49 protein-coding genes, 2 tRNA genes and 1 pseudogene (2 of these 52 running past the window's edge) are annotated in these 57,120 nt (G+C 70.7%); 34 read left to right on the top strand and 18 right to left on the bottom strand.

Annotated features, from left to right (window positions below; genetic code table 11):
- Window positions 1-2,606, top strand: partial view of a translation initiation factor IF-2 gene (infB, locus tag Leucomu_RS11600; RefSeq protein WP_128387323.1) — the 3' portion only. The gene continues 106 nt to the left of window position 1, outside the view; the window shows 2,606 of its 2,712 coding nt (coding positions 107-2,712); the start codon falls outside the window, past its left edge; it ends in the stop codon at window positions 2,604-2,606.
- Between the two features lie 111 nt (window positions 2,607-2,717).
- On the opposite strand, the gene Leucomu_RS11595 is transcribed toward infB, so the two are convergent.
- A complete protein-coding gene (locus tag Leucomu_RS11595) occupies window positions 2,718-3,128 on the bottom strand; it encodes a VOC family protein (RefSeq protein WP_128387322.1) in 411 nt (136 codons plus the stop codon).
- Between the two features lie 10 nt (window positions 3,129-3,138).
- Window positions 3,139-3,582 carry a helix-turn-helix transcriptional regulator gene (locus Leucomu_RS11590; RefSeq protein WP_017883558.1) on the bottom strand — a complete coding sequence of 148 codons (444 nt, stop codon included), beginning with the start codon at window positions 3,580-3,582 and terminating at the stop codon, window positions 3,139-3,141.
- A gap of 144 nt (window positions 3,583-3,726) precedes the next feature.
- On the opposite strand from Leucomu_RS11590, the gene rbfA reads away from it, so the two are divergent.
- Window positions 3,727-4,161, top strand: coding sequence for a 30S ribosome-binding factor RbfA (gene rbfA / locus Leucomu_RS11585; protein ID WP_017883557.1), 435 nt, complete (start codon window positions 3,727-3,729; stop codon window positions 4,159-4,161).
- Between the two features lie 32 nt (window positions 4,162-4,193).
- On the opposite strand, the gene Leucomu_RS11580 is transcribed toward rbfA, so the two are convergent.
- The gene (locus tag Leucomu_RS11580) at window positions 4,194-5,078 is read right to left on the bottom strand and encodes an HhH-GPD family protein (protein ID WP_128387321.1); all 885 of its coding nucleotides are present in this window, start codon (window positions 5,076-5,078) and stop codon (window positions 4,194-4,196) included.
- Window positions 5,079-5,296: 218 nt separating this feature from the next.
- On the opposite strand from Leucomu_RS11580, the gene truB reads away from it, so the two are divergent.
- The 12 genes from truB (at window position 5,297) to hpf (ending at window position 18,214) form a co-directional block, all read left to right on the top strand.
- Complete coding sequence (gene truB, locus Leucomu_RS11575) at window positions 5,297-6,310, top strand: tRNA pseudouridine(55) synthase TruB (RefSeq protein WP_228407086.1); 1,014 nt, start codon at window positions 5,297-5,299, stop codon at window positions 6,308-6,310.
- Window positions 6,307-6,663, top strand: a complete 357-nt coding sequence (locus tag Leucomu_RS11570; RefSeq protein ID WP_128387320.1) for a hypothetical protein — start codon at window positions 6,307-6,309, stop codon at window positions 6,661-6,663. Before truB ends, Leucomu_RS11570 begins: the two co-directional genes overlap by 4 nt.
- Window positions 6,664-6,825: 162 nt before the next feature.
- Window positions 6,826-7,134, top strand: coding sequence for a WhiB family transcriptional regulator (locus Leucomu_RS11565; RefSeq protein ID WP_017883553.1), 309 nt, complete (start codon window positions 6,826-6,828; stop codon window positions 7,132-7,134).
- Between the two features lie 162 nt (window positions 7,135-7,296).
- Window positions 7,297-10,368, top strand: coding sequence for a glycosyltransferase family 2 protein (locus Leucomu_RS11560; RefSeq protein WP_128387319.1), 3,072 nt, complete (start codon window positions 7,297-7,299; stop codon window positions 10,366-10,368).
- Window positions 10,365-11,762, top strand: coding sequence for a DUF5719 family protein (locus tag Leucomu_RS11555; RefSeq protein ID WP_017883552.1), 1,398 nt, complete (start codon window positions 10,365-10,367; stop codon window positions 11,760-11,762). The genes Leucomu_RS11560 and Leucomu_RS11555 overlap by 4 nt, the downstream gene beginning before the upstream one ends.
- A 108-nt stretch (window positions 11,763-11,870) precedes the next feature.
- Window positions 11,871-12,308 carry a metallopeptidase family protein gene (locus tag Leucomu_RS11550; protein ID WP_031289854.1) on the top strand — a complete coding sequence of 146 codons (438 nt, stop codon included), beginning with the start codon at window positions 11,871-11,873 and terminating at the stop codon, window positions 12,306-12,308.
- A gap of 57 nt (window positions 12,309-12,365) precedes the next feature.
- Complete coding sequence (gene mtrA / locus Leucomu_RS11545) at window positions 12,366-13,049, top strand: MtrAB system response regulator MtrA (RefSeq protein ID WP_017883550.1); 684 nt, start codon at window positions 12,366-12,368, stop codon at window positions 13,047-13,049.
- A gap of 8 nt (window positions 13,050-13,057) precedes the next feature.
- Complete coding sequence (gene mtrB / locus Leucomu_RS11540; RefSeq protein ID WP_228407085.1) at window positions 13,058-14,782, top strand: MtrAB system histidine kinase MtrB; 1,725 nt, start codon at window positions 13,058-13,060, stop codon at window positions 14,780-14,782.
- Window positions 14,779-16,248: a GerMN domain-containing protein gene (locus Leucomu_RS15860; protein ID WP_323368292.1), complete on the top strand. Its 1,470-nt coding sequence runs from the start codon at window positions 14,779-14,781 to the stop codon at window positions 16,246-16,248. The genes mtrB and Leucomu_RS15860 overlap by 4 nt, the downstream gene beginning before the upstream one ends.
- Window positions 16,239-16,463 carry a hypothetical protein gene (locus Leucomu_RS15855; RefSeq protein WP_323368291.1) on the top strand — a complete coding sequence of 75 codons (225 nt, stop codon included), beginning with the start codon at window positions 16,239-16,241 and terminating at the stop codon, window positions 16,461-16,463. The genes Leucomu_RS15860 and Leucomu_RS15855 overlap by 10 nt, the downstream gene beginning before the upstream one ends.
- Before the next feature lie 137 nt (window positions 16,464-16,600).
- A complete protein-coding gene (locus Leucomu_RS11530) occupies window positions 16,601-17,329 on the top strand; it encodes a ComF family protein (protein ID WP_128387318.1) in 729 nt (242 codons plus the stop codon).
- A gap of 252 nt (window positions 17,330-17,581) precedes the next feature.
- Window positions 17,582-18,214: a ribosome hibernation-promoting factor, HPF/YfiA family gene (hpf, locus tag Leucomu_RS11525; protein ID WP_017883546.1), complete on the top strand. Its 633-nt coding sequence runs from the start codon at window positions 17,582-17,584 to the stop codon at window positions 18,212-18,214.
- A 105-nt stretch (window positions 18,215-18,319) separates the two neighbouring features.
- On the opposite strand, the pseudogene Leucomu_RS11520 reads toward hpf, so the two are convergent.
- Window positions 18,320-19,053 (bottom strand): annotated as a pseudogene (locus tag Leucomu_RS11520) (polyprenol monophosphomannose synthase).
- Between the two features lie 132 nt (window positions 19,054-19,185).
- On the opposite strand from Leucomu_RS11520, the gene secA reads away from it, so the two are divergent.
- The 4 genes from secA (at window position 19,186) to Leucomu_RS11500 (ending at window position 24,353) form a co-directional block, all read left to right on the top strand.
- Window positions 19,186-21,993, top strand: a complete 2,808-nt coding sequence (gene secA / locus Leucomu_RS11515; RefSeq protein WP_194294553.1) for a preprotein translocase subunit SecA — start codon at window positions 19,186-19,188, stop codon at window positions 21,991-21,993.
- A gap of 44 nt (window positions 21,994-22,037) precedes the next feature.
- Entirely contained in the window at window positions 22,038-22,994 is a 957-nt protein-coding gene (locus Leucomu_RS11510; RefSeq protein WP_017883543.1) for a DsbA family protein, read from the top strand.
- A 36-nt stretch (window positions 22,995-23,030) separates the two neighbouring features.
- A tRNA-Thr gene (locus Leucomu_RS11505) sits at window positions 23,031-23,103 on the top strand.
- Window positions 23,104-23,402: 299 nt separating this feature from the next.
- Window positions 23,403-24,353, top strand: coding sequence for a DMT family transporter (locus tag Leucomu_RS11500; RefSeq protein ID WP_128387317.1), 951 nt, complete (start codon window positions 23,403-23,405; stop codon window positions 24,351-24,353).
- A gap of 21 nt (window positions 24,354-24,374) precedes the next feature.
- Here Leucomu_RS11500 and Leucomu_RS11495 read toward each other — a convergent pair whose 3' ends face one another.
- On the bottom strand, window positions 24,375-24,932 hold the full coding sequence (locus Leucomu_RS11495; RefSeq protein WP_128387316.1) for a nitroreductase family protein: 558 nt from the start codon (window positions 24,930-24,932) through the stop codon (window positions 24,375-24,377).
- The gene (gene msrB, locus Leucomu_RS11490) at window positions 24,929-25,375 is read right to left on the bottom strand and encodes a peptide-methionine (R)-S-oxide reductase MsrB (protein ID WP_194294552.1); all 447 of its coding nucleotides are present in this window, start codon (window positions 25,373-25,375) and stop codon (window positions 24,929-24,931) included. Before msrB ends, Leucomu_RS11495 begins: the two co-directional genes overlap by 4 nt.
- Before the next feature lie 247 nt (window positions 25,376-25,622).
- Here msrB and Leucomu_RS11485 point away from each other — a divergent pair, with 247 nt between their 5' ends.
- A complete protein-coding gene (locus Leucomu_RS11485; RefSeq protein WP_128387315.1) occupies window positions 25,623-29,042 on the top strand; it encodes an HtaA domain-containing protein in 3,420 nt (1,139 codons plus the stop codon).
- A complete protein-coding gene (locus Leucomu_RS11480; protein ID WP_128387314.1) occupies window positions 29,042-29,911 on the top strand; it encodes an HtaA domain-containing protein in 870 nt (289 codons plus the stop codon). Before Leucomu_RS11485 ends, Leucomu_RS11480 begins: the two co-directional genes overlap by 1 nt.
- A 119-nt stretch (window positions 29,912-30,030) precedes the next feature.
- On the opposite strand, the gene Leucomu_RS11475 is transcribed toward Leucomu_RS11480, so the two are convergent.
- Both Leucomu_RS11475 and Leucomu_RS11470 read right to left on the bottom strand, forming a co-directional pair.
- Entirely contained in the window at window positions 30,031-30,843 is an 813-nt protein-coding gene (locus Leucomu_RS11475; RefSeq protein WP_031289850.1) for a heme ABC transporter ATP-binding protein, read from the bottom strand.
- A complete protein-coding gene (locus Leucomu_RS11470; RefSeq protein ID WP_017883536.1) occupies window positions 30,843-31,910 on the bottom strand; it encodes a FecCD family ABC transporter permease in 1,068 nt (355 codons plus the stop codon). The genes Leucomu_RS11475 and Leucomu_RS11470 overlap by 1 nt, the downstream gene beginning before the upstream one ends.
- 151 nt (window positions 31,911-32,061) lie before the next feature.
- Here Leucomu_RS11470 and Leucomu_RS11465 point away from each other — a divergent pair, with 151 nt between their 5' ends.
- The 4 genes from Leucomu_RS11465 to Leucomu_RS11450 all read left to right on the top strand — a co-directional run bounded on the left by Leucomu_RS11465 (window position 32,062) and on the right by Leucomu_RS11450 (window position 37,541).
- The gene (locus Leucomu_RS11465; protein WP_128387313.1) at window positions 32,062-33,177 is read left to right on the top strand and encodes a heme/hemin ABC transporter substrate-binding protein; all 1,116 of its coding nucleotides are present in this window, start codon (window positions 32,062-32,064) and stop codon (window positions 33,175-33,177) included.
- Window positions 33,178-33,409: 232 nt separating this feature from the next.
- On the top strand, window positions 33,410-34,186 hold the full coding sequence (locus tag Leucomu_RS11460; RefSeq protein ID WP_128387312.1) for a LytR C-terminal domain-containing protein: 777 nt from the start codon (window positions 33,410-33,412) through the stop codon (window positions 34,184-34,186).
- Between the two features lie 318 nt (window positions 34,187-34,504).
- On the top strand, window positions 34,505-36,124 hold the full coding sequence (gene groL / locus Leucomu_RS11455; protein ID WP_017883533.1) for a chaperonin GroEL: 1,620 nt from the start codon (window positions 34,505-34,507) through the stop codon (window positions 36,122-36,124).
- A gap of 193 nt (window positions 36,125-36,317) precedes the next feature.
- The gene (locus tag Leucomu_RS11450) at window positions 36,318-37,541 is read left to right on the top strand and encodes a hypothetical protein (protein WP_128387311.1); all 1,224 of its coding nucleotides are present in this window, start codon (window positions 36,318-36,320) and stop codon (window positions 37,539-37,541) included.
- A gap of 196 nt (window positions 37,542-37,737) precedes the next feature.
- Here Leucomu_RS11450 and Leucomu_RS11445 read toward each other — a convergent pair whose 3' ends face one another.
- From Leucomu_RS11445 to Leucomu_RS11425, 5 genes are all read right to left on the bottom strand, one after another.
- A complete protein-coding gene (locus tag Leucomu_RS11445; RefSeq protein WP_128387310.1) occupies window positions 37,738-39,201 on the bottom strand; it encodes a sensor histidine kinase in 1,464 nt (487 codons plus the stop codon).
- Window position 39,202: 1 nt separating this feature from the next.
- The gene (locus Leucomu_RS11440; protein WP_017883530.1) at window positions 39,203-39,904 is read right to left on the bottom strand and encodes a response regulator transcription factor; all 702 of its coding nucleotides are present in this window, start codon (window positions 39,902-39,904) and stop codon (window positions 39,203-39,205) included.
- Between the two features lie 105 nt (window positions 39,905-40,009).
- On the bottom strand, window positions 40,010-41,119 hold the full coding sequence (locus tag Leucomu_RS11435; RefSeq protein ID WP_128387309.1) for an ABC transporter substrate-binding protein: 1,110 nt from the start codon (window positions 41,117-41,119) through the stop codon (window positions 40,010-40,012).
- A 46-nt stretch (window positions 41,120-41,165) separates the two neighbouring features.
- Entirely contained in the window at window positions 41,166-42,131 is a 966-nt protein-coding gene (gene speB, locus Leucomu_RS11430) for an agmatinase (RefSeq protein WP_407656660.1), read from the bottom strand.
- An 8-nt stretch (window positions 42,132-42,139) separates the two neighbouring features.
- Entirely contained in the window at window positions 42,140-43,780 is a 1,641-nt protein-coding gene (locus Leucomu_RS11425; RefSeq protein ID WP_128387307.1) for a 5-guanidino-2-oxopentanoate decarboxylase, read from the bottom strand.
- Window positions 43,781-43,984: 204 nt separating this feature from the next.
- Here Leucomu_RS11425 and Leucomu_RS11420 point away from each other — a divergent pair, with 204 nt between their 5' ends.
- Window positions 43,985-44,578, top strand: coding sequence for a helix-turn-helix domain-containing protein (locus Leucomu_RS11420; RefSeq protein ID WP_128387306.1), 594 nt, complete (start codon window positions 43,985-43,987; stop codon window positions 44,576-44,578).
- A 34-nt stretch (window positions 44,579-44,612) separates the two neighbouring features.
- Here the strand turns inward: Leucomu_RS11420 and Leucomu_RS11415 are convergent, their stop codons facing one another.
- From Leucomu_RS11415 to Leucomu_RS11405, 3 genes are all read right to left on the bottom strand, one after another.
- Complete coding sequence (locus tag Leucomu_RS11415) at window positions 44,613-46,289, bottom strand: DNA repair helicase XPB (protein WP_128387305.1); 1,677 nt, start codon at window positions 46,287-46,289, stop codon at window positions 44,613-44,615.
- Between the two features lie 65 nt (window positions 46,290-46,354).
- On the bottom strand, window positions 46,355-48,259 hold the full coding sequence (locus Leucomu_RS11410; RefSeq protein WP_128387304.1) for a helicase-associated domain-containing protein: 1,905 nt from the start codon (window positions 48,257-48,259) through the stop codon (window positions 46,355-46,357).
- 14 nt (window positions 48,260-48,273) lie between these two features.
- The gene (locus Leucomu_RS11405; protein WP_041205213.1) at window positions 48,274-48,540 is read right to left on the bottom strand and encodes a hypothetical protein; all 267 of its coding nucleotides are present in this window, start codon (window positions 48,538-48,540) and stop codon (window positions 48,274-48,276) included.
- Between the two features lie 147 nt (window positions 48,541-48,687).
- Between Leucomu_RS11405 and Leucomu_RS11400 the strand changes: the two genes are divergently transcribed.
- Together Leucomu_RS11400 and Leucomu_RS11395 are read left to right on the top strand one after the other, a co-directional pair.
- Window positions 48,688-49,065 (top strand): cold-shock protein, encoded by a 378-nt coding sequence (locus Leucomu_RS11400; protein WP_017883522.1) that lies wholly within the window; start codon window positions 48,688-48,690, stop codon window positions 49,063-49,065.
- Window positions 49,058-49,975, top strand: coding sequence for a DUF3027 domain-containing protein (locus Leucomu_RS11395; protein ID WP_128387303.1), 918 nt, complete (start codon window positions 49,058-49,060; stop codon window positions 49,973-49,975). The genes Leucomu_RS11400 and Leucomu_RS11395 overlap by 8 nt, the downstream gene beginning before the upstream one ends.
- Here Leucomu_RS11395 and serC read toward each other — a convergent pair.
- Window positions 49,972-51,090 (bottom strand): phosphoserine transaminase, encoded by a 1,119-nt coding sequence (serC, locus tag Leucomu_RS11390; RefSeq protein ID WP_128387302.1) that lies wholly within the window; start codon window positions 51,088-51,090, stop codon window positions 49,972-49,974. The genes Leucomu_RS11395 and serC overlap by 4 nt on opposite strands.
- A 155-nt stretch (window positions 51,091-51,245) precedes the next feature.
- Between serC and Leucomu_RS11385 the strand changes: the two genes are divergently transcribed.
- From Leucomu_RS11385 to Leucomu_RS11365, 5 genes are all read left to right on the top strand, one after another.
- Window positions 51,246-51,938: a metal-dependent transcriptional regulator gene (locus Leucomu_RS11385; RefSeq protein ID WP_128387301.1), complete on the top strand. Its 693-nt coding sequence runs from the start codon at window positions 51,246-51,248 to the stop codon at window positions 51,936-51,938.
- Window positions 51,939-52,026: 88 nt separating this feature from the next.
- Window positions 52,027-53,379, top strand: coding sequence for an NADP-specific glutamate dehydrogenase (gene gdhA / locus Leucomu_RS11380; protein ID WP_017883518.1), 1,353 nt, complete (start codon window positions 52,027-52,029; stop codon window positions 53,377-53,379).
- 271 nt (window positions 53,380-53,650) lie between these two features.
- On the top strand, window positions 53,651-54,283 hold the full coding sequence (locus tag Leucomu_RS11375; protein ID WP_017883517.1) for an NlpC/P60 family protein: 633 nt from the start codon (window positions 53,651-53,653) through the stop codon (window positions 54,281-54,283).
- Window positions 54,284-54,378: 95 nt separating this feature from the next.
- Window positions 54,379-54,451: transfer RNA gene (locus tag Leucomu_RS11370), tRNA-Arg, on the top strand.
- Between the two features lie 115 nt (window positions 54,452-54,566).
- Entirely contained in the window at window positions 54,567-55,094 is a 528-nt protein-coding gene (locus Leucomu_RS11365) for a dihydrofolate reductase family protein (RefSeq protein ID WP_128387300.1), read from the top strand.
- 84 nt (window positions 55,095-55,178) lie between these two features.
- Here Leucomu_RS11365 and Leucomu_RS11360 read toward each other — a convergent pair whose 3' ends face one another.
- Window positions 55,179-55,748, bottom strand: coding sequence for a hypothetical protein (locus Leucomu_RS11360; RefSeq protein WP_128387299.1), 570 nt, complete (start codon window positions 55,746-55,748; stop codon window positions 55,179-55,181).
- A gap of 33 nt (window positions 55,749-55,781) precedes the next feature.
- Here Leucomu_RS11360 and Leucomu_RS11355 point away from each other — a divergent pair, with 33 nt between their 5' ends.
- Both Leucomu_RS11355 and Leucomu_RS11350 read left to right on the top strand, forming a co-directional pair.
- Window positions 55,782-56,654, top strand: coding sequence for an EamA family transporter (locus Leucomu_RS11355; RefSeq protein WP_228407083.1), 873 nt, complete (start codon window positions 55,782-55,784; stop codon window positions 56,652-56,654).
- Between the two features lie 64 nt (window positions 56,655-56,718).
- Window positions 56,719-57,120, top strand: the 5' portion of a protein-coding gene (locus Leucomu_RS11350; protein ID WP_164884548.1) for a CYTH domain-containing protein. The gene runs 345 nt beyond the window's last position; 402 of the gene's 747 nt are visible here — the first part of the coding sequence; the start codon lies at window positions 56,719-56,721; its stop codon lies beyond the right edge, outside the window.

Genomic DNA, 57,120 nt, shown 5'->3' with positions numbered 1-57,120 from the left:
CCGCTATTGCGCCCCCGGTGGCGCGCAAGGTCAAGGCCGCCCTCGAGGCGGATGGCGTGACCAAGAAGAACGACGGTGCGACGGAGCCGAAGCCCGCCGCCAAGAAGCCCGCCGCGCCGAAGCCCGGCCCGAAGCCGGCTCCGAAGGCTGAGGAGCCCGAGGCTCCCGCTGCCGAGGAGTCGAAGAAGTCCGCGGCGCCGAAGACCGAGGCCGCCCCGAAGTCGAGCGCTGCGGCTGCTCCGACGCCGGGCAGCTCGCCGAAGCCCGGTGCGAAGCCGGCTGCTGCGCCCAAGGCGGGCGCCAAGCCCGCCCCCAAGCCCGCGGGCCCCCGTCCCGGCAACAACCCGTTCGCGTCGAGCCAGGGCATGGGCATCCCGCGCCCGCCCCGCCCGGGCAACAACCCGTTCTCGCCCAACCAGGGCATGAATCGCGGCGGCGCCGGCCGCCCCAACCCCGGAAACATCCCCCGGCCCGCTCCGCGCCCGCAGGGCGCAGGTGCCGGCGCAGGCGCGGGTCGTCCCGGCGGCGCAGGCCGTCCGGGCGGCGGACGCCCGGGCGGCGGCGGTGGCGGCTTCAACCGTCCCGGCGGCGGCACCGGCCCCGGCACCGGCTTCGGCGGTCCCCGTCCCGGCGGCGGCTTCGCCGGTCGCGGTCGCGGTGGTCGCGGCGCCGGCACCGCGGGTGCGTTCGGTCGCGGCGGCTCCAAGAGCAAGGCGCGCAAGTCGAAGCGGGCGAAGCGGCAAGAGTTCGAGATGCGGCAGGCACCGTCGATCGGCGGCGTGCAGGTTCCTCGCGGCGACGGCAACACGCCGATCCGTCTGCGTCGCGGTGCATCGCTCTCCGACTTCGCCGACAAGATCGATACGAGTGCGTCGAACCTCGTGACGATCCTCTTCCACCTCGGTGAGATGGCGACCGCCACGGAGTCGCTCGACGAGGCGACCTTCGAGATCCTCGGTGACGAGCTGGGCTACAAGATCCAGATCGTCTCGCCCGAGGACGAGGATCGCGAGCTGCTCGAAGGCTTCGACATCGACATCGAGGGCGAGCTCGAGGATGAGGGCGACGAGGTGCTGCAGGCGCGGCCCCCGGTGGTCACCGTCATGGGTCACGTCGATCACGGCAAGACCCGTCTGCTCGACGCGATCCGCAAGGCGGACGTGGGCGGCGGAGAGGCCGGCGGCATCACCCAGCACATCGGCGCCTACCAGGTGCACACCATGCACGACGGCATCGATCGCGCGCTGACCTTCATCGATACCCCGGGTCACGAGGCGTTCACCGCCATGCGCGCCCGTGGTGCGCAGGTGACCGACATCGCGATCCTCGTGGTCGCGGCCGACGACGGCATCATGCCCCAGACGATCGAGGCTCTGAACCACGCGCAGTCGGCGAACGTGCCGATCGTGGTCGCGGTGAACAAGATCGACAAGGAGGGGGCGAGCCCCGACAAGGTGCGCCAGCAGCTCACCGAGTTCGGCCTCGTGGCCGAGGAGTGGGGCGGCGACGTGATGTTCGTCGATGTCTCGGCGAAGAACAACATCGGCATCACCGATCTGCTCGACGCCGTGCTGCTCACCGCCGACGCGGGCCTCGACCTGCGCGCGAACCCCGACAAGGACGCGCGAGGCGTCGCGATCGAGGCGAAGCTCGACAAGGGGCGCGGCTCGGTCGCGACCGTGCTCATCCAGTCGGGTACGCTGCGCGTCGGCGACGCGATCGTGGCGGGCACCGCCTACGGTCGTGTGCGTGCGATGAGCGACGAGAACGGCGATGCCGTGGTCGAGGCGCTGCCCTCGCGCCCCGTGCAGGTGCAGGGCCTGTCGAGCGTGCCGCGCGCCGGTGACAACTTCATCGTCACCTCCGAGGACCGCACCGCCCGTCAGATCGCCGAGAAGCGCGAGGCGGCTGAGCGCAACGCCCAGCTGGCCAAGGCTCGTAAGCGCATCAGCCTCGAGGACTTCACGAAGGCCCTCGAGGACGGCAAGGTCGAGTCGCTCAACCTCATCATCAAGGGCGACGTGTCGGGTGCCGTGGAGGCGCTCGAGGAGTCGCTCATGAAGATCGAGGTCGACGAGTCGGTGCAGCTGCGCATTCTGCACCGCGGTGTCGGCGCGATCACCGAGTCGGACGTGGACCTGGCGACGATCGACAACGCGATCGTGCTCGGCTTCAACGTGCGGCCGGACGTCAAGGCTCGCGAGCGCGCCGCGCGCGAGGGCATCGACATCCGCTTCTACAACGTCATCTACAACGCGCTGGACGACATCGAGAACTCGCTCAAGGGCCTGCTCAAGCCCGAGTACGAAGAGGTCCAGTCGGGTGTCGCCGAGATCCGCGAGGTGTTCCGCTCCTCGAAGTTCGGCAACATCGCGGGTGTCATCGTGCGCAGCGGTACGATCACGCGCAACGCGAAGGCGCGCGTGATCCGCGAGGGCGTCGTGATCGCCGATGGCCTCGCCATCGAGTCGCTGCGCCGCTTCAAGGACGACGTCACCGAGGTGAAGACGGACTTCGAGGCCGGTATCGGCCTCGGCAAGTACAACGACATCCAGATCGGCGACGAGATCGAGACCACTGAGATGGTGGAGAAGCCGCGCGCGTAGCGAGCGGTTCCCGCGAGAAGGGGGCGGGGAGGATCGGCACTGCTCCCCGCCCCCTTCTCCGTTGCGCCCGCCGCGCAGTGGATCCTGCGTCGTTCGGACGGGCGTCCTCGCTCAGCCCAGCTGCTGCACGCGGACGGTGTTGCCGGCCGGGTCGCGGAACGCGAAGTCACGGGTGCCCCAGTCCTGGTCCATGGGCTCCTGGAGCACGTCGACGCCCGACGCCTCGACCTTCTCGAACAGCTGCTGCAGCTCATCGGTGGCGAAGACGATCGAGGCGTAGGCGCCCTTGGCGACCAGCTCGCGCACCACGCGGCGCTCGTCGTCGGTGAGGCCGGGGTCGATGGCGGGCGGCGTGAGCACGATCGAGGTGTCGGGCTGGCCGGCGGGGCCGACCGTGATCCACCGCATGTCCTCGTATCCGACGTCGTTGCGGACTTCGAATCCGAGCACGTCGCGGTAGAACGCGAGGGAGGCCTCGGGATCGGTGTGGGGCAGGAACGTGACGTGAATGTTGATCTTCATGCCGGTCACGCTACTCGCCGGTCGGGCGCGAGACTTCTCGATTCCTGACCGGTTTCGTGGCGCGCATGGTGATGATGCCGGGCAGCCCGGTGAGGGGCGGGCCGCCCTCGCGCCGGTATCGCCCGGGCGGCATGCCCACGAGCTCGGTGAATCGGGTGGTGAACGTGCCGAGGGAGCCGTAGCCGACGGCGAAGCACACGTCGGTGACGCTGAGGTCTCCGCGCCGCAGCAGGGTCATGGCGCGCTCGATGCGGCGGGTCATGAGGTAGCTGTAGGGGGATTCGCCGTACGCCGCTTTGAACTCGCGGCTCAGATGACCCGCCGAGAATCCGACGCCCCGCGCGAGCGATTCGACGTCGAGCGGGCTCGCGTATTCGCGGTCGATGCGATCCCGCACCCTCCTCAGCAGCGTGAGGTCGTGCAGTCGCCGATCCTCGTCGTTCGCTCTGCTCACGGGTCCATCTTCCCGGATCGAGGGCGGTCTACGCGATCCCGTGGTGGAGGGCTGGAGCCATGACGAGGGAGGCGCGAGCGTGAGCTCGCCGGGAGGGGGCGTCGCGGTGCAGTGCCTGTCGGAGGCTGGCGGTAGGCTTGGGGCATGAGCAATCCCAGGGCCGGCAAGGTGGCAGAGCGCATCCAACAGATCATCGCGCGCAGGCTGGAGAAGGGGCTGCGGGATCCGCGTCTCGGCTTCGTCACCATCACCGATGTGCGCGTGACGGGCGATCTGCAGCAGGCGAGCGTGTTCTACACGGTGTACGGCGACGAGCAGGAGCAGGCGGACTCGGCGGCGGCCCTGAAGGCCGCCACGGGCATGCTGCGCACCGAGGTGGGCAAGCAGCTCGGCACGCGACTCACCCCGAGCCTCGAGTTCATCCACGACGAGCTGCCCGAGAGCGCGCAGCACCTCAACGAGCTGCTGGCCGAGGCGAAGCGGCGCGACGAGGAGGCGGCGGCGCTCGCGGCCGGCGCGAAGTACGCGGGCGAGGCCGACCCGTACGTGAAACCCCGCGAGGACGACGAGGACGACTGAGCTGAGGCGGCCTCGCTCTTCCGCGGTCGGGATCAGGGCAGACGCACGCCGTCCCCGAACTCGACCACGAGCCCGTCGGCGATGAGCGAGTCGTAAGCGCGGCGGGGCTGTTCGGGATCGCGCCCCCCGCCCTCGGCCGCCGCCGCGAGGACGTCCTCGACCGAGACCGGGGCGTCCGCTCTGCGCAGCAGCGCCATGATCCGACCGCGCACCTGACGGTCGCTCCCCTCGAACTTCGCCTGGCGCGGCCGTTTGGCGGGCGCGTTATCGGGGTATCCGGCGCCCCGCCACTCGCACCACTGCGCGACGGGGCATGCATCGCAGCGGGGCGCGCGGGCGGTGCAGACGACCGCGCCGAGCTCCATCGCGGCGGCGTTGAAGACGGCGGCCTCGGCGGGGTCGTCGGGCAGCAGCAGCTCCATGTCGACGAGGTCGCGCGGCGAGGGCATGCCGGCGGCGGCCGTTCCGTGCAGCAGTCTGGCGAGCACGCGCCGCGTGTTGGTGTCGACCACGGGGTGGCGCTCGCCGAAGGCGAAGGCGGCGACGGCGCGCGCCGTGTAGGGGCCGATGCCGGTGAGGGCGAGCAGCTGCTCGACGTCCGCCGGCACGCGGTCGCCGTGCTGCTGCGCGATCTCGACGGCGGCTCGGTGCAGCCACAGTGCGCGGCGGGGGTAGCCGAGGCGATCCCACGCGCGCACCGCCTCACCCGGCTCCTCCGCGGCGAGAGCCGAGGGGGCGGGCCAGCGCTCGATCCACGCCGTCCACCGCGGCAGCACCCGCTCGACCTGGGTCTGCTGCAGCATGAACTCGGAGACGAGGATGGCCCACGGCGTCGCGTCCTCGGCGCGCCAGGGCAGGTCTCGCGCGGTGCGCGCGTACCAGGCGTTCAGCTCGCGCGCGATCGCTGTTGTGTCCACCCGCTCAGCCTAGCGAGGCGCCGCCCGAGGCCGGGCGCGAGGACGCTCCCTCGCAGGGTGGGCCGAAGGCACTCCCGACGAAGCCCGGCGATTGGATCGGCCCGGCTTCGTCTCATGAAGACGCCGCGAAACGGCCTGCTCGGGAGGAGAAAGCTGGGCGGATCGGCCGGGTGCGGGATGGGTCAGGGGCGGGGCGCGCCCCTCGGTAGGCTGGTGGCGTGACGAACGACCCCCGGAGTGCTCCCGCCGTGCTGCCCCCGCAGGGCGCGATCCTGCTGATCGACAAGGCGGAGGGGTGGACGAGCCACGACGTCGTCGCGAAGGCGCGTCGGGCGCTCGGCACGCGCAAGGTGGGGCACGCGGGCACGCTCGACCCGATGGCGACGGGGCTGCTGGTGCTCGGCGCGGGCCCCGCGACCCGGCTGCTCACCCACCTGGTCGGCCTCGACAAGACCTACACGGCGACGATCCGTCTCGGGTCCGCGACGGTCACCGACGATCGCGAGGGGGAGACGCTGAGCATCGCCGATCCCGGGGCGGTGGTGTCGCTCGCGGCCGATCCGGCCCGCATCGCGGCTGCCGTGGCCGATCTCACCGGCGAGATCGAGCAGGCGCCGAGCGCCGTGAGCGCGATCAAAGTCGACGGACGCCGCGCCTACGACCGGGTGCGGGCGGGCGAGCAGGTCGAGCTGCGGAAGCGCCCGGTGACGGTCCACGCGTTCGAGCTCGGCGAGCCGCGCCCCGGCGTCGCGACGGGCGCGGACGGCGCGGAGCACCCGGTGATCGACATCGAGGCCACCGTGCAGTGCTCGTCGGGCACCTACATCAGGGCGCTCGCCCGCGACCTGGGCTCCGCGCTCGGCGTGGGCGGCCACCTCACGGGGCTGCGGCGCACCGAGGTCGGGCCCTTCTCGGTGATGGGCGTCACGTCCACGGAGCAGCTGGTGGAGGGGCGGATCGGCGCGCTCGCCGAGCCCGCCGAAGTGGCGACGGCGCTGTTCCCCGAGCTGCGGCTGACCGCCGAGCAGGCCGTCGACCTGGGGCACGGCAAGCGGGTGGAGGTGGATCCCGAGACGCAGCCCGATGCGAAGCTCGCCGCGGCCGTAGCGCCCGACGGGCGTCTGGTGGGCCTGGTCGAGGTGAAGCAGGGGCGCACGCGGGTCGTGACGAACTTCCCCACGCCCGACGCGGGCGCGCCGGGCGGCGTTCGGGAAGGGGAGGGCTCGGCATGATCCTCTGGTACGCCGTCGTCACCATCGTGGTCGCGCTCGCGGGCGCGTCGCTGTGCCTGATCGCGGCCCTGCGCAAGCGGGGCCCGGACGACTTCACGATGGGCGCCACGCTGCTCGTCGCGCTGCTGCTGCTCGTTCAGATCGTGATCTCGATCGTCGCTCCGTTCACCGGCAATTCGGCGACGGGCGACCCGCTCGAGTTCTGGATGTACCTCGTCGTCGCGTTCCTGCTGCCCCCTGGCGCGGGCTTCTGGGCGCTGGTGGATCGCACCCGCTGGGCCAATCTGGTGCTCTCGGTCGTGCACCTGGCGGTCGCGGTGATGGTCTACCGGATGCTCGTGATCTGGGGTTAGGGCTTGCCCGACGAAGCACATTTGCGACACGCTGGCGTGTCTTCGACCCTCAAGCGGTTCTTGAGGGTTTAAACTTCCCGGCTTGACTTGAACGAATCACACCGATGTAATTGTGAGGTATCAGCGCACACTCGGTGCTCGGAGCAGAGGAAAGGAGCGGCAGTGTCGGATCAGTCGCAGACCCCCGTTCCGGGAAACTGGTTCGTAGATCCCGTGTTCCTCGGCGTGCCGGGGGTTCGCAGCGACGACGAACTGCTCGCCTGGCAGACCGACGCCCTCTGCGCGCAGACCGACCCCGAGGCCTTCTTCCCCGAGAAGGGCGGCTCGACCCGCGAGGCGAAGCGCATCTGCGAGAGCTGCGAGGTGCGCTCGGAGTGCCTCGACTACGCCCTCGAGAACGACGAGCGCTTCGGCATCTGGGGCGGCCTCTCCGAGCGCGAGCGCCGCAAGCTGCGCCGCGAAGCCGGCTGAGCCCACTCGCCGACGCACGGGATCGAGTCGCTCGCTCGGTTCTTTTTTCATGCCGCCGGGAGCGGGGGCTTTCGCGGGATGCGACGACGGCTGCTGCTTTTAGTGCCGTGCCGGGCATGGCGTCAGGGAGCGATGGCGATCCGCGCCTAGACTGAGCGCGATATGCGTACGAGAGTAACCGCCATTCTGGTCGCCCAGCGGGGCGGAGAGTGGCTCGACCAGACCATCGCCGGGATCGCGGGCCAGACCGTGGCGCCGGCCGCGATCGTCGCCGTGAACAACGGGGGCGCGCAGCGGGTCGGCGAGCAGCTCATGCACAGCGGCGCCGAGCGGGTGGTCGGCCTCTCATCGCGGCTCCCGTTCGGGCAGGCTGTCGCGCGCGGCGTGCAGACCGTGCCGCTCGAGGCCGGCGTCGACGACTGGATCTGGCTGCTCAGCGAGGACGCCTGCCCAGAACCGCAGGCGCTCGAGCACATCCTCAGCAGTGTGCAGCGCGCGCCCTCCGTGGTGGTGGCCGGACCGAAGCTCGTCGACTGGGACCACCCCGAGCGCATCATCGAGCTCGGCCAGAGCCTCACGCGCTACGGCTCGCGGTGGACGCTGCGTCGGCAGGAGCTCGATCAGCAGCAGTACGACCACATGCAGGACGTGCTGGGCGTGGGCCCCGTCGGCATGCTCGTGCGCCGCGACGTCTGGGAGCAGCTCGGCGGCTTCGATCCCGCGCTGCCCGTGTACGACGACGGGCTCGACTTCTGCGTGCGCGCCCGCCTCGCCGGTCACCGCGTCGAGGTCGCCCCGGCCTCTCGAGTGCGCTTCGCGCAGAGCGGCGTGGCCGGCCCCCACCTCGACCGCCGCCGCTCGGTGCTGCGCGCCGCGCACCGTCAGGCGCGCACCTCGCAGCTGCACCGCCGCATCTCGTACGCCCCCGCGCCGGTCGCGTTCTTCGAGTGGCTCGGGCTGCCCGTCTACGCGGTGCTGCGGGTGCTGTGGGCGCTGATCCGCGAGCAGCCCGGTTACATGCTGGGCGAGTTCGTGGCCGCGTTCGCCGTCTTCTTCCGCCCGCACTCGATCGTCGCGTCGCGGCGCCGCATCCGCAGGCACTCTTCGGCCGGGTGGCCCGCGATCCGGCAGCTCAGGATCGATCCGAAGAGCGTGCGCACCGCCCGCATGATCGACCGCGAGGCGATCCTCGCGTCCTCCGGCCGGCAGAGGCGCGAGCTGCACTTCATCTCGAGCGGCGGGCTCGCGGTGCTCGCGGCGGCGGCGGTCGCCGCGATCGCCCTCACCTGGTGGGCCTTCCCGCAGACCAGCCTGGCCGGGGGCGGTCTCGCGCCCCTGAGCGAGATCGACCAGCTGTGGTGGAACACCCGGCCCCTCGGCGGCGTGCCCGCCGACCCGTTCACCTGGGTGCTCGCGCTGCTCGGCACGCTCACCTTCTGGAACCCCTCGCACGCGCTCGTGCTGCTCATGATCGCGGCGATCCCGCTCACCGCGCTCGGGGCCTGGATCTGGGCCGCCCAGCTCACCGAGTCGCGCGCCGCGCGCGTGCTGCTGAGCCTCGGCTTCGCCCTAAGCCCCGTGCTGCTCGGCTCGCTCGATGCGGGGCGGCTGCCCACCCTCGTGCTCGCGATCGTGCTGCCGTGGCTGCTGCTCGCGGCGACCCGCTGCCGCGAGTCGTGGAGCTGGGCCGGCACCGCGTCGCTGCTCGCCGCCGTCGCCCTCGCCGCGGCTCCGATCCTGATCCCCGCCGCGCTCGTGCTGGTGGTGGTGGGGCTCTTCACGACTCTGCGTGGCGCGGCGCGCGTGCTCACCACGGCGCTCATGCCGGCGGTGCTGTTCGCCCCGAAGATCGTCTACGCGCTCGTGAACGGCCGCCCGCTCGATCTGCTGCGCGACCCGGGTGTGGTCGCCCCCTTCGACGCGGGCACCACCTGGCACCTGCTGCTCGGCTTCCCCGAGTTCGGACTCGAGGGGTGGGCCGGCATCCTCGACGGGATCGGTCTCGGCGGGCCGCCCGCCACGCTGCTCGTCGGGGTGCTCATGGCGCCCATCGCTCTGCTCGCCCTGCTCGGGCTCTTCACGGGCCGCGTCGCCATCACCGTGCTGAACTCGGTGCTGGGCGGTCTGGGCATGGCGACCGCGATCGCGGCGGCGCAGCTGCACCTCACCGTCACGGGCGATCAGAGCGTCGCCGTGTGGACCGGTTCGGGGCTGGCCGTGTACTGGATCGCGGTGCTGAGCCTCGCGGCGATGGGAGCCACCACGCTTCGGCGCGGCGCCGCACCCGTGGTGGCGGTGGGTCTCGTGGCGGCGGTGCTCGCGGTGGTGCCCGTCGCCGGCAACCTGCTGTTGAATCGTGTGCCCTTCGTGCCCGCCAGCGCCCAGATGCCCGCGCTCGTGCAGGCCGCGGGCGAGAGCGATCCCGACGTGCGCACCCTCGTGCTCACCCCCGAGGCGGCCCACAGCGTGCGCGCCGAGCTGGTGACGGGCAGCGGGTCGCGCCTCGACCGCATCCGCTCGTCGCTCGCCTCGCCCGAGGAGACGGCGGCCGATCGCGACCTTGCCGAGGTGGTCGGCGGGCTCGCCAGCGTCGGCGGCCCCGATATGCGCGAGCGGCTGCAGGACGAGGGCATCGGTTTCGTGCTGCTCGTGAACGGCGGCAGCGACCTCGAGCGGGCCGAGCTGCAGCGCGTGTTCGACCAGCACGCCTCGCTCGCGAGCGCGGGCCTGACCGAGCAGGGGCTGCTGTGGCGGGTCGCGGATCCCGAATCCGTCTCCGATGCTCAGGGCGACGCGGGTACGAGGCTCGGCGGCACCTCGCTGACGGGGCAGACGATCTGGGGCATCCAGCTCGTCGTGCTGCTCGGGATGGTGCTGCTCGCGCTGCCGACCGGTGAGGTGACCTACCGTCCCGAGCGGCGCAAGCGGCCGAGCCGGCGAGCCGTGAAGCGGGCGGGGACGTCTGCGCCCGCAGCCCCGGGAACGGCGGCGGGCGCTGCCCCGGTGCTCCCGGGCGCACCGGGCGCTCCGACGGAGGCCCCGTCGGAGGCGGCGCCGAGCGATCCCGACCCCGGCGCCCGGCACGGGAGCGAGGACACGGCATCCGCAGCCCGCTGGCTGCCCGCGTCCGAACACCCCGACCCCGAGCATCCCGCACCCGAGCGCCCCCGAGCTGGGCATCCCGCGCCCGAGGCCGACAGCCCCGAGCACCCCGAGAACGGAGGCCCGCGATGAGCGATCGTTCCCGCATGCTGCGCGGCGGCGCCCGAGCCGCGACCGGTCTCGTGGTGGTGGGCGTGTGCGCCTCGGCGGTGCTGCTGCTCGGTCAGGTCGAGCTGCCCGGCGTCGAGCGGGAGCCCGTCGCGGTGACCGTCGACAGCGCCCAGAACACCGCCCGCAACCTGGTCTGCGCCGGCCCCTTCGCCGAGCTGGGAGCCGACCCCGCACGGCCCGGCGTCGCCGTGCCCACGGGGTCACCCGGTGTCGTGATCTCCGGGGAGCCCGCCGAGACGAGGGGCCTCGAGCGGGCCGAGGGCGGCGAGTCGCCGCCCCTCGTGCTGTCGGCCCCCGTGGAGGAGCTGATCGGGGCCGCGCAGATTCAGGCCGTGAGCACCGAGGGTCTGAGCGGCGCGGCCGCGAGCGCCTGCGCCGAACCGCTGAACGAACAGTGGCTGCTGGGCGGTTCGACCGCCCTGGGCGTCTCCACGACGCTCAGCCTGGGCAACCCCGGATCGGTGCCGGCCACCGTGCAGATCAGCGTCTACGACGAGGCCGGGCCCGTCGACGCCGTGCAGACGGCGGGCGTGCTCGTCGCCGCCGGTGCCGAGCAGACCGTCTCGCTGAACGGCTACGCCCCGGAGCGCGAGCGGCTCGCCGTGCGCGTCATCAGCACGGGCGCGCCGGTCACCGCGAGCCTCGGAGTGGGGCAGACGTCGGGCATCTCGCCCTTCGCCGTGTCGTCGGTGACCCGTCAGCTCGAGCCCGAGACCCAGCTGGTGCTGCCGGGCGTCGCCAACCGGAGCGACCACGGGCACGGCCCGAGCGACTCGGGCGAGGGCGACGACTTCCCCGTGGTGGTGCGCGCGCTCGCACCGGCGGGCGAGGAGGGCGCCGCCCGCGTGCGCGCCGTCGATGCGGATGGCCGCAGCGTCGACCTCGGCGAGATCGCACTCGCCGATTCGGCGGTCGGCGAGCTGGTCGTGCCGCACTGGCCCGAGGAGGCCGAAGCGGTGATCGTCGAGGCCGATGCTCCGGTCGTCGCGGCCGCGCTCGGCTCGGCGACCGACGAGGACGGGCACGACTATGAGTGGTTCGCGCCCGCGCCGACCACGACTGCCGATCTGCCTGTAGCGGTCCCCGTTGTGGGCGGCGGGCAGCTGGTGGTCGTCAACCCCGGTTCTGAGGAGGCTGAGCTCGTGATCGAGAGCGCCGACGGCAGCGGCAAGCCCCGCGAGCAGAAGCTGCCGGCCGGGGCGGCCGCCGTGGTGCGCGCCCCGGCAGAGGCGCGACTCACGAGCTCGGTGCCCGTGCACGCGGGCGTGCGCTATGTGAGCGGCGGAACGATCGCGGGCTACCCGATCCTCGCCCCGGACCCCCGCGACGGCGAGATCACGGTCTACACCCGCTAGCCGATCGCCTTCCGCCGGGTCATACGTCGTGGGAGGCGATCGCCGCGCCTGGGATGGGGCGGGGCCGCGGCGCGCGGCGAGGCGTGCGCCCACGCGTAGACTGGGCTCATGTTCCGTCGCGAGCGCAAGCCCTCAGCCCCCGAGCGGGTGCAGCGACGCCACGGGCGGCGGTCGATGCGCTCTTCGCTCACCGGCCCCGGTCTGGCCGATCCGAACGCCCGCGCGCTGCGCTTCGAGATCGATGCGCGAGGCGCGGTCGAGCTGCTGCAGTCGCAGTTCCCCGACGAGCTGCGCGGGGTGCAGATCGGCTTTCAGACGGCGCCCACCGGCCGCGGCGAGAGCCGGTTCCCGCTCTTCTACTCGATCGACCGGGGGGCGCGCACGATCATCATGTACCGCATGCCGATCCAGCGGGCGCGCGGGCTGCACGTCGAGGACGACGAGCACCGGCGCTACTTCGTGGAGCACTGCGTGTACCAGGCGGTCTGCGAGTACCTCGGGCGCGAGCCCTGGGAGCTGCTGCCGGGCCGCTTCGACCACTACTGAACAGCGGGCGTCGCCGCAATCCGGCGACTGGGAGCCTGAGCAGCCATAATGGGAAACATGAGCGCGCGCATCCTGGTGGTTGACGATGACAGGGCCCTGGCCGAGATGCTCGGCATGGTGCTGCAGGGCGAGGGCTTCGTCACGGAGTTCTCGGTCGACGGCGCCGAAGCGGTCGAGAAGTTCCGCGAGATGCGCCCCGACCTGGTGCTGCTCGACGTGATGCTGCCCGGCCTCGACGGCATCGAGGTCGCCGAGAAGATCCGCGCCGAGTCGGGCACGCCCATCATCATGCTCACCGCGCGCACCGACACCCGCGACGTGGTGAGGGGCCTCGAGGCCGGCGCCGACGACTACGTGGTCAAGCCCTTCAACCCGGCCGAGCTGATCGCCCGAATCCGCGCCCGCCTGCGCGAGCCGCAGCAGGACGCGGTCGAGACGCTGCGCATCGGCGACCTCACGATCGACGTCTCGGCCCACGAGGTGCGCCGCGGCTCGCAGCCGATCCCGCTGACCCCGCTCGAGTTCGACCTGCTCGCGATCCTCGCCCGCAAGCCCCAGCAGGTGTTCACCCGCGAGGTGCTGCTCGAGAAGGTGTGGGGCTACCAGTACAAGGCCGACACCCGACTCGTCAACGTGCACGTGCAGCGGCTGCGGGCGAAGATCGAGCAGGATCCCGATCACCCGACCATCGTCACGACCGTGCGCGGCGTCGGCTACCGCGCGGGCGCGCCCGTCGAATAGGGGTGCCCGTGCCCACCCTCCGAGCGCACCGGGGGCGACCGCCCCGGGGACGGTCGCGCCCGGGGATCGCGCTGCGGCGCCTGCGACTCCGCTGGGTCAAGCTGACGCAGCCGGTGCTCGGCCCCTTCCGGGCGCGCTGGCGGCGCTCGCTCATGCTGCGCACCATGACCATCACGGGCATGGTGACGGGCTTCATCATCTTCGTGGCCGGCGTGTTCATCCTGACGAGCATCAGCGATGATCTCTACTCGTCGCGTCGAGATCAGGCCCTGCAGGATTCGGCGCGCGCCACGCTCGCGGCGCAGCGCCAGATCGACGCCTCCGATGCCTCGGATCGCGGCGGGCTCGTGCAGCTCGCCGCCTCGGTGCGCAGAACCGTGCAGGACACGTCGGCGAGCCAGCTCGTGTATCTGCGCCGGCAGCCCGGGCAGCCCGCGTACCCCGAGGCGCCGCCCTCGGCGGCGACGAGCGTCATGCTGCGCGAGGCGGTGAGCGCCGACCTCAGCAGGGCCGTCGGCGACGGAAGCCCGCCCCAGCACTGGCAGGCCGTGACCTTCCACGGCGACGACGGTTCGCAGTCCGCGGGCATCGTCGTCGGATCCACCCTCGTGTTCCCCGCCGAGGCGGGCAGCTACGACCTCTTCATCGGCTACAACCTCGCCGACACGCAGGACACATTGAGCTTCGTGCAGCGCACGCTGCTGATCACCGCGGCGGCGATGATGGCGTTCATCGGCATCCTGGTGTGGATCATGTCACGCATCGTGTTCCGACCGATCCGCGCCGCCGCCGACACGAGCCGCCGCCTTGCGGCAGGCGAGAGCGACGCCCGCATGCCCTGGCAGAACGACGAGCACTTCGACGCGCTCTCGGACGGCTTCAACGACATGGCCGACACGCTGCAGGCCCGCATCCACGAACTCGACCACCTCTCGGAGATGCAGCAGCGCTTCGTGTCGGACGTGTCGCACGAGCTGCGCACCCCGCTCACCACGATCAGGCTCGCGAGCGAGGTGCTGCAGGGCGGCGCCGAGGGCCTCGGCCCCGGCCAGCAGCGCGCCGTCGAGGTGCTCGGCGCGCAGGTGGAGCGCTTCGAGTCGCTGCTCGGCGATCTGCTCGAGATCTCGCGCTACGACGCGGGGCGGGTGACCCTCGACACCGAGCCGAGCAATCTCGTCTCGCTCGCGCACGAGGTCGTCGACGGGCTGCAGCCCCTGTCGGAGAGTCTCATCGAGGTGCGCCCGCTGGGAGGCTACGCGCCCGTCGAGGTCGACGCCCGCCGCATCCGCCGCATCGTGTCGAACCTCGTCGGCAACGCGATCGAGCACGGCGAGGGGCGGCCGATCGTGGTGACGATCGACTCGAACGCGGCAGCGATCTCGATCGCGGTGCGCGACTGGGGAGTGGGCATGAGACCCGAGGACGTCGAGCACGTGTTCGACCGGTTCTGGCGCGCGTATCCCTCGCGCAAGCGCACCCTCGGCGGCACGGGCCTCGGGCTCGCGATCGCGCAGGAGGACGCCGCGGTGCACGGCGGCATCCTCGAGGCCTGGTCGAGGCCGGGGGAGGGATCGAACTTCAGGCTCACTCTGCCGCGGGGCGACGCCATCACGAGCTTCATGTCGCCGCTGCCGCTCGTGCCGGACGACGTCGAGACCGATCTCGGCGATCCTCAGAAGACGGGCGGGTGGCTGCGGCGGCCCGGCAGGCGCATTCGGAAGGAGCGGCGATGACTCGGCGATCGAACGGATGGCGCTCGGCGGCCGCGCTCGCCGCCGCGGTGCTGCTGCTGAGCGGCTGCGCGGCGATCCCCTCGACGGGGCCCGTGCAGCCGGGCCTCACCAATCTGCAGCAGGCCGATCAGACCTGGCAGAACATCCCTTCGGGCCCGTCTCCGGGCGCCAGCCAGAAAGACGTGGTGCGCGGCTTCGTCGAGGCCGCCTCGTCGAGCTCCGAGGACTACGCTGTGGCGCGCGAGTTCCTGGCGCCCGAGTACGCGGGCCAGTGGGATCCGCACCTCGGCGTGCTCATCGACGACGGCAGCCGGCCGTACCGGGCCGACGGCGAGACGGCGGGCGTGCTTTCGCTCGCCGCGGTCGCGAAGGTCGACGAGACCGGTATCATGCTGCCGGTGCAGCCGGGCCCGACCACCGACATGCGGTTCGAGTTCGAACAGGTCGGCGGCGAGTGGCGCATCTCGTCGGCGCCCGCCGGCATCATCCTCGACAGCACCACGTTCACCTCGATCTGGTCGCCGAGGCAGCTGTACTTCGTGGGACCGGGCGGCATGCTCGTGCCCGACACGCGCTGGTTCCTGAACCGCTCCTCGCTGCCGACCGCGATCGTGAGCGCGCTTCTCGCCGGCCCCTCGGATCGTCTGCGCGAGTCGGTGCACAGCGGCTTCCCGTCCGGCACGGCTCTCGTCTCGAACACCGTGCCGGTGGTCGACGGCAAGGCGCGGATCGACCTGACCGGCACGCTGCTGCAGGGCGGTCAGACCGCGCTCTCCGAGGTCTACCAGCAGCTGCGCACGAGCCTGCAGACGGTGGCCGACGTCAACGGCTTCGACCTGTACGTCGACGGCGTGCAGACCCAGATTCCGGCCGACGGCTCGGGGCCGGGCGTGCTGAGCGAGGTGTACGAGCCGTCGGTGCTGGTCGACGGCCGCTTCGGCACGCTGATGGCGGGCGACTTCAAGGAGAGCACCGGGTTCGTCGAGACCCTGCCGGGGTACGACCCGGACGCGGTGACGCTCTCGCTCGACGGCGAGACGGCGGCCATGCTGAACGACGAGGGCGTGACGCGAGTCGACGCGGCGGGGCGGGTGCTCGTCGACGCCCGCGACGGCCTGATCGAGCCGGGGGTCGATGTCTTCGGCTACGTCTGGACCGTGCAGAGATCGACCGCTCAGCAGCTGCAGGTGTGTGTGTGGGGAGGGGGGCCGACGGCTCGTCGGCGTGGATCGCCGCACCGTGGCTGGCCGGTCGGGAGCCCGTGGCGGTGCGCATCTCGCCGGAGGGGGCGAGGATCGCCGCCCTCGTTCCCAGCGACTCCGGCAGCCAGGTGCTCGTGGCCGGCGTGGTGCGCGACGAGAACGGCGCGCCCGTCGCCACGAGCGAGGAGGCCGACGTGCAGATGTGGGCCGCAGGGGAGCCCGTGGACCTCGATTGGGTCGGCCAGACGGGGTTCGTGGCGCTGACGCGGGCCGACGGCACCAGCCGGGTCACGGTGGGCGGCCCCGGCCGCTTCAGCGTGGAGCAGGGCGGCGCCATCCCCGGCGGTGCGCAGGTCTCGGGCGGGGGCAGCCGCACCCAGTTGCGGGTGCTCGGCGAGAACGGCGACCTCTTCGCCGCGCAGAACAGCGGATGGCAGCGCCTGGACGAGAATGTGAAGCTGCTGGCGAAACGGGGCTGAGACACCCGGGCGGGCTCCGAGCCCGGGGGCGGCTGAGCTCCGCTCACAGGCGAGGGATGCGGCGGATCGCGGGCGATCTCTCCACGGATCGCTCGAATGGGAGCGCCGCGGCGGCCTCGCTGCGCCAGGATCGGAGCGTGTCGATCATCGCAAAATTCAGAGGGGTCGGCCTCGACCTGCTGGCGCTGCTGTGGCCCACCACTTGCGTGAGCTGCGGCGACGCCGACCGCGAGTGCTGCCTGCCCTGCCGCGTGGAGCTGCGCCGCTCGGCGCCACCGCTGCAACCCGAGATCGGCGCTCCGTGCTTCGTGCGGGGCGCCTACGAGGGGCCGCTGCGCGCAGTGCTGGTCGCGTTCAAGCACGGGGGCCGCACGGGCCTCGGGCGCGAGCTCGGGGCGCAGCTGAGGGTGCCGCTCGCGGCGGCGCTGACCCGTTGCCGGGGCCCGGCAGCCCCCGTGATCGTCGCCGCGCCCTCGCGGCGCTCGAGCACGCGGCGGCGCGGCTACCGGCACGTCGATCTGCTCGTGAGCAGCGCTCTGCGAGGCCAGGGGGTGCGAGTGCTGCGAATCGCCGCGTTGCGGGCGGCTCGCGGGCGGCGCAGTCAAGTCGGTCTGAGCGCTGACGAGCGGGCGCGCAACGCCCGCAGGGTGCGCGTGCGCGCATCGCGCCGAGCCGTGCTGCGGGGACGCGAGGTGGTCCTCGTCGACGACGTGATCACCACGGGAGCGACCGCGCTCGCCTGCCGCGACGCGCTCGAAGCCGCGGGCGCGAACGTGGTCGCGGTCGTCGCGCTCTGCCATGCCCGGCGTCGCGACACGCGTGAGGCGTCGGGGCGTCCCGCAGGCCCTCCGAGGGTCGTCGGGTGACCCGATGCCGAGCCCCGAGCGGCCGTTCGCGACGCCGAGCGGCCGCGTTGAATCGTGCTCCCGGGCCGCGTTCCCGGGCCTCGCGCTCATCGACGGGCGGATGTTCCCGGGAGCTCCGCAGAGCTGAGCGAGGTTCCTGACCGCGAGCTCGGAGCCGAGGTGGAAACGAAAACCCCGAGTGCAGTAGAGTTCGGGAAAGGCGTAACGGTGCGCCACAGAGGCCCACCCGCCTGAGTCACTTGGGAGGTCACCATGGACGTGAACATCCGCGGCAAGAATGTCGGGATCACTGACCGCTTCGAGAACTACGTCGAATCGAAGACCGAAAAGGTGTCGGGCCTGTTGCCCCGGGCTCAGGCGCTCGAAGTGAAGGTTTCGCGCCAGAGCGACCGCAGTCCCAAGCACGGCGATCTCGTCGAGATCACGCTCATCGGGCCGGGCCCCGTGATCCGCGCGGAGTCCGCCGGCGGAGACAAGTACTCGGCCTTCGACATGGCCTACGGCCGGGTGCTCGAGCGCATCCGCCGCATGAAGGACAAGCGGCAGGACCGCCGCGGCCGCGGCCGCCTCTCGCTGGGCGACGCGGCGGCCCGCGACTTCGCCGAGATCGATGTCACCCCCGCTCCCGCCGAGGTCATCGACGCCGTCGCGACCGGCAGCATCCCGCTCCCCGATCAGCAGGGAGGCGAGGATCAGTACTCGCCCGTGGTGATCCGCAGCAAGGAGTTCCCCGCCGAGCGACTCTCGGTCGAGGACGCCGTGGACCAGATGGAGCTGGTCGGCCACGACTTCTTCCTCTTCGTCGAGAGCGGCACCGGCCGCCCGAGCGTCGTCTACCGGCGCAGGGGCTGGAACTACGGCGTGATCTCGCTCACCGAGGAGTAGCGCGCACGCCGGTTCGCCTCGGACGAGCCCCTCGCCCCTGCCTCAGGGGCGAGGGGCTCGCCGGTGACACCGCGATCGATCGCCCCGGCCGGCTGCGGAACGGCGTCAGCCGCGCCGCCCGAATCGCAGCCACCAGCCTCGGCGCAGCACGTTCCAGAGAGCCTCGAACACGATCCCGCACGTCATCTTCGAGTGGCCGCCCGCGCGCTCCACGAACGTGATCGGCACCTCCGCGATGGGGCAGCCCAGCCGCTCGAGCTCCCAGGCGGTCTCCACCTGGAAGCCGTATCCCTGAGAATCGAGCGAGTCCAGGTCGAGGCGCGCCAGCACGAGGCGTCGATCGCGCGGAACCCGCTCGTGAGGTCGTGCAGCCCCGAGCGCAGCGCGATCCGCGCCACCCGAGTGCCGGTGCGCGATATCCACCGCCGATAGCGCGGCCAGCCCACGATCCGCCCGCCCTCGATCCAGCGCGCGCCGATCGCGGCGCCGCCGTTCGCACGTGCGGCGTCGAGCAGCAGCGGCAGCTCGCCGGCGAGGTGAGAGCCGTCGGCGTCCATCTCGACCACCAGGCGGTACCCCGCGGCGATCCCCGCCCGGAATCCCGCGATGTAGGCGGTGCCGAGCCCGCTCTTCCCGGCCCGGTGCAGCACCTCGACGCGGGGCTCGGACGCGGCCAGCCGATCGGCGAGCGCCCCCGTGCCGTCCGGGCTGCCGTCGTCGACCACGAGCACCCGCGCCTCGGGCACCGAGCCCAGCACCCCGGCGATCACACCGGACAGCGTCTCGCGCTCGTTGAAGGTGGGGAGGATCACGAGCACCTCGCGCGAGGGTTCCCCCACTGGGCCTCCATCCGGGCAAGTCCCCAGCCGGTGCCGGGCTTGGCCTTGCTAAGCTGAGGAGTTGTCACAATTCGGCAACGGCGGTGAAGTCGCGAAGCGGACCACCGTGCAGAACCTTACAGGAGACACAACGTGGCGACAGTTCTCGAAAAGCTCCTTCGCGTCGGCGAGGGTCGCACCCTGAAGAAGCTCCAGCGGTTGGCCAAGACGGTCGCCGATCTCGAGGGCTCCTTCGCCGACCTCAGCGACGAGGAACTGCGCGGGGAGACCCTCGAGTTCAAGGCCCGCCTGGAGAAGGGCGAGACCCTCGACGATCTGCTGCCCGAGGCGTTCGCCGCCGTGCGGGAAGCCGCCAAGCGCACCATCGGTCTGCGCCCGTTCGACGTGCAGGTGATGGGCGGCGCCAACCTGCACCTGGGCAACATCTCCGAGATGAAGACCGGTGAGGGCAAGACGCTCGTCGCCACGATGCCGGCCTATCTCAACGCGCTGGCCGGCGAGGGCGTGCACGTCGTCACCGTCAACGACTACCTCGCCAGCTACCAGAGCGAGCTCATGGGCCGCGTCTTCCGCGCCCTCGGCATGACCACCGGCTGCATCGTCGCCGGACAGGATCCCGCCACCCGTCGAGAGCAGTACAACGCCGACATCACCTACGGCACCAACAACGAGTTCGGCTTCGACTACCTGCGCGACAACATGGCGTCGAGCGCCGAGGAGCGCGTGCAGCGCGGCCACTTCTTCGCCATCATCGACGAGGTCGACTCGATCCTCATCGACGAGGCCCGCACCCCGCTCATCATCTCGGGCCCGTCGTCGGGAGAGGCCAACCGCTGGTTCGCCGAGTTCGCCCGCATCGCGCGCAAGCTCGAGCCGGGCGTCGACTACGAGGTCGACGAGAAGAAGCGCACCATCGGCGTGCTCGAACCCGGCATCGAGAAGGTCGAGGATCACCTCGGCATCACCAACCTCTACGAGTCGGTGAACACCCCCCTCATCTCCTTCCTCAACAACTCGATCAAGGCGAAGGCGCTCTTCACCCGCGACAAGGACTACGTCGTGCTGAACGGAGAGGTGCTCATCGTCGACGAGCACACGGGCCGCATCCTTGCGGGCCGCCGCTACAACGAAGGCATGCACCAGGCCATCGAGGCCAAGGAGGGCGTGCAGGTCAAGGCCGAGAACCAGATGCTCGCCACCGTCACCCTGCAGAACTACTTCCGCCTCTACGAGAAGCTCTCGGGCATGACCGGTACGGCCGAGACCGAGGCCGGCGAGTTCATGTCGGCCTACAAGCTGGGCGTGGTGCCCATCCCCACCAACAAGCCCATGCAGCGCAAAGATCAGCCCGACCTCGTCTACAAGAACGAGGAGGCCAAGTTCCAGCAGGCCGTCGAAGACATCGCCGAGCGCTACGAGAAGGGCCAGCCCGTGCTCGTCGGCACGACGAGCGTCGAGAAGAGCGAGTACCTGTCGCGCCTGCTCGCGAAGAAGGGCGTGCGCCACGAGGTGCTGAACGCCAAGAACCACGCGCGCGAGGCCGCGATCATCGCGCAGGCCGGGCGCCTGGGCGCCGTCACCGTCGCCACCAACATGGCCGGCCGCGGCACCGACATCATGCTCGGCGGCAACGCCGAGTTCCTCGCGGTGCAGGAGATGGCCGCTCGCGGTCTCTCGACCGAGGAGGATCCGCAAGGTTACGAGGCCGCCTGGGACGACGTCTTCGACGCCGTCAAGCGCACCGTCGCCGAGGAAGCCGAGAAGGTCATCGCCGTCGGCGGCCTGTACGTGCTCGGCACCGAGCGCCACGAGTCGCGCCGCATCGACAACCAGTTGCGGGGCCGTTCCGGCCGTCAGGGAGACCCCGGCGAGAGCCGCTTCTACCTGTCGCTCGCCGACGACCTGATGCGCCTCTTCAACTCCGGCGCCGCCGCCGCGCTCATGAACCGCGACGGCTTCCCCGACGACCTCGCGATCGAGTCGAAGGTCGTCACCCGCGCCATCCAGAGCGCGCAGAGCCAGGTCGAGCAGCGCAACGCCGAGATCCGCAAGAACGTGCTGAAGTACGACGACGTTCTCGACCGCCAGCGCAAGGCCATCTATAGCGACCGCCAGCAGATCCTCGACGGCGAAGAGATCGAGTCGCGCATCGACGCGTTCCGCGAGCAGACGATCGACGCGATCCTCGATTCCCACGGCCTCGACGGCGAGTGGGACTTCGACGCCCTCTGGAGCGACCTCAAGCAGGTCTACCCGATCGGCATCACCGTGGACGAGCTCGTCGCCGAGGCCGGCGGCACCCGCGTCGACAAGGCGTTCCTGCGCCGGGAGATCCTCTCCGACGCCGAGGTCGCCTACCGTAAGCGCGAGGAGGAGCTCGGCGAGGAGGCCATGCGCGAACTCGAGCGCCGCGTGGTGCTCGCCGCGATCGACCGCCGCTGGCGCGACCACCTCTACGAGATGGAATACCTCAAGGAGGGCATCGGCCTGCGCGCGATGGCGCAGCGCGATCCGCTGATCGAGTACCAGCGCGAGGGCTTCACCATGTTCGAGGGCATGATGGGGCAGATCAAGGAAGAGTCCATGGGGATGCTCTACAACCTCGAGGTGAAGGTGCGCCCCGCCGCCGGCCCGCAAGACCACGTGCACCTCGAGGGTGGCGGGCTGGAAGACCAGCAGACGCCGGATCAGTCCAAGCTCAGTTACACCGCACCCGACGAGGACGGCGCGCCGTCCGTCAGCGGCGCGCAGGGCGAGACCGGCGCCGGCGCGCGTGCGCGCAACGCCGCACGCGGCAGCCAGCCCGCGCAGCCCCAGCAGCCCGCGCAACGCGGAGCCTTCGGCCAGCAGGTGCCCGGCGACGGCACCCCCCGCGAACCGAGCCGAGCGCCGCGCGAACAAGAAGAAGTAAGGCGAGGCGGCGGGCCGCCCAATCCCTGAGAACGACCGGAGCCGACCGGCAGGCGGCACTACTGGAGAGAGCCATGGCAGAGAAACTCACGAAGAACGAGCGCCGAGAGCGGGCGCGCGAGCAGGCGCGCCTCGCCCGCGAGGCCGAGAAGCGCCGCGAGAAGCGCGGCCGCCTGCTGCTGCAGGGCGGCATCGTGGTCGGCGTGCTGGCGATCCTCGCCGTCGTCGCCCTCATCCTCACCCAGACGATGAAGCCCGCCGGCCCCGGCCCCGAGAATATGGCCTCCGGCGGTGTCGTATTCACCAAGGACCTCAAGGTGGTCGAGACCCCGGCGCTGCAGTCCGGCGAGGAGCGCGAGGCGCCAGAGGTCGACCGCAAGCAGCTGCCCCTCGACGTGAGCATCTACGTCGACTACATGTGCCCCGCCTGCGGCGCGTTCGAGCAGCAGTACGGCACGATGCTGGAGAACTACGTGGGCAGCGGCGACGTCACCCTGCAGGTCTACCCGCTGAACTTCCTCGACAGTGCGTCGCTCGGCACCAAGTACTCGACCCGCGCCGCCAACCTGTTCAGTTGCGTGGTCGAGCAGCAGCCCGACGTCGCATTCAAGCTGCACAACACCCTCCTGAGCGCTGAAGTGCAGCCGGCCGAGGGCAGCACCGGCCTCACCGACGACGAGCTGCTCGAGCAGGCCGAGGGCGCCGGAGCCGAGCTCACCGACGAACTGCGCCAGTGCGTCAAGGACGTGCGCTTCGGCAGCTTCATCGCCGCCAACTACAAGGCCGTGAGCGAGACCGGCGTGCAGGGCCTCGCCAAGGGCGCCCAGATGTTCGGCCCCGGCGGCACCGAGCTGCAGCCCGCCGACCAGGCGCAGCGCCTCGTCAGCACCCCCACCGTCATCGTGAACGGCCAGCAGTGGAACCAGGCTCGTGACGGCGATCTCGAGTCGTACCTGCTGAAGGTCAAGAGCGAGGTCGAGAAGAACAGCTCGGCCGCCGACGATTCCGCCGACGCGGAGGACTCGGAGTAAACTGCTCGGGGCGGCGGCGCACGTCGCCGCCCCCTCGCCGCCTTAGCTCATCTGGTAGAGCAGCGCCCTTGTAAAGCGCAGGTGGTCGGTTCGAGTCCGACAGGCGGCTCGCAGAGAAAACGCGCCAGCGTTTTCTCAAGAGGCGCGCGGCCACTGCTGCGGCCATGGAGCGCAGCGAGGGCTGGGCTCGCAGAGAAAACGCGGCAGCGTTTTCTCAAGAGGCGCGCGGCCACTGCTGCGGCCACGGAGCGGAGCGAGGGCTGGGCTCCACGCTGGCCCCGCTCCGCGGGGCCTTTTGCGTGTCGCCGCCTGTCGGTCTGCGAATCGACTCCGGTGTCGCCGGCTCCACCGGCTTCCCGCGCAGCAGCCCGCGGCGCTTCCCGGCGCGCAGGCTCCTGTCGGAGGAGTATGGTTGACCGGGTGCATGTGAGGTTCAGGGTTCCCGTCGCGCTGCTCGGCTCCGGTACTGCGGGCATGCTGGTCGCGGTGCAGTCGCGCATCAACGGCGGCCTGAGCCAGCAGATCGGCAGCGGATACCTCGCCGCGCTCGCCTCGTTCGGCTCCGGCCTGCTGCTCGTCGGGCTGGTGCTGCTCTTCACGCCGAAGGCGCGACGCGGCATGGGGCTGCTCACGGCGGAGGTGCGGGCGGGCCGGTACCCCGTCTGGGGGCTGCTCGGCGGTACCTGCGGCGCGTTCTTCGTGCTCACGCAGGGGCTTGTGGCGTCGGTGATCGGTCTCGCGCTGTTCACGGTCGGCATCGTCGCCGGTCAGGTGCTCGGGGGCCTGCTCATGGATCGCATCGGGCTGGGTCCGGGCGGCCGGGTTGATCCGTCGCTGCCGCGCGTGACGGGCACGATCCTGGCGGTCGCGGCCGTGGCGATCTCGGTCGCGGGCGGCCTCGGCGGCGCGGGATCGCCGTGGCTCGTGGTGGTTCCGCTGGTGGCGGGCATCGGCATGTCGTGGCAGTCGGCGGTGAACGGCCTGGTGCGGGCGGCCGCGCAGAGCGCGATCGCGTCGACGTTCGTGAACTTCGTGGTGGGCACCGCGGTGCTCGCGGTCGCCGCAGCGGTGTCGGTGGCCACCCAGGGGTGGCCTGAGAACTGGCCGAGCGAGCCCTGGTTCTACGTGGGCGGCGTGATCGGCGTGATCTTCATCGCGGTGGCCGCGATCCTCGTCCGCCTCACCGGGGTGCTGCTGCTCAGCATGTCGAACGTCGCCGGGCAGCTCATCGCGTCGGTGCTGCTGGAGGCGGGGTTGCCGCTCGCCGGCGGTGTGACGGCCGCCATGGCGGTCGGCACCGCCGTGGCGCTGGCGGCCGTGGTGATCGCGTCGCTGCCGGGGCGCGGCTCGCGGGCGTGACGGATCCGGATCGCCGCCGGATCAGAGTTCGCTGAGGTGCCGTGAGAGATCGAGGGGCTTGCGCGGCTTGACGCGGCGCTCCTTCTCGGGCACGCCGCCGACGTAGATCCAGCCGAGCAGATACTCGGGCTTCTCGACCCCGAGCGCCTTGCGCACGGCCTTCGCGCGGGTGAGCGATCCGGTGCGCCACATCGTGCCCCAGCCGGCCTCGTGCAGCAGCAGGCCGAGGGTGTGCGCGACGCCGCTCGCGACGGCCTCCTGCTCCCAGAGGGGAATCTTGTCCTTGCGCGGGCTCACGACGATGGCGAGCAGCAGGGGAGCGCGCTGCGCCTTGGCGACGTACTTCTCGCGGTCGCCGCCCTCGGCCTTCGCGAGCGCTTTGCCGAGCTTCTTGCGGGCGTCGCCGCGCAGCGCGATGATACGCCAGGGGCGCAGCCCGGAGTGGTCGGCGATGCTCGACATCGCCGACACGAGCTCTTCGAGCTCGGCCTGCGACGGGGCGTCGTCGGTGACCTTCGAGTAGGAGCGGCGGTTGCGCACCGCGTCGAGCGCGGCCCGTGGCGTCGACTCGGCGCTCATGCGCCGGCCGTGGTCTCGTCGGACCCGGACTCGAACGAGAGGGCCAGGGAGTTCATGCAGTAGCGGTCGCCGGTGGGGGTGCCGAAGCCGTCGGGGAACACGTGGCCCAGGTGCGATCCGCACTTCGCGCACCGCACCTCGGTGCGCACCATGCCGAGGCTGGAGTCTTCGAGCAGTTCGACCGCCTCGGGGCGCACGCTCTCGTAGAAGCTCGGCCAGCCGCAGCCCGAGTCGAACTTGGTGCCCGCCACGAAGAGCTCGTTGCCGCAGGCGCGGCAGCGGTAGAGACCGTCGCGATCCTCGTTCAGCAGTGCTCCGGTGCCGGCCCGCTCGGTCGCGGCCTGGCGCAGGATCGCATACTCCTCGGGGGAGAGGCGCGCGCGCCACTCGGCGTCGTCGAGGCGCACCTCATAGCGGTCATCGGGTTCGACCGGCTGGTTCACGGTACTCCTTCGCGCGCGTCGATGCGCTGCCCAGTGTACGCCGGGAGGCTGCTGAACGTCAGGGGAGAGGATCGTCGACACGGGTAGAACGCACACCCGACTTGCATCATCCGATGATATTCGTCAGACTATTGGTGATCGACTGGGGTTAGGTATGCCTTAGTCACATCCGAGGGAGGCCGAGCGCCTCCTTTTTGACGAGAAGCCTCGTCTGCAACCGCCCCCAGAAACAAGGAGCATCGCGCACGTGATCCAGCACGATTCGCAGGTACGCAGCAGATCATCGAAACTGCTCGCGCTCATCACCACCGTCCTCGTCGCGCTGAGCGGCCTCTTCATGGTGCCCACGGCCGCGCACGCTGCCGGCCCTGAGATGGTCGCGTCGGAGGCTCCCCGCGAGGGCGGCACCGTGACGGTGACCGGCTCCGGCTTCGACGGCAGCAACAGCGTCGGCGTGTACGTCGGCATCGGCCCGGCCGGGCTGCCGGGCTTCTACCAGGGGTCCGCGCAGCTGCTCGATACGGTGTGGGTCGCTCCCGGCAACGTCGAGGGGGAAACCGGCGTTGGTAAGACTGCTCCTCTCAACGGGGACGGTACGTTCTCGATCACCTTCGAGGTGCCCGCCTTCGCTGAGGGAGCGAACTATGCGCTGTACGCTTCGAAAGCGCACGGCCAGGGCTTCAGCGATCCGTCGCAGAACGCGGTGGGATCCATCTCATACGCCGCCGCTCCGGTGGTGACCGAGACCGTGACGGAGTGGTCCTCGGTTCCGAGCGCTCCGGTGACCGAGGGTGCGAGCTTCGATCTCCAGGCCATCGTGACCCCCGTGGGGGCGGCGGGCACCGTGACCTTCACTGAGGACGGCGTGGCCATCGGATCCGCAACCGTCGACGCCGCGACCGGCATCGCCGGCGCCTCCATTCCGGCCCTGGCGGTGGGTGACCACAGCATCATTGCGAGCTTCGCTCCCGATGAGGCTGCTGTGTACGCCCCCTCCTCGACTGGGACGCCGGTAACGGTCACCGTCGAGGCGGCTGCCCCGGTGTGGTCGCCTGAGGTGCAGGTGTTCTTGGGTGATTCGACGACTCCGCTTGCTGCGGGTGCGCAGGTGTACAAGGGTGACAAGCTGACGATCAAGGGCACCGGGTTTGATCCGGCTGCGAACGTGGGCGGTCGTGGCATGCCGATCCCGAGCACGTTGCCGCAGGGTTCGTATGTGGTGTTCGGCAAGTTCGCTGAGGCGTGGAGCCCGGCTGACGGGGTGGCATCGTCTCAGCGGAAGGCCGGCCCTCAGGGGTGGGTTCTGGCTGAGAGTGTGCTGAATCAGATTCCGAACGATCGGGGTTTCCAGGACACGGTGCGTTCGCAGTGGGTGTCGCTTGCCGAGGATGGTTCGTGGACGGCTGAGCTGACGCTGGCTGATCCGAAGGATGCTGCGACGGTGACCGGCGATTACGGCGTGTACACCTATGGTGCTGGTGGTGTGAACAACAAGGCGCAGGAGACCAAGCTCGCGCTGAACTACACCGACAGCGAACGCCCCGTGGATCCCACCTTCGAGGCCGATCTGCAGGTGTTCCTCGCCGACGGCGTCACCCCCTACGACGGCCGTGAGGTGAAGGAGGGCGATCAGCTCGTCGTCAAGGGCACCGGGTACGACCCCTACGTGAACAAGTGCCTGCCCGGCCAGATCACGTGCGACCTCGGCGGTATCGGCACTCCCATCCCCTCCGACAAGCCGCAGGGCACGTTCGCGGTCTTCGGTCACTTCGCCGAGAACTGGAAGCCCTCGGCCGGCGTGAAGAGCGACCAGCGCAAGATGGACAAGAGCAACCGCGCTTGGGCTCTCGCCGAGGACACCCTCGAGCAGGACGTACCCGCAGAGCACCGCGACACGATCCGTACGGAATGGGTCGATCTCGATCCGGCCACAGGATCGTTCACCTGGACGGTCACGCTCAAGGAACCCGCAGATCTCGTCTCGGGCGGCAAGTTCGGCATCTACACCTACGCGGGTGGCGTCAACACCAAGAACGCTGCCCAGGAGAAGATGGTCTCGCTCAACTTCAAGGGCAAGGATCGTACGCCGACCCCCGATCCCGAGGTCGCCAAGGGCGGCCTGAAGTGGGGCGTCAAGGAGAGCTTCCGCACCTACGTCGAGGGTGGTGCCGGCGGCACCATCACGATGCTCGGCGCCGCGAAGCGCTCCGGCAGCGTCTTCGAGTTCCCGCAGATCACCGGCGGTTCGTGGAACACGAAGACCGGCACAGGCAACGTGCGCTACGCGGGCGGTGTGGGTTTCAGCGGCCACAACGGCGGTCTCGCACTCACCCTGGCCGATCCGCAGATCACTGTGGAGAGCGCGACCCGGGCTGTGCTGAGCGCGAAGCTCGACAACACGCTCGTGCGCCTCGTGGACATCGACCTGAGCAAAGCGAAGCGCACTGAGGACGACGGCACCGTGACCTGGACGGGGGCGCCCAGCGCGCTGCGGGCCGACGCGGTCGACCACTTCCTCGGTTTCTACCCGGCCGGCAGCGAGATGGATCCGGTCACCTTCACGGTGGGTGCGGCGTCTGACGTGAAGCCCACCGATCCGGTGACCCCCAAGCCCAAGCCCGAGCAGCCGAAGCCCGTCGCTCCGGCCCCCGTGCAGCCTGCGCAGGGCGCCCAGCAGGCCGGTTCGCTGACCTGGGCCGTGTCGTCTGGGTTCGCGGGCTACACGACCGGCCCGATCGCGAAGGGCAGCGTCACCGGTAACGGTGTCGGCGGCGGTGCGGGCGGCTACGTGTTCCCGCAGGCCGGCAGCTCCTGGAACGCGGCGACCCACACCGGCTCGGTGCTGTACTCGGGCGTGGTGACCTTCAGCGGGCACGGCGGACAGATGAGCGAATCGTTCGGCAACCCGGTCATCACTGTTACGAGTGCCGTCTCGGCTACCATCACGGTGCGCGGGCAGAGCTACCCTGTCAATCTCGCGGTAGCGGCAAAATCCGTGGGAGCTAACGGTGAGGTCACTTGGGCTGGTGCACCCGTCGCAGGGCGTGTTAGCCGTGAAGGTGTGAGCGATGCAAAGTACTCGTTTGGCATTGACCCCGTCACCTTCACGGTGGGCTCGGCGAGCGGTGCGAGCTACGGCTCGACGACTGTTGCGGCGAAGCAGACCAAGCGCACCCCGGCCGCGACGCCCCCGGCCACCACCGGCATCCAGGTGGTGACCCCCACGAAGAAGCTGGTGCCCGGCGGCGAGATCGAGATCGAGGCCTCCGGCTTCGAGCGCAAGGAGCGCGACATCCTCGTGGTGCTCTACTCCGACCCGATCGTGCTCGACGAGGCTGCGGGCGCCGACGAGAACGGCACCGTGCGCTGGATCGGCACCCTGCCCGAGGACATCGAGCCCGGGGTGCACACCATCACCCTGCAGGGCAGCATCAACGCCGGAGCGGTGATCGAGATCGCCGAGAAGGCCGAGACCGCGAAGGTGAAGGTCAAGAAGAAGGCCACCAGCGCGATCGCGGAGCAGGCGGAGCCCGTGGCTGCCGGCGTGGTACCGACCGACGACGGGCCCGTGTGGGTCTGGTGGGCGGCCGCGATCGCCCTGCTGGTGATCGCCGGTGCGACGACGGGTCTCGTGGTCGTGCAGCGTCGGGGCAACAGGGGAGAGTGATGAGCAAGAAGACCGCAGCGCTCCGGGGTCTCGTCACCTCCGCGCTCATCGGTGCCGCCGTCACGGCGGCACCGGTGGCCGCGACCGCGGCCCCTGCGACCGCCGAGGCGAACGGTTCCTGCACCGTGCAGTCGGCTGAGATGACCTGGGGTGTGAAGGAGAGCTTCCGCTCCTACATCAGCGGTTCGATCGCGAACGGCGAGTGGACCGTGAGCGACGACATGCGATACGAGACGCCCGACTTCATCTGGAACCAGGTCGAGGGCGCCTTCTCCGAGACGCTCGAGGAGGGGCGGATCGCGTTCACCGGTGCGGTGCACTTCACCGGTCACGGCGGCGCCATGGAGCTCGACCTCGCCGATCCGGTGATCGAGTTCGCGGGTGACGACACCGCCTACCTGCTGCTCAGCATGGGAGCCACCGATACGGCGAACGCGGGCAGCGAGGCGGCGACCTCCGAGGTGCGGGCCGCGAAGATCGATATCACCGGCGTCGTCGCAGCACAGGGCGGCGACCTCGAGATCGTCTCGGCACCCACCCGCCTCACGGCGGAGGGCGCCGACGCCTTCAACGGCGAGTACGGAAGCTACGTCTCGGGAGAGGAGCTCGATCCCGTCAGCCTCACCGCGGCGGCCGACTGCGTGCTCGCCGAGAGCACGGCCGAGGAGCCGACGACCCCCGCTGAGCCCGCAGAGACGGCGGAGCCCGAGCAGGCCGCAGAGCAGGGTGTGCCCTGGCTGCCGATCATCATCGGCGGCGTGGCGATCCTCGTCATCGGCGTGACCGGAGGCATGCTCATCGCGGGCCGCGGCAAGAAGCAGCCCGCCGCCGAGCGGGAGACCGACGGGAGCTCGTCGCCAGAGGCCTGATCGAGTCGGCCCATCTGTGCCGAGACGGCCCACGATTCACGCGAATCGTGGGCCGTCTCGGTGTTTTCGGGCCGACTCAATGATGCCGCGCAGGCCGGCTCAGCGGCGGGCCCGCCGCGTCAGAAGCGCCGCGGCAGCACGATGCCCCTGCCCGTGACGGGGTGGGGGATCACCTCGACGGGCGTCTGGTAGACGTCGCTGACCACCTCGGCCGTCAGCACCCGCTCCGGAGCGTCGCAGGCGATGATGCGGCCGTCGCGCAGCAGCGCGATCCGATCCGCGTACGCCCCGGCGAGATTGAGATCGTGCAGCACCACCAGCACCGCGTCGCCCGCACGCGCCCGCTCGCGGGCGATCCCGAGCACCGCCTCCTGGTGCCCCAGATCAAGGGCGGCCGTGGGCTCGTCGAGCATCAGCACCCCGGTGCGGCCGGCCATCACGCGGGCGAAACCGGCGCGGGCCCGCTCACCGCCCGACAGCGACGGAACGCGGCGGTTGCCGAGGTGCGCGATGTCGGCCGCGGCGATCGCCTCCGAGATCGCCGCGTTGTCGTCGTCCTCGAGCGGAGTGCGCCGCCACGGCGCCCGCCCCATCTCGACCACCTGATGCACGGTGAACGGGAACAACAGCTGGTTGTCCTGCAGCAGCACGCCCCGGCGCCGCGACAGCTCGGAGAGCGACCAGTCGCCGATCTCACGATCGCCGAATCGCACCGATCCGCGATCCGGAGCGACATCGCCCGACAGCACGCTCAGCAGTGTCGACTTGCCCGCCCCGTTCGGGCCGAGCAGCGCGAGCACCTCGCCCGCGCGCAGCTCGAGCGACACCGAGTCGAGCAGGGCGCGGCCGCCGCGCTCCAGGTGCACGGCCTCGGCCGCGCACACCGTCTCGCCGATCGTCGCGCGTTGCGGGATCTCGATGTGGCGGGCCATCAGCCCCACCCCCCGCTGCGCTTGCGCGTGCGACGCAGCAGCCAGAAGAAGAAGGGGCCGCCCACGAGCGCCGTGAGCATGCCGATGGGCATGTCGGCGTTCGGAACCACCGTGCGCGCCGCGAGGTCGGCGAGGGTGAGCAGCAGCGCGCCGCCCAGCGCCGACGCGGTGACGAGCGGCAGGTGGGCGGGGCCGAGGATCATGCGCATCAGGTGCGGGATCACGAGGCCCACGAACGAGATGATGCCCGCGAAGGCCACCGCCGCGCCGGTGAGCAGCGCCACGACGAAGATCATGCTGATGCGCAGCACTTCGACGTTCACGCCGAGATGACGCGCGTTGCGCTCGCCGAGCGACAGCAGATCGAGCTTGCGGGCCGCGAAGTACGCGGAGAGCAGGCCCACGGCGATGACGGGCGCGATGATCGCGACCTGCGACCAGCGGCTGCCCGCGAGACTGCCGAGCTGCCAGAAGACGATCTGCTCGCGCGACTGCGTATCGCCGAGGAAGGTGAGCAGTGCGATGCCGGCGCCCGCGATCGCGTTCACCGCGATACCGGTGAGCACCAGTGTGACGACCTCGGTGCGGCCCTCGGCCCGGCTCATCGCGTAGACCAGCAGCGTCGCGCCGAGGCCGGCCGCGAAGGCGAACACCGCCGTCGTCCACTCGCCGAACACCGTGACGCCGAAGACGATCGCGAGGCCCGCACCCACAGCCGCACCCGACGAGATGCCGATCACACCGGGTTCGGCGAGCGGGTTGCCGAAGATGGCCTGCATGAGCAGACCCGCGACGGCGAGGCCCGCCCCGATGAGCGCGGCGATCGCGACGCGCGGGAAGCGCACCGTCCACAGGGTCTGATCGCCCATGGGGTGGCTCGGCAGCGGCAGCCAGTCGATGCCGACGCGGTGCAGCAGCGACCCGAGCACCTCGAGCGGCGGGATGCCGAGCTGGCCCGTGCTGCCCGACAGCACGATCGACACGAGCAGCGCCACCGCGAGGGCCGCGAACAGGATGGTTTTCGTCGTCGCGCGACGAGATGTCGTGGCGGACGAGGAGACGGTCATGCGAGCTCGGAACACCTTTGCGTGGAACACGCGGCGAGCGCGGCTCGGCCGGTGTGGAATGGGGCGGATCTTCGAAGTCCAGTAATCATCATACCTAGCTTGGGTTAGGCTAAACCCCGGTATTCAACGGATGAATGAGGAGCGCCGTCGTATGAAGTTGGGATCGAAGCGCGGGATCGCCGCGCTCGCGCTCGTCGTGCTGCTCGGGATCGGTGTGACGGGGTGCCAGAGCGGCTCCCACCACGGCGGTTCGGCCGCGGCCGAACCCGTCGAGCTGCCGCCCCTGAGCGAGATCACCCCGCTCGAGGACCCCACCGCCTACGAGGGGCCCACGACCGCGCTGGTCGGCGGTCCCAGCATCCCACCGCTCGCGGAGGAGCCCGAGCAGCAGCTGCCCGCCACCGTCACCTCGCACGACAACTCGGGCGACACCGAGGTGACCGTGACCGACAACTCGCGCATCGTGCCGCTCTCGCTCAGCGGCTCGATCGGCGAGCTCGTCTACGCGTTCGGCCTCGCCGACCGCATCGTCGGCCGCGACATCTCTACGAGCTTCCCAGGCTCGGACGACATTCCCGTGGTCACGAAGGACGGCCACTCGATCGACGCCGAGGGCGTCCTCGCGCTCAACCCCAGTCTCATCATCACCGACGGCAGCATCGGCCCGACCGACGTCGTGCTGCAGCTGCGGGAGGCCGGCATCCCCGTCGTCACCGTCGATCGCGCCGTCGACGCCGAGGGCAGCTTCGCCACCGCGCAGCAGGTGGCCGACGCGCTGGGCGTCGGAGCCGCCGCCCCCGATCTCATCGACTCGCTGGGCCAGGCCATCGCCGACAAGGAGGCCGAGGTGCAGCGGCTGCTGCCGGCCGACGAGTCGAAGCTGCCGCGCGTCGCCTTCCTCTACGTGCGCGGCACCGCAGGCGTCTTTTACCTCTTCGGCGAGGGCAGCGGTATCGACTCGCTCATCCGCTCGGTCGGCGCCGTCGACGTGGCCGCCGAGATCGGCTGGGTCGGCGAGAAGCCCATGACCGAGGAGGCGCTGATCGCGATGAACCCCGACATCATCATCGTGATGACGAAGGGACTCGAGAGCGCCGGCGGCGTCGACGGCCTGCTGCAGGCGCAGCCGAGCATCGCCCTCACCGAGGCCGGGCAGCACCGGCGCATCATCGACGTCGACGACTCCGTGCTGTTCGCGGGCGGCACCCGCATCCCGGACGTCATCGACGGGCTCGCGCGCGCCATCTACGCGCCCGACTCGCTGTAGGCGCCGCGAAGCGTCGCCGCGAGCGGCGGCTCAGGGTCGCGCCTCGTGCCTGAGGAACTGTCAGGAAGCGGCAGGGTACTCTAGTGTGTGTCTCAGCCGGATCGGACGTGGTTCCGCCATCCTGCGCGAGGTGCGGGCCGCAGGATCTCGTCGGGAGATCGCGGGGTTCGCGAGTTCGCGCGAACCGACGCGAGCTGAACTGAAGCAGGTGGACGACCGAACGGGAGCAGGGTTGGCGCAGAAGAACGAAGGCACGAGCACGCCTCGTGGCGCGCGCCAGGACTACCCCGAGGATCGCTTCGACCGCATACCCCGCAGCGGTCGCGTCGGCGCCCACCGCATCACGGCCCGGCCCCGGTACGTCTGGCAGTACCTGGTCGCCGCCCTGCTCGGCTTCGCCCTGCTCACCACCGTCGGAATCGCGATCGTGAGCGGGCTCGGCAACGTCGGCAAGTTCACCGGCGACCGGCCCGCGACGACGTCGAACGCGCCCAGCACGCCCGACGCGGTGCTCGACCCCACGGCCACCGTCGCCGTGCTCAACGGCACCGAGATCCCGAATCTCGCCGCCGCGCTCGACCAGCTCATCACGCAGCAGCAGTGGGGCACCATCCTGTTCAGCGGCAGCGCCGCGGCGAGCGACGTGCAGATCTCGGCGGTCTTCTACTCCGACTCGGCCGATGAGTCGGCTGCAGCCGGCCTCGCGGCCGAGCTGGGCGGCATCTCGACGTACCAGACCGAGGAGTACCAGCAGTACGGCGCACGCCTCATCGTGCTGCTCGGCGGCGACTACGCCGGCCCCGGTCTCGACGAGGCGCAGGCGCTGACCGGCGGATCCGCCCCCGCAGAGGAGGTGCAGATCGACCCCGAGACGGGCTACCAGATCGACCCGACGACCGGGCAGCTCATCGATCCCGCCACCGGCTGGCTGATCGATCCCGACACGGGCTGGCCCGTCGATCCGGAGACCGGCGCGCCGGTCGATCCCGCGACCCTGCCCGCGGAGTGAGTCCGGCGGGCGAGACCGCCCTCCGCTCGCGCGTACCCGCGCTCCCTGCTTGATCCGCGCACTCGTGGCGGCTTCGCGCTCAGGTTTCCCTGTGCGTGCGGCTTCCCCGTGCGCTCGCATGCAGGGTGCCCCGTGCGCGCACGGGGTCCACTCGGCTGTGTTCGCTCCTCGCGAGCATCCCTGCTTGCACTCGCCATGCTTGAGTGCCAAGATTGGTGTTAGCAGTCGATTCGACTGAGTGCTAAACATCCGTGCGTCGGTGCCCGGCGCCGGCACGGAGCCCACCATCAGTAAAGACGTCCGGGAGGGGCGAAATACATGGCAAAGATCATTGCATTTGATGAGGAAGCGCGTCGTGGGCTCGAGCGGGGTCTCAACACCCTCGCCGACGCCGTCAAGGTGACGCTCGGCCCGCGCGGCCGCAACGTCGTCCTCGAGAAGAAGTGGGGCGCCCCCACCATCACCAACGACGGCGTCTCGATCGCCAAGGAGATCGAGCTCGACGATCCCTACGAGAAGATCGGCGCCGAGCTCGTCAAGGAGGTCGCCAAGAAGACCGACGACGTCGCGGGCGACGGCACCACCACCGCCACCGTGCTCGCTCAGGCGCTCGTGCGCGAGGGCCTCCGTAACGTCGCCGCCGGCAGCGACCCGATCGCCATCAAGAAGGGCATCGAGAAGGCCGTGGCCGCCGTGTCGGCCAAGCTCCTCGAGAACGCGAAGGAGATCGAGACCACCGACGAGATCGCCGCCACCGCCTCGATCTCGGCTGCCGACGAGCAGATCGGCCAGCTCATCGCCGAGGCCATCGACAAGGTCGGCAAGGAGGGCGTCGTCACCGTCGAGGAGTCGAACACCTTCGGCACCGAGCTCGAGCTGACCGAGGGCATGCGCTTCGACAAGGGCTACCTCTCGGCCTACTTCGTCACCGACGCCGATCGCCAGGAGGCGGTCTTCGAGGATCCCTACATCCTCATCGTCAACAGCAAGGTCTCGAACATCAAGGACCTGCTCCCCGTCGTCGATCCCGTGATCCAGTCGGGCAAGCAGCTCCTCATCATCGCCGAGGATGTCGAGGGCGAGGCGCTCGCGACGCTCGTGCTCAACAAGATCCGCGGCATCTTCAAGTCGGCCGCCGTCAAGGCTCCCGGCTTCGGCGACCGCCGCAAGGCCATGCTGCAGGACATCGCGATCCTCACCGGCGGCACCGTCATCTCCGAGGAGGTCGGCCTCAAGCTCGAGAACGCCACCCTCGACATGCTCGGCAGCGCCCGCAAGGTCATCATCACCAAGGACGAGACCACCATCGTCCAGGGTGGCGGCGACGAGGAGCAGATCCAGGGCCGCGTGGCTCAGATCCGCCGCGAGATCGAGTCGACCGACAGCGATTACGACCGCGAGAAGCTGCAGGAGCGCCTCGCCAAGCTCGCCGGTGGCGTCGCCGTCATCAAGGCCGGCGCCGCGACCGAGGTCGAGCTCAAGGAGCGCAAGCACCGCATCGAGGACGCCGTGCGCAACGCGAAGGCGGCCGTCGAGGAGGGCGTGCTGCCCGGCGGCGGTGTCGCGCTGATCCAGGCCGGCAAGGACGTGTTCGACTCGCTCGAGCTCTCGGCCGACGAGGCCGTGGGCGCGAAGATCGTGCGCGCCGCCATCGAGGCTCCGCTGCGCCAGATCGCGCAGAACGCCGGCCTCGAGCCCGGCGTCGTCGCCGATCGCGTCGCCAACCTGCCCATCGGTCACGGCCTCAACGCCGCGACCGGCGAGTACGGCGACCTGGTCGCGCAGGGCATCCTCGATCCCGCCAAGGTGACCCGTTCGGCGCTGCAGAACGCCGCGTCGATCGCTGGCCTCTTCCTCACCACCGAGGCCGTCGTCGCCGACAAGCCCGAGCCCGCCTCCGCGGCTCCGGCCGATCCCGGCGCCGGTATGGACTTCTAAGTCCGAAGCTCACGCAGGGGCCGCACCTTCGGGTGCGGCCCCTGCTGCGTTTCCGGGGGTTCCTGGGCGCCGTGCTCCTCCCTCGCCCTCCCTGCCTCCCGCCCCACTCTCACTCTGTCCTCGCTCTGCCCCGTCCCTGCCCCGTCCCCGCTCCCGATCCCGCCCCTGCTCCCGCCCCATTGAGCTGACGCGTGTGGCCGTTTTGTGGGAGGCAGAGGGCCACACGCGTTATCTCGCACGGGAAGGGCGGGCGGGCAACAGGGCGGGCGGGCCGGATCGCAGCGGCCGGATCGAGCCGGAGGTCTATCCGAACTCAGCACTTCGTCCACAGGCGGCGCCGGGCGCGATTTTCTGGCGTGGATCGGCGGCCCCTGTGGGGAACCGCGTTTCAGCCCGTCACGTCCTCCAGGGTGAGGCCATGCCCTCCTCCCGCGGACCCCGAACCTCGCCACTGCCTCCTCGCGCCTTTCTCGTCGGCGAGGGGATGCGGGGCGAGTTGAGCCGGCGACAGCTTCGCCACCCCAGATTCGAGGCGCCGCACCGGGGTGTGCGGCGTCTCAAGGACGACGCCCGCTCGGCGCACCTTCGCGAGCGTGTCGCACGTGCGGCCGCAGACTACCTGCCGCTGCTGCGTCGGGAGCGCCGGGAAGCGTTCAGTCACACCACCGCGCTGCACCTGTACGGCGCCCCGATTCGCACCCCGGTCGAGGTGCACGTCTCGATCGCCGCTCCGCACGGGCCCGCCCGCGGCCGCAATGTGCTGGGGCATCACCACGGTGCCCGCGTGCGGCCGAGAGCGCTGCGCGTGGCGGGTGCGGCGACGGCATTGCCCTGCGTTCCGCCCGCCACGGCGCTCATCCAATCGGCGTCTCTGCTGAGTTTCCGCGAGCAGGTGGTCGCCATCGATCATCTCGTGAGGGTCCGAGGGCGCGCAGGAGGGGAGTGGTCTCTGGCCGAACTGCACGATCTCGCCGCCGCGGTAGCGGATTCGAGCGCGCGAGGCATCCTGAGGCTCAGGGCAGCGCTGAGCGTCGCCCGCATCGGAGCGGAATCGCGTATGGAGAGCCTGCAGCACTTCGAACTCGCGCGCATGGGGGTCGATACGCTGGAGTTGCAGGCCGACCTCCACGACCGCGAGGGCGTCTGGATCGGCAGATTCGATTCGGTGGATCGGGTGAAGCGCCGCATTCTCGAGTACGACGGAGAGCAGCATCGCATCGACCGCGCGCAGTACTTGCACGACGAGCGCCGCCTCGACCGCGCTCGTGACGAGGGCTACCGGGTGATGCGCACGCACTACGAGGACTTCCGCCCGGAGGCACTCGAACGCACGAGGGCCGGCCTCTGCGAGTTCCTGCAGTGCCGTCCCCGGCCGATCCCCGCCTGGCTCGAGCGATACTTCGCCGAGCCGTACTGAGGGGGGCGCCTACCCTCCCTCCTTCCCTCCTGCCCCGCCCTGCACTGAAACTCGTTCGAACTGACGCCTGTGGTCGCTCTGTGAAGGCGAAACGACCAGAGGCGTCAGCTCGAAACCGGGGAAGGGCGAGGGGGAGGGAAAGCGGGGAGGGAGGAAGGAAGGGAGGGAGGGGGGGAGAGGAAGGGGGCGGGACGCCTCAGGCTCCGGCGGTGTCGTCGGCGGGCTCGGGGGCGGGCAGGTCGATCCGGAACGTCGCTCCGCCGCCCGGTGTCTCGTGCACGTCGACGGTGCCGCCGTGCGCGTCCACGATCGACTTCACGATGGCGAGGCCGAGGCCCGATCCGCCGGTCTCCCGGTTGCGCGAGGTGTCGGCCCGCCAGAACCGCCCGAAGATCTTCTCGCGGATCTGCTCGGGGATGCCCTCGCCGTGGTCGACGATCTCGAAGCGAGCCATCGCCCGGCGTCCCTCGGCGGGGGGCGCGGTCGAGACCACCACCTCGATCGGGCTGCCCTCGGGCGTGTGGCGCATGGCGTTGCCGATGAGGTTCGTCATGAGCTGGCGCACCTTGTGCTCGTCGCCGAGCACCTCGGGGGCGGCGGCGTCCTCGACGACGCTCACCTCGCGGTCGGGCGCCTGCGCGCGCGCGTCGAGCGCAGCGTCGTGCGCGAGCCGGTTCAGCGACAGCGGCGCGAGTTCGAGGGGGCGGCGCTCGTCGAGGCGGGCGAGGGCCAGCAGATCCTCGACGAGCGAGGTCATGCGGATCGCCTCCTTCTCGATGCGCTCCATCGCCTGCCCCACCTGCTCGTCGTCCTGCAGGGCGCCCATGCGGTACAGCTCGGCGTAGCCGCGCACCGACACGAGGGGGGTGCGCAGTTCGTGGCTGGCGTCGCCGATGAAGCGGCGCATGCGCTCGATGGTGCGGGCCCGGTCTTCGAGCGAGCCGTCGAGGCGGTCGAGCATGACGTTGAGTGACTCGCCCAGGTGCCCGACCTCGGTGTGCGGGCTCGACACCATGATGCGCTTCGAGTAGTCGCCGCGCGAGATCTCGAGCGCGGTCTGCTCGACCTCGGCGAGCGGCAGGAAGGTCGCGGTGACGAGCAGCCGCGTGAGGGCCGCGCCGAGCAGGATGACGGCGATGCCGAACGCCGTGAAGATCACCACATACTGCGCGAGCACCTGGTTGATGAAGCCGCTGGAAACGGCGATGAGCAGGGTGCCCCTGACGACGCCGTTCTCGCTGATCGGCAGCGCGATCGCCTGCCACTCGGTGCCGTCGGGGCTCGACATCGGGATGGGGCGGTCGTGGTTGAGCAGGCCGGGCGGGGGCACCTCGGGGATCGCGGCCGACTGCTCGCCCCTGGTGTTGTCGTACTGCAGTGAGCCGTCGGCGCCGAGCAGGGCGACGTAGTACACGCGGGGCGCGCCGAGCACGTCGTTGCGGGTGAGGTCGGTGACGTCGGCGCCACGGGCGAGCGCCTCCGTCGGGTCGTTGCGCAGCTGGAGCAGGGTGCTCGTCTGGGTCGAGGCCAGGATGGGCCGCAGCACCGAGAGGGTGCCGACGCCGGCCACGATGAGTCCTAGGAACAGGATGAACACCGTGACGCCGGTGATCTTCGCGCGCAGCGAGACATCGGCCCAGCGGTCGGCGAAACGGGTCACCCTACTTCGTCTCTGTCTTCAGCATGTATCCGAAGCCGCGCTTGGTCTGGATCAGCGACTCCTCGGTGAGGGGGTCGAGCTTGCGGCGCAGGTACGAGATGTACGACTCGACGATGCCGGCGTCGCCGTTGAAGTCGTACTCCCAGACGTGGTCGAGGATCTGGGCCTTCGAGAGCACGCGGTTGGCGTTCTGCATGAGGTAGCGCAGCAGCTTGAACTCGGTGGGGGAGAGCTCGACGGGGGTGCTGTCGACCGAGACCTCATGGGTGTCCTGGTCCATCGTGATGGGGCCGACGGTGAGCACCGAGTCCTCGTCCTCCTGGATGGTGCGGCGCAGCACGGCCTTGATGCGGGCGATGATCTCGTCGAGGCTGAACGGCTTGGTGACGTAGTCGTCGCCGCCGACGGTGAGGCCCTCGACCTTGTCTTCGGTGTCGTCTTTCGCGGTGAGGAAGATGATCGGGGCGGTGTAGCCCGCGGAGCGCAGGCGCTTGGTCACGCTGAAGCCGTTCATGTCGGGCAGCATGACGTCGAGGATGATGAGGTCGGGCTCTTCTTCGAGGACGGCCGAGATGGTCTGCGCGCCGTTGGCGACCGCGCGCACGCCGAAGCCCGCGAAGCGCAGGCTCGTGCTGAGCAGCTCACGGATGCTGGGCTCGTCGTCGACGATGAGGATCCGGGGTCCCTTGTTCTGCGTAGTCATGCATTCAGTCTCTGATTGCCAGCTATGAAGTCGCTGACAATATGCGGGATCGCGCGAAGGGGGCTGTGGCCCTTGCGCGATCCCGCGGGCGTCAGGGGCGGCGGCTCACGCCCCGGTCACCCATGCCGCCCAGGCCGAGGCCATCGCATCGTAGTTCTCCACCCAGAAATCGAAGTTGGGGACTCGGCCGGTCTCGAAGCGCGTGCTCGCCAGCCAATCGGACAGCGTCTCGTCGACCTGCGGCTCGGCGTGCACGTTGACCGGCGACATGGAGTTGAGCTCGGTCATTCCTGCCTGCTGATCGGCGCCGAGGAAGTAGTTGATCGCGGCGTGCGAGGCCTCGGGATCCTTCGCCCCCTTCGGGATCGCGGTCGAGTCGATCGCGACGAGCCACTCGTCCCAGACCGGCGCGATGGGGGCGCCGGCCTCGGCGGCCCCGTAGCCGCGGCCCGACCACACGAAGCCCATCACGGCCTCGCCGCTCTCGAGCTGCTGCTGGGCCTGGGCTCCGGTGCTCCAAGCGATCATGTCGTCGCCGAGGCTCTGATACTTCTCGATCGCCTGGTCGATGTGCTCGGGCTGCAACCGGTCGAGGTCCACGCCTTCGGCCATGAGGGCGAACTCGAGATTCTGCGGATCGACGTAGGTGGTCTGCGGCACCGTGCGCTTGCCGGGGAACCGGACGGTGTCGAAGAAGTCGGCCGCGCTGCGCGGCGGGTCGTCTCCGAACACCTCGGTGTTGTAGGCGATGACGAAGCCGTACATGACGTTCGGGATCATGCAGTCGTCGGTGATCGTGCCCTCGTGGAGCTCGGAGGTGTCGATCTTCGAGCGGTCGATCTTCTCGTACAGCGTGCCGCAGTTGCGGGCGGTGTCGACCTGGGAGGTGTCGACGATGTCCCACGACACGTTGCCGCTGTCGGCCATCGCCTTCAGCTTGCCCGAGTCGAAGGCGTCCATCTGCATTCTCGCTCCGGATGCTTCGGCGAAGGGCTGCCAGATGGCCTCGTCCTGGCCTTCCTGGAAGATGCCGCCCGGACCGGCGTAGGTGAGGGTGGTCCCCTCCAGCGCTCCCGGGGCGATCTCCCCGACCCGGGGCGTTCCGAGGTCGCGGTCGGGCGGCGGGGCGGCCTCGCCGCCCGAGCACGCTGCGAGGAGGAGTGCGGCGGCGCCGGTGAGCGCCACCGCGGAGGTGATGCGGGAGAGTGTCGTCATTGATTCTTCCGTTTCTTCGTCGCGGGCGACCGCGGGTGGAGGGGGGCTACCGCCCCCAGAGGGAGAGGAACTCGTAGGCGACGTGCGCCGCGGCGAGCGAGGTGACATCTGCGTGATCGTAGGCGGGCGCGACCTCGACCACGTCGGCGCCCACGACGTCGAGCGGTGCGAGTCCGCGAAGCAGGAAGAGCAGTTCGCGGCTGGTGAGGCCGCCCGGCTCGGGGGTGCCGGTGCCCGGTGCGAACGCCGGATCGAGCACGTCGATGTCCACGGATACGTAGACGGGGCGTTCTCCGAGCCTGCTGAGGATCTGCTCCAGCACCCCTTCGAGGCCCGTCGTCGAGAACTCGCTGGAGTGGACGGTCTGGAACCCGAGCGCCCGATCGTCCGAGAGATCGTGCGGGCCGTAGAGGGGCCCGCGGATCCCGACGTGCATGCATCCCTCGGGGTCGAGCAGCCCCTCTTCCGCGGCGCGGCGGAAGGGCGCGCCGTGGTGGAGCGCGGCGCCGAAGTAGGTGCCGAAGGTGTCGATGTGCGCGTCGAAGTGCAGCACGGAGATCGGACCGTGCCGGGCGGCGAGCGTCTTGATCGACGGGTATGCGATCGTGTGGTCGCCGCCGAGCACCACCAGCTTGCCGGAGCGTTCGCGGGCCTCGGAGAGGCCGTCGATCATCGCCGAGACCGCGCGTTCGATTCCGAAGGGGGTGATGGCCAGGTTGCCGACGTCGGCGACCTGGTGGTGCGCGAACGGGAACGCGTCGAGTTCGACGTTGTAGGGGCGGATGAGGTGGCTGGCGCCCCGGATCCCTGCCGGGCCGAATCGCGCGCCCGGGCGGAAGGTGACTCCCGCGTCGAACGGGATGCCGATGACACCGGCCTGCGCCTCGCCGACGTCTTCGAGGCGGGGAAGCCCCGCGAAGGTGCCGGGGCCGGAGAATCGCGGGACCTGCGAGAAGTCGACCTGGGAGGTGATCCGACCGCCATCCGGAGAGACAGTGGTGGCGTAGGGGATCTAGAGGCTCATGCGTCCGCCCCTTCGCGCAGCAGCGAATCGGCTTCGACGCGGTGCTCCGCCGGGGCCCTTACGACGATGACCGACAGCGCGGGTCGAGCCGTCGCCTCCCGCAGGGCATCCTCCAGTTCCGCGGGTGTCGTGGCGCGCGTCACCTCGGCGCCGAACCCCGCGGCGATCGCCCCGAGCTCGTGAGCGGAGGTGCGAACCCCTGCGGGCTGGATGTCGGTGCGGTCGAAGGAGATCTCGATCTCGCGGTAGCCGCCGTTGTCCCAGATGACGAGTGTGATGTTGGCGCCGAGATCGTGCGCGGTCGCGAGCTCGGGCAGCGTGAACAGCGAGCTGCCGTCGCCCGCGAGCCCGATGACGGGCCGGCCCGGTGCCGCGATGGCCGCGCCGATCGCCATGGGGAGCGCGGGGCCGAGCGTGCCGTAGCCGTAGGGGGCGAGCCAGCGCCCGGGTCCGTGCAGCGAGAGGAAGTGGTGCGACTGGTAGGCGACCTGCGCCGAGTCGGCGGTGAGGATCGCCGACTCGGGCAGCGCTCGCTCGATGGCGTCGATCCAGGGGGTGTGCGGATCCGCTTCCCGCGCCTCCGCGAGCCCGGACTTCGCGGTGGCCGCCCGCGCCGCGCCAGCCGCGCTCGCCGCAGCATTCGGCTCCTCGAGGCCGGCGAGCGCCGTCCGTGCGAAATCCGCGACCCGCATCGGCAGCGTGGGGCGGGTCTGATCCGGGTGGGTCGTCTGGGGGTCGATGTCGACTCGCACGATGTCAGCCAGGCGCGGCTCGGGCGAGCCGGTGAACAGGAACTCGAAGTCGGAGAGCTCGGTGCCGAGGGCGACCACGAGGTCGGCGTCCTCGAGCAGCTCCTGGGTGCGGGGGAAGGGCATGCTGATGCCGACATTGAGCGGGTGCTCGTCGGCGATGAGGCCCTTCGCGTTGCCGGTGAGGACGACCGGGGCGGCCAGGCGTTCCGCGAGCCGGGTCACGGCCGCGCCGTCGTGGCGGGCGCCTCCGCCGGCGACGATCACCGGGCGGTCGGAGGAGGCGAGGCGGTCGAGGGCCTCGACCAGTCGGGCCGAGATCTCCTCGGTTTCGGCGGCGGGAGGGAGGGGCGCCCGCGGGGCAGGCCGGTGGGGTTCGCCGACCTCCTCCTCGAGCAGGTCGCGCGGCACTCCGATGTAGACGGGCCGGGCGCGCTCGTGCTCCCATCGCCGGAAGGCCTCGTCGATCAGCTCGGCGACCCGCTCCGCCGAGGTGGCCGTCTCGCTGATCAGCGTGAAGGGGCGGAGCACCTCGGCGAGGTCGGGGGTGTCGTGCAGGGTGCCGCGGTGCTCGCCGAGCTGATCGCGCGTGACGGTCGACCCGATGACGAGCATCGGGATCGAATCGTGCCAGGCCTGGGCGATCGGCGTGAGGGCGTTGAGGACGCCGGGCCCCGTGATGAGGTAGCAGACGCCGGGGATGCCCGAGACGCGGGTGTAGGCGTCGGCCATGAATCCGGCGCCCTGCTCGTGACGGGGGATGGTCACGCGCAGCCCGCTGCGATCGATGTCGCGGAAGAGCTCGAGCGTATGGACTCCCGGGATTCCGAAGATCTGCTCGATCCCGTATTCGGTGAGGAGCGAGCTGATGGCCTGGCCGAGTCGCATGGTCGATGTGTCTCCTTCCGCGGACGTCGCTGTCCGCTGTCGCTCGGGTGTCCGGAGTGCCGGCGCCGAGTACCGCAGTTTTATCACGCAATACTGTGTATGGTTATACTAAACACTGCCGAAGAGTTTCGTCAACGGTTGCGGAGCGGGCAGGATAGAGGCGTCGTCGAAGACCCGGCGTCCGCTGGCAGATCGGAGCACCCCATGGCCGAACGCGGCACCACGGCTCGCCATCCGCACTCCGGTGCGACGGCCCAGCTCGCCCAGATCGGCTTCCGCCTGCGCGTCGCCCGTGAGGAGCGCGGCATGACGATCAGCAGCGTGGCGGCGTTCACCGGCCTCACCAAGGGATTCATCTCGCAGGTCGAACGAGGTCTCGCGTCAGCCTCGGTGACCTCGCTCGCGGCGATCTGCGACGCGCTCACCATGCCGATGGGCCGGCTCTTCGACCCGCCCAAGGTGTACGTCAGCCGTCACGGCGACCGCGAGCCGGCGAAGCTCATGGGGGAGGGCGTCTCCGACACGGTGCTCTCGCCTCCGGGCCAGAGCGACGTGCAGGTGATCGAGACCTGGGTCGAACCGGGCGGCGGCTTCGAACCCGAACCGTACCGTCTGCCCGTCGATCGCGAGTTCGTCGTGGTGCTCGCGGGAACGCTCGAGCTGCGCATCGAGGCCGAGACGTATCTGCTGGGCGAGGGAGACTCGGTGAGCTTCGACGCGTGCCACGCCCACATCTGGCGCAACCCGTCGGAGCGCGAGCGCACCCGGCTGATGTGGGTGCTGACCTCCCACGTGTGAGGCGTGCCCGGAGGGGTCGGGCGGCCTCGGCCGCCTACACCTCGTGCGCGTCGAGAATCGTGTAGCTGTACCCCTGCTCGGCGAGGAATCGCTGGCGGTTCTGCGCGAAGTCCTGGTCGACGGTGTCGCGCGCGATGAGCGTGTAGAACGACGCCGTGATGCCGGCGGCCTTGGGGCGCAGCAGACGGCCGAGGCGCTGCGCCTCCTCCTGGCGCGAGCCGAACGATCCCGAGATCTGGATCGCGACCGACGCGTCGGGAAGGTCGACCGAGAAGTTCGCGACCTTCGAGACGACGAGGATCCGCTCTTCGCCGCTGCGGAACGCCTGGAAGAGCTGCTCGCGCTCGTCGACGGGGGTCTGGCCGGTGATGAGCGGCGCCCCGAGCGCGTCGGACATCGCCTCGAGCTGGTCGATGTACTGGCCGATCACGAGCACGCTCTCGCCGGGGTGCTTCTCGATGATGCGCTGCGCGATGCGCTGCTTCTCGGGGGTCGACGAGGCGATGCGGTAGCGATCCTGATCCTCGGCGACCGCGTAGTCCATGCGTTCCGACTCGGGCAGCTCGACCCGCACCTCGAAGCACGCGGCGGGGGCGATGAAGCCCTGCGCCTCGATGTCTTTCCACGCGGCGTCGTAGCGCTTCGGGCCGATCAGGCTGAACACGTCGCCCTCGCGACCGTCCTCGCGCACGAGCGTGGCGGTGAGGCCGAGGCGGCGGCGCGCCTGCAGGTCGGCGGTGAGCTTGAATACGGGGGCCGGCAGCAGGTGCACCTCGTCGTAGACGATCACGCCCCAGTCTTCGGCGTCGAGCAGCGAGAGGTGCTGATACTCGCCCTTCCGTCGGCTCGTGAGGATCTGGTAGGTGGCGATGGTGACCGGTCTGATCTCCTTGACCTGCCCGGAGTACTCTCCGATCTCGTCCTCGGTGAGCGAGGTGCGGCGCAGCAGCTCGTCGCGCCACTGGCGAGCCGAGACCGCGTTGGTGACGAGGATCAGCGTCTTCGCCCCCACCTCGGCCATCGCCGCCGCACCCACGATCGTCTTGCCGGCGCCGCACGGCAGCACGACCACGCCCGAGCCGCCGCGCTGGAACGCCTCGACCGCCTTGGCCTGGTAGTCGCGCAGGTGCCAGCCCTGCTGCTCGAGGTCGATGCCGTAGGGTTCGCCGGGGGTGTAGCCCGCGAGATCCTCGGCGGGCCAGCCGCGAGACACGAGCTGCTGCTTGAGTTCGCCGCGCGCCCAGGGCTCGAGCGGGTAGGTGCGCTCGTCGATGCGGTTGCCGAGCAGCGGGGCGATCTTCTTCGCGCTGGTGACCTCGCGCAGGATCGCCGGGTCGTCGGAGCGCAGCACGAGCTGCGGGGCCGCGGTGTCGTCGGCGGACGGGGAGGCCGGCGCCTCGTCGCTCGAGAGGCGCTCGATGGTGAGGCGCCCGTAGCGGCGCATCGTGTCCTCGATCTCGCTCGCGACCCCGGCGGGCACGGGGAACTTGGCGTAGCGGTTCAGCGTGCCGAGGATCTCTTCGGCGGTGTGCCCGGCGGCGCGCGCGTTCCAGAGGCCGAGCCGCGTGACCCGGTAGGTGTGGATGTGCTCGGGGGCGCGCTCGAGCTCGGCGAAGACGGCGAGCTCGTGGCGGGCGTCTTCTGCGTCGGGGTGCGCGACCTCCAGGAGCACGGTGTGGTCGCTCTGCACGATGAGGGGCCCGAGAGTCATAGCTGTCGATTCTACGCGGCGCGGATTGGAATCTTCTGCTGGGGATGCCGGTTCGGAGGCCGGGATCAGGCGGGGTCGACCGCGGTGATCGTGCTGATCGGCAGGGTGCGCTCGACGCCGGCCCCCGCATCGCTCGCGCGCAGGCGCCCCGCGTTCACCGAGACCGGCAGCAGTGTGAAGGTGCGGCTCTCTCCGCGGGCCTCGGCGGTGACGCGCACGGGGCTGCGGTCCCGGATCGCGAGTTCGAGTCGACGCGTGAAGTCTCCCGCGCCCGGTTGGGAGTGCGCGGCGGCGAAGACGCGGTCGACGAGCGCCGCCAGGGGCTCCGACAGCTGCGGTTCGGCCGGCGCGCTCGACGCGGCGGCGGGATCCTCGGGAGGCGCCGGTGCATCGTCCCGGGGCGCGCCTGCGACGGATGCGCCCGCGGCGGCAGGCGTCGCGGTGCGCGAGCCGGGTGCGGGATCCGCGGATCGCCTGCCCGTGGCGTGGTAGCGGGCGTCGGCGAGCGCGGCGAGCACGTGGTCGATGCGCAGTCGGGAGAAGAGCGTGGTCTCGCCCGCGGCGGCGGTGCCCGGGGCCGCGGACCGCGCGACCGCGGGGGCTCGCCGCAGCTGGAGGTGCTGCAGCGCTCGGTCGACGAGCAGGGTCTCGGCGAGGTCGGGGCGCGCGACCGTGATGCGGGTGCGGCCGCCGTCGCCATCGTGCTCGTCGACGATGATGCTGCCGAGCCGCTCGGCGAGCGACCCCAGCAGGTAGTCGAGCGGCTGGGGGATGCCGGTGAGCGAGAGCCGATCGAACGCAGCCCGGGCCTCCGAGGCGGGAAGCCCGCGCTGCAGTGCGGACGACACCGAGGCCTCGGTGATGCGGCGGGTCGAGGCCACGCCCACGTGCTCGGGGGCGGTGAGCGAGGCCAGCAGGGCCTCGTCGCCGGGGGAGAGGGGGCCGGGGACGACGACGCTGAGGTCGGGCTGCACGTAGACGCCGGGCGAGGCCGCCGGGAAGATCCGATCGATCAGGGCGCCCGCCTCGGCGCGTTCGCCGGCGAGCAGCCGCAGTGCGACCTCGCTGAGGCGTCCCCGCACGGTGAGGCCGAGGTGCTCGGCATCGGCCGCGAAGGATCGCGCGGCGGCGAACTCCGCCTCCGGCAGCAGCGGGAACCTCTGCGGCAGCGCCGCCGCGGCTCCGGCGAGATCGGCGGTGTCGCCACTCCGCAGCGTCGCGCTCAGTTCGGGGCTCATCGACACGAGCGTCGCCTCGGCGAGGGCGGCCCAGCGGGCGGCGGGGGCGGCGTCGAGCCACGCGGGGGCGCGGGACGACGGGATCAGCGCCGCGTCCGAGACCGCGGTGCTCGTGAGCGCGGCCCGGTCGAGGGCGGTGAGCGTGCGTGCCAGCGGGTCGGCCTCGATGCGCGTCGTCTCGGAGAGCGCTCGCACCGTCGCCACCGCGACCGTGCCGGTGCGATTGAGGCGTCCGGGCCGCTCCCTCAGCGCGCGCAGGCTCTCCGCCGCCTGCGCCACGGCCGTGAGCCCCGTCGCGTACCAGGAGTGCGAGCCGTCAGCGGCGGCTGCGCCGGGGGTCTCCGCGGGGGCGGGCTCGTCGGCCTCGAGCGTCAGCGACCCGGCGTCGATGCCCGCCGCCTGGAGCGCGTCGCGCAGCACCGCCTCCACCTCGGGCAGCGGCACCGGATCGGATCCGCCGTGCCGCTCCTCGATCCCGAGCAGTCCGAGCCCCGTCAACAGCGCGAGCTCCGATGGAGCGGCGCCGCGCGGATCCAGCAGCGCGGCGAGACCGCGCCGATCGAGGCCCGCCAGCGTGCGCGCGACCGACTCCGGGCGCAGCAGCTCGGTGGCGAGGCCGATCGGATCGAGCACACTCGCGGGCGACTGCACCCGCCGACGGCGCACGAGCGACTGCAGCGCGGAGCGATCCATCCCCGCGACGGCGGAGGCGAGCGCGAGGATGCCGCTCATGTCGTGAGGGGCGCTCAGCGCCCGTGTTCGCGCCGGAACTCGGCGCGGCGCCTGCGCTGGCTCAGGATCAGCAGAAGGATCAGCAGCACGAAGCCGACGGGCAGACCGAACAGTGAGAAGCCGTAGACGAACGGCCACAGGCCCTCGGCCATGGCGAAGCGGTCGTTCATGCCCACGATGAGCGTGGCGAAGAACGACAGGAGCGCCACCGCGATGATGGTGAGCGAGGCATACGCGAGAATGCGCTCGAGAAGCGAGGGGGAGCTGGGTTCGGTCGACATCCGGTCCATTTTACCGCGGGATCCGCTGCGTGTACTGCGAAGCTCGGCCGGATAGACTTGACCGGGTATGCGATCACGCGGTGATCGCGGTTCAGGAAGCGGAAGATCCGAGCAGCGGAGATCCGCCGGACAGGAGAGGAACGAGGCATGCCGAACGGCAAGGTCAGGTTCTATGACGAGGCGAGGGGCTTCGGGTTCATCCAGGGTGATGACGGAGCGCAGGTGTACCTGCACGCGTCGGTGATCCCTGACGGTGCCGACGTGCAGCCCGGAACGCGCCTGGAGTACAGCGTCGCCGACGGCCGGAAGGGGCCGCAGGCGCTCTCGGTGCGCGTGCTTGACACCCCGCGCCTCGCGAAGCGCAACCGCAAGTCGGCCGACGAGATGGCGGTCATCGTCGAAGATCTCGTGAAGCTGCTCGACGGGCTCGGCGCCAGGCTCAAGAAGGGGCAGTACCCCGAGCGTGCCCAGTCGCGCAAGGTCGCCACCATGCTTCGCCACGTCGCGGACGATTTCGATGTCTGAGCCGCACGAGGCCGCGGCCGAACCCGCGGAGCAGGCGCCTGAGACCGTCGGGGCGAGCCCCGAGGCCGCAGCGACCGAGGTCGTGCAGCCCGCTGAGACCGTGCAACCCGCTGAGGCCGCGGCGGTCGCCGCGAGCGAGCACGCCGATCAGGCGACTCCCACTGCCGACCCCGTGCTGCTCGCCGCCCGCGAGCAGGCCCGCGAGGCACTCACGGAGATCGCCGACGCGGGGTCGATCGGCTCGGACGCCGGTTACGAGGCGCACGAGGATCACGTGCTCACCCTCTTCTTCGAGTGCCGCCTCGCCGGCTACCCCGGCTGGCGGTGGGCCGCGACGCTCGCCCGCGTCGACGAGCAGTCGCCCGTCAACGTGCTCGAGGTCGAACTGCTGCCCGGCGAGGGCGCGGTCGTGGCGCCCGAGTGGGTGCCGTGGTCGGTGCGGCTGGCGCAGTATCGCGAGGCGCAGGCGAAGCAGGCGGCCGACGAGGCCGCGGCCGCCGAGGCTGCGGCGGCCGAGCTCAGCGACGAGGACGACGTGGACGCCGACGCCGACATCCTCGACAACGACTTCAGTGACTTCGACGACGAGATCGACGGGGTCGACCTCGAGGAAGACTCCCACGACGACTCCGATGACGACGACTTCGATGAGGACCGCGAGGACGACGCCGACGAGACCGAGCTGTTCGACGAGGATACCGACGACGTCGATGACTCCGATGACGACGAAGACGACGACGCCGACGAGCCGAACGAAGACGATGACCACGATGGAGAATCCGGCTCCGCCGCCGCGCAGGGGGGGGCTCTGAGGAGGAGTGACCGGGCGCCCGTACGACAGAGCCCCTCCGATCCCGAGGATCGGAGGGGCTCTGTCGTACGGCGACCCGCGCCGAGCGCGTGCGACTAGCCGAGGCGCTCGAGCACGTAGTCGATCGCGCCGGTGAGCTTGCGCACGTCGTCGGGCTCGATCGCGGTGAACGTCGCGACGCGCAGCTGGTTGCGGCCGAGCTTGCGGTAGGGCTCGGTGTCGACGATGCCGTTCGCGCGCAGCGCCTTCGAGATGGCCGTGGCGTCGACGGCGTCGTCGAAGTCGATGGTGACGACCACCTGCGAGCGGTGGTCGGGGTCGGCCACGAACGGGGTGGCGACCGCCGACCGCTCGGCCCAGTCGTAGAGCACCTGGGACGATTCGCGGGTGCGATCGGCCGCCCAGGAGAGGCCGCCCTGGGCGTTGATCCAGCGCACCTGCTCGTCCATGAGGCCGAGGGTGGCGAGCGCCGGGGTGTTGAGCGTCTGGTTCTTGCGGGAGTTCTCGATCGCGCCCGCGAGGTTCAGCGTCTCGGGGATGTAGCGGCCCGAAGCGGTGACGCGCTCGATGCGCTCGATCGCGGCGGGCGAGACGAGCGCGAACCAGAGGCCGCCGTCTGAGGCGAAGTTCTTCTGGGGCGAGAAGTAGTAGACGTCGACCTCGTCCGCGTCGAAGTCGATGCCGCCCGCACCGCTCGTCGCGTCGACGACGGTGAGCGATCCCGCGTCGCCGGCGACGCGGCGCACCGGCGCCATCACGCCGGTCGAGGTCTCGTTGTGGGGGTAGGCGTACACGTCGACGCCCGCGACGGGCTCGGACTGCGATCGCGAGCCGGCGTCGGCGCTGCGCACGTCGGGCTCGTCGAGGAACGGGGCCGAGGCCGCGGCCTTCGCGAACTTCGCGCCGAACTCCCCGAAGGTGAGGTGCTGGCTGCGGCGCTCGATGAGCGAGTGGACGGCGGAATCCCAGAACGTGGTGGCGCCGCCGTTGGCGAGCAGGATCTCGTAGCCCTCGGGAGCGCGGAACAGCTCGGCGAGGCCCGAGCGCACGCTGCCCACCAGATCCTTCACGGGGGCCTGGCGGTGCGAGGTGCCGAGCACCCCCGGCTGCAGCGAGGCGAGGAAGCTGAGCTGCTCGTCGCGCACCTTGGAGGGTCCGCAGCCGAAGCGGCCGTCGGCGGGAAGAAGGTCGGATGGGATCGTGATGTCGGCCATGCGTCATATCTTATCGACGGCCTCGGACGCGCAGCGACCGGGCCGCGACGGGCGGCCGCCCGCATCTCGGGTCGCGGAACGCCCCCGAGGATGCTCTAGGCTGGTATCCCTGGCGCCCGGCGCCGCGTGTGCAACTCCGTGCAGAGGAGACGGCGATGACTGATCTCATCGATACGACCGAGATGTATCTCCGCACCATCCTCGAGCTCGAGGAAGAGGGGATCGTGCCGTTGCGCGCGCGCATCTCCGAGCGACTCGGGCACTCCGGCCCCACGGTGTCGCAGACCGTCGGCCGCATGGAGCGCGACGGTCTCGTGATCGTCACCGACGACCGTCGACTCGAGCTGACCCCGGACGGGCGCATGAAGGCGGTGCACGTCATGCGCAAGCACCGGCTCGCCGAGCGCCTGCTCGCCGATGTGATCGGCCTCGAGTGGGAGTACGTGCACGAAGAGGCCTGCCGCTGGGAGCACGTGATGAGCGAGCGCGTCGAGCGCAAGCTCCTCGACATCCTCGGCCGGCCCACCGAGTCGCCCTACGGCAACCCGATCCCGGGCCTCGAGGAGCTCGGCGGCGTCCGCACGGGCGCCTTCCAGACCGGCGTCACCGGGCTGGGGGAGCTGCTCATCGAGTTGGACCGCTCCGTGTCGGCGAACATCAAGCGCCTCGCCGAGCCGATGCAGGTCGATCCCGAACTGCTCGAGCAGCTCGCGGCGGCGGGCGTGGTGCCCGGCCGCTCCGCCACCTTCACGCGCAACGGCGATGTCGTGCACGTCGAGGTTGACGGATCCGAAGAGGCGATCGACCTGCCGTTCGAGGTCGCCGCCCACATCTTCGTCTCGGTGTAGAGACGAACCCGCGCGAGCGGGTGAACCTGTAATCGGCGGGTCTGCACCGACCCGTTCGCAATGGAGCTGATAGACCGAGGAGTCCACGTTGTCGCTGCCCACCCCAGAGGTGCATCTCCGCGCCGTAGCCGAGACCGTTCAGCACCGCAGTGCCGCGGAGCCCGAATTCCTGCAGGCCGTGCACGAGGTGCTCGACACGCTCACCCCGGTGCTCGCCGAGCACCCGGAGTTCATCGAGGGGGGCATCCTCGACCGGCTGGTGGAGCCCGAGCGGCAGCTGATCTTCCGGGTGCCGTGGACTGACGACTCCGGCATGGTGCGGGTGAACCGCGGCTTCCGCGTGCAGTTCAACTCGGCGCTCGGCCCCTATAAGGGCGGTCTGCGCTTCCACCCCTCCGTGAACCTCTCGGTGGTGAAGTTCCTCGGTTTCGAGCAGATCTTCAAGAACGCCCTCACCTCGCAGCGCATCGGCGGCGGCAAGGGGGGATCGGATTTCGATCCGAGCGGCAAGAGCGACGCCGAGGTGATGCGGTTCTGCCAGAGTTTCATGACCGAGCTCGTGCACCACATCGGCGAGCACACCGACATCCCCGCCGGCGACATCGGCGTGGGCGCCCGCGAGATCGGCTTCCTGTTCGGCCAGTACCGTCGCATCACCCAGCGCTACGAGGCCGGGGTGCTGACCGGCAAGGGCGTGGGCTGGGGCGGCGCCGAGGTGCGCACCGAGGCCACCGGCTACGGCGCCGTGTTCTTCGCCGAGGAGATGCTGCTGCGCGCGGGCGAGGGGATCGAGGGCCGCAGAGCCGTGGTCTCGGGATCGGGCAACGTGGCCACCTACGCGATCGAGAAGATCCAGCAGCTCGGCGGCAAGGCCATCACCGCCTCCGACTCGGGCGGCTACGTGGTCGACGAGCAGGGCATCGACGTGGATCTGCTGAAGCAGGTCAAGGGCGTCGAGCGCGCCCGCATCTCGGAGTACGCCGCGCGCCGGCCGGGCGCGCACTTCGTGCCCACCGGCGCGGTGTGGGACGTGCCCGCTGAAATCGCGCTGCCGTGCGCGACTCAGAACGAGCTGAACGTGGATCACGCCCGCGCGCTGATCGCCGGCGGCGTGCGCGCGGTCGCCGAGGGCGCCAACATGCCCACCACGCCCGGCGCGGTCGAGCTGTTCCAGGAGGCGGGCGTGCTGTTCGCGCCGGGCAAGGCGGCCAACGCGGGCGGCGTCGCGACGTCGGCGCTCGAGATGAGCCAGAACGCCGCGCGCTCGCGGTGGGACCGCGACAAGAGCGAGTCGCGTCTGCACGACATCATGCGCGACGTGCACGCCGCCACCTACCAGGCGTCGGAGCGGTACGGCCGCCCGGGCGACTACGTGCTCGGAGCGAACTCCGCGGCCTTCGTCACCGTGGCCCAGGCGATGCTCGAGCAGGGCGTCATCTGATCTCTCGGCGTCGAGAGACTTTCGGCCCCTCGAACAGCCCGAGATCCCTGAAGTTTCAAGGGAGGTTGAGGGTTTCGTGACCCGAGCGTGACATTCCCGTGATCTTCGGTTACTCTTGAATGGTCGCGGCTCGAAAAGGCCGTTTCTCACGCAGAGAACCGCAAAGCAACGTTAGGCAGATAATCTCGTGATTCAGAACCCCAGCACGGAGCTCGTAGCCTCCGGTGACGCCGCTCGGTCGACCTCAGGGAAGGCGAAGCGAATCGCACAGATGGCGGGTGCTGCGGCACTCAGCTTCGGACTGGTAGGCACCTTCAGCCTTCCCGCCTACGCGACCGCTCCCGATCCCGAGGGCGGCATCGACGGCTACCAGGCCCCCGCCCAGTCCCTGCAGACCGTGCAGGTCGACGAGACCGTGGTGCCCATCGCCGCACCCGAGGGCGAGGTCGGCGCCGACGTTCTCGCACAGGAGCGCCAGCAGCAGGAGGCCGAGGAGGCCGCCAAGCGCGCCGAGGAGCTGCAGGCCCAGCAGGTCTCCACCTCGTCGTCGTTCTCGGGCAAGGACATCCCCGCGGGCGTCGGCGCCCAGGGCATCGTCAACGCGGCCCTCGCCCAGCTCGGCGTGATGCAGGACTGCACGGCGCTCGTCGAGAACTCGCTGCGCGCCGTCGGCATCCCCGCCGGTGACCTCGGCACCCAGATCGGCGAGTACACCGGCCTCGGCGGCACCCTCGTCACGAGCGGCGACTACGCCCCCGGCGATGTGCTGATCTGGTCGGGCCGCCACGTGGCGGTCTACATCGGCAACGGCCAGGCCGTGCACGGCGGCTACGGCGGCAACCAGACCGTCGTCGCGGGTGCCTTCATCGACGGCGCCCCCAGCGGCGTCGTGCGCTTCGGCTAAACCCGAGAGATTTCACACAGCGGGCGGGGTTTCGACCCCGCCCGCTGTGCTGTCTCCAGACTGCTAGACTCGCAGAGGCCCCGCAGCAGGGCCGCGCCTTGGTAGCTCAGTGGATAGAGCACTTCTCTCCTAAAGAAGGTGTCGGAGGTTCGATTCCTCTCCAGGGCACGTACTCGGTCGCTACGCTCCCTCGTGCCCTGTCGAGGTGTGGGCATGAACCTTCAACGTGGCCCGGGGGCGGGCCACGCGGCGTGGCCGCGCCGCGAGCGGTTATCGTGGGGTCATGTCCACCCACTTCTACACCGCGTCGAGCCTCGACGGTTTCATCGCGACCCCCGACCACTCGCTCGAGTGGCTGTTCGCCCATGACTTCGACCTCGAGGGCCCCATGGCGTATCCGAGCTTCATCGAGGGGATCGGCGCACTCGTGATGGGCGCCTCGACCTACGACTGGCTGCTGCGCAACCAGCAGGAGTGGGAGTACACCCAGCCGACGTGGGTGTTCACGCACCGGGAGCTGCCGGTGCTCGAGGGTGCCGACGTGCGCTTCGCCCGGGGGAGCGTGCGAGAGGTGCACGACGAGATCGCCGCGTCGGCCGGCGACCGGGACGTCTGGGTGATGGGCGGCGGCGATCTCGTCGGACAATTCGCGGAGGCGGGCCTGCTCGACGAGTTCTGGGTGCAGTTCGCACCCGTGACGCTCGGCGAGGGCCGGCCGCTGCTGCCTCGCCATCTCGAACTCGAACTCATCGACACGGCGCGTAATCGCGACTTCGTCTGCGCCCGGTACCGCGTGCGCGTCGGGAGCTAGGGTGCGCCTCCGGGCGGCGCTCGCGCCGCGCTGTCGCGGCGGTGGAGCGCGACGCCGGACCGGCCGAGGGGCGGCGTCCGCCTCCTACAGCGGCGGGTCGATGAGCAGGTCCGCGCGCTCCGCGAGGAACGACGCGAGCGTGGGCGCCCCGGCGAGAGGGGCGCCGGCGCGCCAGCGCACGCGCACCTCGCCGTCGGCGAAGCCGACAGGGCTCTCTACCGCCGAGGTTTCCGTCTCACCAGAGGGGGCTGTGGCGGACGAGGCCAGCGACGCCGCGTCGAGCGGGATCGGAACGGCATCGAAGTTGACGGGAGATCCGACCTCGTAGCCGCCCCGCAGCGCGGCCGCGGCGATCTCGCGGCGCTCTTCCCGCGACACCGACTGGTAGCCGGGTCGCCCCCGCTCCGCGGCACGGGTCGCCCGCCCGGCCGCGTACAGGCTCGCGTCTGCGCCGAGCAGCAGGGCGCCGAGGCGCCACACTTCGCCCAGCCCCCGCATGGTGGCGGGCCGGGTCCACAGCAGCACGCGCCGCGGTGGCACGTACTCGGCGAGCGACTCCGCGGTCACCGCGACTTGGCGCAGCTTCGCAACGGTGTCGACGCACGCCTGCATGGCGCGCTCCGCGGCGCCGGAGATGTCAGCGTCAGCCGTCATCCGGCCAGTGTATCCGCGGTTAGACTGAGGCCGGTGACCACGTCTCCAACTGCGCAGGCCTTCGCGCGCCGCGCCACGATCCGCGCCATGCTTCTCGTGCTCGTCGGGGCGATCGGCGTGCAGTCGTCGGCCGCCATCGCCATCGGGCTGTTCGACGCGCTGGGGGTGCTCGGCACGAGTTCCGTGCGCATGGTGATCGCAGCCGTGATCCTGCTCGCGGTGTTCCGCCCCGCGCTGCGCGGTCGCACCGGGCGCGAGTGGACCGGGATCGTGCTCTACGGCGTCGCGATGGCGGCGATGAACGGGTTTCTCTACCTCTCGCTCGGCAGCCTGCCGCTCGGGGTCGCCACGACCATCGACTTCCTCGGCCCGTGCCTCGTGGCGCTCGCCGCGTCGAGGCGGCCGCGCGAGGGGCTGCTCGCGGTGGCGGCGCTCATCGGTGTCGGCCTGATCGCGGGCTTCGGCGGCCCGTTCGATTCGCTGGGTCTGCTCTTCGCGGCCCTGGCGGGCGCCTCGTTCGGCCTGTACACCCTGCTCGCGGCGCGGGTGGGCCAGTCCAAGGGCGGGCTGTCGAGCGTCGCGCTGTCGGTGGTGGTGGCGGCGATCCTCATGCTGCCCTTCTCGGTTCCAGCCGTGCCGCTGCTGCAGCCGCAGCACCTCCTGCCGCTGCTCGCCTCGGCGCTGTTGGGCACGGCGCTCGCCTTCACCGTCGACACCATGGCGGGCAGGCTCACCTCTGCGCGGGTGCTGGGCGTGTTCTTCGCGTTCGACCCGGTCGTGGGCACCGTCATCGGCACCCTGTTCCTCGGGCAGCTGCTCACGCCGGTGGCGGTGGGCGGCATCGTGCTCGTGGTGGCGGCCGGGGCGGGCATCGTGTGGTCGGCGGGGGATCGGCGCTCCCGGTAGGCAGGGAGCGAGCCGGCGCGAGGGCTGCCGGGATGCCTCGTCCGGCAGCCCGTATGCTGTCGGTGTGACGGATCAGGCGGATGGGCCGGGAGCGGAGACGCTCGAGGTGGAACGGAAGTACGAGGCCGGCGTCGAGTTGCGGCTGCCGGACGCGGAGGCGTTCCGCGCCGCAGGCTTCGAGGCCGGGGCGCCCGTCGTGCAGCAGCTCTCGGCCCGCTATTTCGACACCCCCGAGGGGGATCTCGCGCGCCGCGGTTTCGCGGTGCGCTCGCGACACGGCGGCAAGGACGCGGGCTGGCACATGAAGCAGCGCACCGAGGGCGGTAATCGTGAGCTGCTGTGGCCTCACGGCGACGAGATGCCGGCGGAGCTGCGGCGGGAGATCGAGGCGCGGATCGGCGTCTCGCCCGACCGGCTCGTGCCGATCGCGGCGCTCGAGACGCGGCGCACCACCGTCGTGCTGCGT

This window comes from Leucobacter muris, from assembly GCF_004028235.1.
Taxonomy (GTDB): domain Bacteria; phylum Actinomycetota; class Actinomycetes; order Actinomycetales; family Microbacteriaceae; genus Leucobacter; species Leucobacter muris.
The sequence above is the reverse complement of the archived record's forward strand: the minus strand, read 5'-3'. Positions and strand labels throughout refer to the sequence as shown.

Excerpts from the sequence above, each read along its gene's own strand:
- Leucomu_RS11555 (WP_017883552.1), top strand. The coding sequence starts at position 10,365 with ATGAGCGATCGTTCCCGCATGCTGCGCGGCGGCGCCCGAGCCGCGACC.
- serC (WP_128387302.1), bottom strand. The coding sequence starts at position 51,090 with ATGGCCGACATCACGATCCCATCCGACCTTCTTCCCGCCGACGGCCGC.
- Leucomu_RS11435 (WP_128387309.1), bottom strand. The coding sequence starts at position 41,119 with ATGACGACACTCTCCCGCATCACCTCCGCGGTGGCGCTCACCGGCGCC.
- hpf (WP_017883546.1), top strand. The coding sequence starts at position 17,582 with ATGGACGTGAACATCCGCGGCAAGAATGTCGGGATCACTGACCGCTTC.
- Leucomu_RS11410 (WP_128387304.1), bottom strand. The coding sequence starts at position 48,259 with ATGAGCGGCATCCTCGCGCTCGCCTCCGCCGTCGCGGGGATGGATCGC.
- Leucomu_RS11385 (WP_128387301.1), top strand. The coding sequence starts at position 51,246 with ATGACTGATCTCATCGATACGACCGAGATGTATCTCCGCACCATCCTC.
- Leucomu_RS11425 (WP_128387307.1), bottom strand. The coding sequence starts at position 43,780 with ATGCGACTCGGCCAGGCCATCAGCTCGCTCCTCACCGAATACGGGATC.
- Leucomu_RS15860 (WP_323368292.1), top strand. The coding sequence starts at position 14,779 with ATGACTCGGCGATCGAACGGATGGCGCTCGGCGGCCGCGCTCGCCGCC.
- Leucomu_RS11475 (WP_031289850.1), bottom strand. The coding sequence starts at position 30,843 with ATGGCCCGCCACATCGAGATCCCGCAACGCGCGACGATCGGCGAGACG.
- Leucomu_RS11500 (WP_128387317.1), top strand. The coding sequence starts at position 23,403 with ATGGTTGACCGGGTGCATGTGAGGTTCAGGGTTCCCGTCGCGCTGCTC.
- Leucomu_RS11470 (WP_017883536.1), bottom strand. The coding sequence starts at position 31,910 with ATGACCGTCTCCTCGTCCGCCACGACATCTCGTCGCGCGACGACGAAA.
- Leucomu_RS11465 (WP_128387313.1), top strand. The coding sequence starts at position 32,062 with ATGAAGTTGGGATCGAAGCGCGGGATCGCCGCGCTCGCGCTCGTCGTG.
- Leucomu_RS11560 (WP_128387319.1), top strand. The coding sequence starts at position 7,297 with ATGCGTACGAGAGTAACCGCCATTCTGGTCGCCCAGCGGGGCGGAGAG.
- Leucomu_RS11440 (WP_017883530.1), bottom strand. The coding sequence starts at position 39,904 with ATGACTACGCAGAACAAGGGACCCCGGATCCTCATCGTCGACGACGAG.
- Leucomu_RS11375 (WP_017883517.1), top strand. The coding sequence starts at position 53,651 with ATGGCGGGTGCTGCGGCACTCAGCTTCGGACTGGTAGGCACCTTCAGC.
- Leucomu_RS11360 (WP_128387299.1), bottom strand. The coding sequence starts at position 55,748 with ATGACGGCTGACGCTGACATCTCCGGCGCCGCGGAGCGCGCCATGCAG.
- Leucomu_RS11420 (WP_128387306.1), top strand. The coding sequence starts at position 43,985 with ATGGCCGAACGCGGCACCACGGCTCGCCATCCGCACTCCGGTGCGACG.
- Leucomu_RS11550 (WP_031289854.1), top strand. The coding sequence starts at position 11,871 with ATGTTCCGTCGCGAGCGCAAGCCCTCAGCCCCCGAGCGGGTGCAGCGA.
- Leucomu_RS11400 (WP_017883522.1), top strand. The coding sequence starts at position 48,688 with ATGCCGAACGGCAAGGTCAGGTTCTATGACGAGGCGAGGGGCTTCGGG.
- rbfA (WP_017883557.1), top strand. The coding sequence starts at position 3,727 with ATGAGCAATCCCAGGGCCGGCAAGGTGGCAGAGCGCATCCAACAGATC.
- Leucomu_RS11480 (WP_128387314.1), top strand. The coding sequence starts at position 29,042 with ATGAGCAAGAAGACCGCAGCGCTCCGGGGTCTCGTCACCTCCGCGCTC.
- Leucomu_RS11570 (WP_128387320.1), top strand. The coding sequence starts at position 6,307 with ATGATCCTCTGGTACGCCGTCGTCACCATCGTGGTCGCGCTCGCGGGC.
- Leucomu_RS11415 (WP_128387305.1), bottom strand. The coding sequence starts at position 46,289 with ATGACTCTCGGGCCCCTCATCGTGCAGAGCGACCACACCGTGCTCCTG.
- Leucomu_RS11395 (WP_128387303.1), top strand. The coding sequence starts at position 49,058 with ATGTCTGAGCCGCACGAGGCCGCGGCCGAACCCGCGGAGCAGGCGCCT.
- Leucomu_RS11495 (WP_128387316.1), bottom strand. The coding sequence starts at position 24,932 with ATGAGCGCCGAGTCGACGCCACGGGCCGCGCTCGACGCGGTGCGCAAC.
- Leucomu_RS11510 (WP_017883543.1), top strand. The coding sequence starts at position 22,038 with ATGGCAGAGAAACTCACGAAGAACGAGCGCCGAGAGCGGGCGCGCGAG.
- groL (WP_017883533.1), top strand. The coding sequence starts at position 34,505 with ATGGCAAAGATCATTGCATTTGATGAGGAAGCGCGTCGTGGGCTCGAG.
- Leucomu_RS11405 (WP_041205213.1), bottom strand. The coding sequence starts at position 48,540 with ATGTCGACCGAACCCAGCTCCCCCTCGCTTCTCGAGCGCATTCTCGCG.
- Leucomu_RS11595 (WP_128387322.1), bottom strand. The coding sequence starts at position 3,128 with ATGAAGATCAACATTCACGTCACGTTCCTGCCCCACACCGATCCCGAG.
- mtrA (WP_017883550.1), top strand. The coding sequence starts at position 12,366 with ATGAGCGCGCGCATCCTGGTGGTTGACGATGACAGGGCCCTGGCCGAG.
- Leucomu_RS11365 (WP_128387300.1), top strand. The coding sequence starts at position 54,567 with ATGTCCACCCACTTCTACACCGCGTCGAGCCTCGACGGTTTCATCGCG.